Genomic DNA, 57,671 nt, shown 5'->3' with positions numbered 1-57,671 from the left:
ACGCTCAGCTGAAAATCATTGGTTATGTGTGCTTTTATATCATTGAGTGTTTGTAATGCTTGGGAGAAAACAAATTGCCCAAGTATATTTATTTGTCGGGTTTCCTCAGCTAACGGAATAAAGTCAGCAGGGCTTATTAAGCCTTTTTCAGGGTGACGCCAACGAATTAATCCTTCAGCTTTGTGTACGTGCAAGTCTTTTAGGCAGACGATAGGTTGATAAAACAATTCAAACTGCTCAAGCTCTATTGCTGTTCGTAATTCTTTAAGTAGCAGCATGCGCATTTGCGCTTTTTCGCGCATGTCATGGGAGAAAAATTCAAAGCCATTACGGCCATTAACTTTTGCTTTATACATTGCTTGATCGGCTGCTTTGAGTAACTGCTCAGTATTTTCGCCATCATTAGGGGCTGAGGCAATACCTATACTGGCACTAATAAACAACTCTTCGTTTTCAATATAAATAGCCGATGACAAGCTAAGTAAAATATTTTCAGCTATTTGCTTTATATGCTGTTCTTTAATTTTACTAAATACGATTACAAATTCGTCGCCGCCAATGCGGGCAACAAACTCGGCATTTTTTGCTGACTCTAAAATACGCTGCGACACAAATTTAAGTAAAGCATCACCATAATGGTGCCCTAAAGTGTCGTTAACGTCTTTAAAGTGATCTATGTCGAGCAACATAATAACCAGTTGCTCGGCATTATTTTCTACACGCATAAAACATTCATTTAAACGTTTTTTTAACTCTAATCGATTCGGTAAGTCAGTAAGGTGATCAAAGTGAGCTTGTTTCCAAATAAGCGCATCGGCTTGTTTTTTTTCTGTTAAGTCTGTAAATATGGCTATACGACGAACCGGCATGTTATTGTCATCATACACAGTATCTATAGTTAACCATTCCACGTAAAGCTCACCATTTTTACGGCGATTAATAATTTCTCCCTGCCAACGCCCCGTGCTTGTTAGTTCTGCCCACAGAGCCTGATAAAATGTCTTATCGTGCTTGCCAGAGGACAAAACACTGATCGTTTTATTAATTACTTCTTCTTTAGAAAAAAGCGTGGTTTTACTAAAAGCAGGATTAACATCGAATATAATGCCATTTTCATCGGTTATAGCCATTCCTTCACTACTGTTACCGTACACAAGCGCCGCTAAGTGTAGGGCTTCTTCATTTTGTTTGCGCTGGGTTATATCGCGTAGCACTACTACAAACTCATGGTTAGTTTGCATTGGGTTTATTCTGGCTTCAAAGTTTTTAATATCAGTTTGGCTTTGCAAGGTAAACTCTAAGTTATTTGAGTTATTTGAAGTTGAAGTAGGGAGGTTATTGAGAATTAACTGTGCATTACGCTCAGTAACAAAACTAGCTAAAGTTAAGTTGTTTACCGATTGCGTAACACCAGGAATATTAAATGAGCCCCCAATATTAGAAACATCACCTTTGTTGTTAATCTTTAAGTAACTATCTGGCAGTGCACTTAATAAACTGGTTAACTCATCGTGTTTATTTTTAAGGTTAGCCTCAGTAGCTAAGCGAGTTTCAGCCATTATTTTAAAGCGTTGATATAAAACCTTGAGCTCGGGGCTGTTAGGAGTATCATTTTGCTCAGATGGCATAACGCCATTTGCTAAGCTGTCGGTTGCTTTAGTTAGATTATTAATAGGTGTAAAAATACTTACTTTTAGTAGTTTGTAGGCAATAAATGTTAGCAGTAATAAAAAGGTTATAAATACAGTTAAAGAGATTATAAAGTTATGATTTATTTGTGCTAAAACATCGGTGACGGGTAAACCAATATAAATATCTAAGTTGTTATTATGTGGATCGTTATAAAGAGTTGAGCGAGAAAAAATACGGGTAACACCTTGCTCATCTGTAATAAAATGAGAATCAGCCTGCATCGACTCCACATAATTTTGGGCAATACTATTACCTATTAAAGCAGTGTTTTTGGGGTAGTGAGCTAAAATTTTAGTGTTAGAGTCAACAATAGCAACTAACGATCCATCAGGTAAGTTAATTTCATTTATTGCTGCATTCCACCAATCTAAGGCAATTACTATGACAATAACGCCTTTGGTAACCCCAGCGGTATTTTTTAACGACAGCGCAAAATTCACCGTTGTTGTTTGTAAACTTCGATCTAGCTGAAAATAGCCTACAGATAACATGTCGCTATTTAATGCATTTTTAAAATAATCTCTATCTGCAATATTTATATTTGTTACTTGCCCCGATGTGACGCAACTAACATTCCCCTGCAAGTCAATCATGCCAATATTAGCAACATTATTGTAGAGTGACTTAAATAGCTCAAAATAGTTAGGACAGGTGGTTAGCAGCTCATCATGCTTGCTTTCTTGTTGTGCGATATAGCGCGCTAAACGCTCAATATCATCAAGCATATTTTTTTGTTGTAATGAAAAACGGTTGGCAATATTGGTTGCTTGTAGCTCACTTTGCTTAATTGAATAGTTACGTTCTAGTAATAACGTAAAAATGATCACAGCGACCCCAGGAATGCTAAATAAAATAAGCAAACGGTACAGCTGATTTTTAAGTGAAGTGGTAAAAATAATAATGCCTTAATAGAGATTTACGCCAAAAATAATTGTAGCTAACTTTTTGTTTAATAACCATATAAATAATAAGGATTAAAGCATTGCTTATTAAATCAAAAATCAGCTGTAATAACTACTTTAACAGCAAGTCATTTAATAATGGTTATAGCAAACTGTAATGTTTTAGGATAAAAACTAAAATTCGTTTAAAAAGAATAAATGGTACGAATTAAACATATATACGTAAATTTTCAGTGTGATTAAATAGTGTTATCTACTTTATTGGAGCAATAAAATGAAAGTAATTAAACAACTAAGTGCGCACGCAACCCAAGATGGTGATGGCGTTAATATTAGTAGAATTCCCGGTTTTGATGGCAAGCACCTAGATCCCTTTTTAATGATTGACGAACTAAAGTCAGATAATAAAAACGATTACATTGGCGGTTTTCCTGCGCATCCTCATCGTGGTATGGAAACCTTTACCTATATTATTAAAGGTGGCTTTGAACACCGTGACCAAATGGGTAATAAAAAGGCCATAAAAGCAGGCGATGTACAATGGATGAGTACAGGTAAAGGGGTAATGCACAGTGAAATGCCATTGGCAGATGCCAATGAAGGGTTACATGGTTTTCAGATATGGATCAATATGCCCAGTGCAGAAAAAATGCGCGCACCAATTTACCAAGATACAACAGCGCACCCTGCGCCAGTTGCCTCCAATGATAATGGAGTAACACTTAAAGCATTGGCAGGCACATGGCAGTTTGCCGATCAGGCTTTAACATCAAGCCTACAAACGCTCGCTGCAAATGCCGCTTTAGCTGATGTAACTTTACCTGCAGGACAGCGTTTTGAGTTGCCACCACTTAGCCAGCAAAAAGTGATGCTATATATTCATACCGGTTCGTTAACTACGCAAGCAGGTAACGTTATTGCAGCAAAACAGCTGTTAATACTAGAACCAGGTAGTGACATTGACTTATATACAGAGCAAGGAGCAGGTGTGCTTATTTTAGCTGGTGATGAGCTTCAACAACCAATTGCTCACATGGGGCCATTTGTAATGACCACTGAAGCTGAAATTCAGCAAGCTATTCGTGATTATCAAAACGGTGAGTTTGGTAATATTTAGAATCGCCGATTTATGATCAATGATCAATTAAGCCGCTTAACAAAGGCTAAAGCTATCAATTAGTGCTGCGCTATTATTTATTGCGCGGCACTGGTTTTATCCATTAAGCTAATAATCTTGCTAGCCAAGCATATTTTTTGATTAAACCAGATTTAGTACTACTAGCCTGCACAACAGCACCGGCTAAAAATGCGCTTGAAATACCAACTTTGGTAACCGCAAAGCGTTTTAATCTGTACTTAAACGCCATGTGATGTTGGCGTTTTAATTCACTTTGTAAATCCATTTGTTTACTAAGATTATTCACCGCTTTGTTTGGCGACTGAATTAAATAGTTAACCAGCATTGTTATCTCCTTGAAGGTTAAATAACCTGAACTTTAGATAATAAATCTATCTCAAACAGCTACTTTAAGCGCTAACTGCGTTGAATTTACTTGCAATAGGCCAGCTATTGACGCGTCAATTCGTCTTGTTTTCACTGAAAGTTTCTGGCTAGAAAAAATAAATTTAAACATAGCTATGATTCAATACGTTAGTAAATCTTTTAACCAGAGTTCAGGTTAAATAACTGTTTTAAGCTACGTAATGTTTTACTAAAGCCAATTTTGTTACTTAAATAAATAGCACTTTTCCAAAGCCAAATTAAGCCTATAACTTGTAGTAAAGTTGCGGTTGCTATACTTAGCCATACAGAGGCAAATAACTCATAAACTCCAAAGCCAATTGCGCCCAATAAAACAATCCACAACAAAATCAAACCGCTGGCAAAACAACCCAAAAGTATAGTAATGAGTGCAAGTGATCTGAGCGACAAATGCCACTCAGCTTTTGCTAATTGTTTGGTAAGTTTGCCTTGCGTTTTGTAGTCATCCTTAATTTGCTCAGAATAGGCTAAAAGCTTAGCAATATGATCTTGCCAATCTTCCTTTTGGCTCGCGTCTTGGGCCGTTTGATTTTGAGCGTCACCATCCTTGGTCGCTGTTGTTTGTGGATTATTCATCATTGTTTACTTACGACGAAACAATGCAGTTACTAGCATACCTGCGGCAAATGCAATTCCAGCTGTTGCTAATGGGTTCTCTGCTGCAAGGGTGCGTGTTTTAGATGTATATTCACCTAGTTTTTCACGGGCAATGAGTTGCTTTTCACTCAGTGTTTCAGCAGAGCTAGTTGCCCCTTTTCTTACGCTGCTCTCTGCTACGGCTGCTTTACTAGAAAGTGCATCTACTGCGTCGTGTGCAGCCGATGTTGCTTTTTCTGTAAAGGGTGCTTCGTTAACTTCAGGTTTAGTCGCTGTAGTTGTTGATGTTTTAGTATTTGTTGCAGTAGCCATAATCAATCCTTAATAAAAATAAAGTTAAAAAATTTATTGGTAAGTATATAGCTGCAATGATCAAACCAACTTTAAAATAACTTTAACTATATGATTTATATTGATATATGTGTTTTACGGTTGGCCAGCTTTAACTTGAGTCGTAACAATTGCCATATAATTGAGTAAATTTTACAAATGGCTAAATCACGCCTTAAAATTTGTAATTGTTCACTGGTTATTCAGTAAGCAAAAAGTGTAAACGAAAGGTTACTTAAAATGATAAGAAAAAATCTCACCACGAATTCCATTTTTTCCCACTTAATTCAATCGCTTTACGCTAAGCCTTATTTTTTCTAGCTTTGAGACGCGTTAAAGGAAGCCTGATTACTTGACAAAAAGCCTTGTCAAGCCCTAAACTGGAGCACTGTGGTAAAAAGTGGTTTATAGTGGATCAAAATGGATCGGGTTAATCAAAAGTGTTGATTAAAACAATTTTAAAGTAGGCTTTTTATGTTTCGTGGCGCAAGTTCGCTGAGTTTGGATGATAAAGGACGTTTTGCGGTACCCACTAAGTACCGAGACGATCTATTGTCTGAAGATCAGGGAACGGTTATTTGTACCGTCGCATTAAATGAGCCGTGTTTATGGTTATATCCATTGGCACAATGGCAAGAAATAGAAAGCCGCCTAGCAAAAATATCTAATATGAACCCACGAGCCCGTCGTATGCAGCGCATGTTGCTGGGTAATGCTACTGAATATCAACTTGATAAAAATGGCCGGATTTTGCTAGCGCCTTCTTTGCGCGCCCATGCAGATCTTGGCAAAAAAATCATGCTAGTTGGTTTAATGAATAAATTTGAAATATGGGATGAAGCGCGTTGGCATCAGCAAATGCGCCAAGATACAGAGCTTGAAAGGCTTGGTGATTTTGAACCACACCCAGATTTAGATAATTTCACACTCTAACGGCACAATAAAAGGCAAACAATAGCTAATGACAGCACAATTTGAACACGTATCCGTGCTTATGGACGAAACCATAGATGCACTTGCAATTAAGTCAGACGGTATATACATGGATGGCACTTTTGGACGTGGCGGTCATTCAGGTCAAATATTAGCGCGCCTTGGTAGTGAAGGTCGCCTACAGGCCATAGATCAAGATCCACAAGCAATTAAATCGGCTGAAAAATTTGCAGATGATCCACGCTTTGCAATTGCTCATACACGCTTTTCAAACCTATACGATGTGGCTGAGCAAAACGATCTGATTGGCAAAGTTGATGGCATTTTACTTGATATTGGCGTGTCGTCGCCACAGCTTGACGATGCACTGCGTGGCTTTAGCTTTATGAAAGATGGCCCGCTAGATATGCGCATGGATCCAACCACAGGGCGCAGTGCTGCACAGTGGCTGGCCGAAGCTGAACTTGACGATATTACCCATGTTATTAAAAAACTAGGTGAAGAAAAGTTTGGTAAGCGCATTGCGCACAAAGTGCTGGAAGTTCGCGAACATACGCCAATTACCACCACTAAGCAGCTTGCCGACTTGGTAGATGAAGCGGTACCGGTTAAAGATAAATTTAAACACCCAGCTACACGAACTTTTCAGGCTATTCGCATTTATATAAATAGTGAATTAGAAGAAATTCAAACAGCATTACAATCTGCGATTAAAGTTCTTAAGCCAGGTGGTCGCTTAGTTGTTATTTCGTTCCACTCTTTAGAGGATCGTATTGTAAAACAATTTATTAGAAAGCAAAGCCGTGGCGAGACGCTACCTCGAGGTTTACCTTTAACTGACGCACAAATAAATCAAAATTTGACATTAAAAGCTGTGGGTAAAGCCATTAAGCCAAGCGCTGCAGAAGTAGAGCGTAACCCACGTTCACGTAGCTCTGTACTTAGGATTGCGCAGAGGCTGGGATGAGTAAAAAAGCGAGCTATCGTCAACCTAATTTATTTTTTGAAATAATTAAAGGCCTAGGTGCTAATAAGCTTACCTCGGCCTTATTGGTTGTGATACTCGCTTCTAGTTTAACTTTGGTGCAAATAACGCACCTTGCGCGAGGGCAACTTATCGAGCAAGACTCGTTACTGCAACAACGCGACGAATTAGATTTAGAGTGGCGTTACTTATTAGTAGAAGAAGAGTTTTACTCTCAGCATGCACGCATTGAAGAAGTTGCTATATCGCAGTTAAAAATGAAACGGCCAACCAGCCAAGATGAGCAGGTGATAATACTACAATGAGAACTCGCGGCAAAAAACCGGTTAATAATTTAATCACATGGCGCTTTACTTTAGTTTGCGCAGTGGTGTTTTTAGTGTTTGTAACACTGGTAGCCCGTGCTGCTTATTTGCAAATATTAGAACCAGATAAAGCCCGCTCAGAAAGCGATAAGCGTACCGTGCGAGTTGAAAAACTGCATGTACAACGAGGCATGATATTTGACCGCAATGGTAAAGAATTAGCGGTAAGTGTACCTGTAGTGAGTGTGTATGCAGACCCCAAAGCACTGCACAAATCATTGGTATCTAAAGTACTAAGGCAAGCACGTAAAAATGGTGAAGATCACCAAGCATTAGCAGAAAATACTGCTGAGCTAGATAAGCGTACTGCACTTTATTATAAAAACGATTTGCGCTGGCGTGAGCTTGCCGATGTTTTACGTTTAGAACCTAAAAAAATAAACTCACGCTTGCTAAACGATCCAACGCGCCGCTTTGTATATTTAAAGCGTCAAGTAACCCCCGCAGTGGCAAATTACATTGGTGATTTACGCCTACCAGGCATTCATTTACTCGACGAGTCAAAACGCTATTATCCCGCAGGCGAAGTAACTGCGCATATTATTGGCTTCACAAATATTGATGGTAAGGGTATTGAAGGCATAGAAAAGCTTTACGAAAATGCCCTTACAGGTGAAGAAGGCCGTCGTACAATTCGTAAAGACGCCCAAGGCCGTGAAGTTGCAGTACTTGACGAGCGAGAGCGTGTAGAGCCCGAAAGCATTCACTTAAGTATTGATCAGCGCATTCAAGGTATTGCTTACAAAGCGCTAAAATCGGCAGTGCTTACTTATAAAGCCACATCTGGCTCTGCCATGGTGGTAGATGTTAAAACCGGCGAAGTATTGGCTATGGTAAATAGCCCATCGTTTAATCCTAATAATTTAAATGACGCTGCCCCGCATAAGCGCCGTAACCGTGCTATTACAGATTTGTTTGAACCAGGTTCAACCGTTAAGCCTCTAGCCATTTTAGCTGGGCTAGACTACGGCGCAATTAAGGCCGATGACACCATTGACACCTACCCAGGTTGGATGCGATTAGGCGGCAGCTTAGTACAAGATACCCGTAACCACGGTGAGATGACGCTGCGCGAAATTTTAAAATATTCCTCAAATATGGGCGTTGCTAAAGTAACTCAGTTGGTACCCAAAGATTATTTAGTGGGATTATTTCAAAAGGTAGGATTTGGATCAGATTCTGGCACTGGTATGGTGGGTGAAAGCAGTGGGTTGTTTTATCCAAATCGCCGTTGGTCTGACTTCGAAATTGCTACATTATCATTTGGTTATGCTATTGCGGTAAGTACCGCGCAAATGGCACGTTTTTACACCATGTTAGGCGCAGGCGGAATTAATCGGCCATTAACCATTTTAAAGCAAGATGACATCCCTGAGGGGGAGCGTGTTTTTAAACAAAAAGACGTAGAAGCGGTTGTACACATGATGGAAAGTGTATTTGAAAAAGACGGTACAGCGCGCAGAATTAACGTAGATGGTTATCGCGCTGCTGGTAAAACAGGTACTTCTAAAAAAGCAGCTGTTGGTGGCTACGGTGACGAATATGTAGGCTACTTTGCCGGTATTGCACCTGCAAGTAATCCTAGATTAGCAGTGGTAGTGATGATTAACGAACCCGGCGGCGATGTGTACTATGGAGGTGCCACTGCTGGCCCTGCATTTGCAGAAATCGTCTCTAACGCATTAAGAATATTAAACGTAGCGCCCGATAAGGAAGAGGTAGCGTACGTAAAAGGTAAAGAGAACGATGCGTGATTTAAAAGCAATTTTAAAATATATAGAGATAGATGCCCCCTCGCAGCAGGTAGGGCACCTACGACTTGATAGCCGGGAAGTAACGCCCGGTGATGTATTTGTGGCAATTAAAGGTCATCAATTAGATGGCGGACAATTTATTGCGAAGGCAATTGAAAATGGCGCGGTTGCAATTATTGCCGACAGATTATGCGAATTTGAAACTAGTTTTGAGCCACTTTACTTAGTGTCAGAGCTGACTAAAAAGCTCCCTGAGCTGGCGAGTCGCTTTTACCAGCAGCCAAGCCATATGCTTGATTTAATTGGTGTGACAGGTACAAACGGTAAATCGACCACCACGGCTATGATCGCTCATTTAGCGCAGTTTTGTAACAGCCAGTCGGCCATTATTGGCACCTTAGGCTATGGTCATCCAGATAATCTAACACCACTAATAAATACCACGCCATCGTCGGTTGATTTACAACGAATTTTAAATGATTTAAAGCAGCAAAATACCAAGCTAGTGGCGATGGAAGTGTCATCCCACGGATTAGTACAGCAGCGGGTTGCACAGTGTCAATTTAAAGCGGCGGTATTTACTAATTTATCGCGCGATCACCTCGACTACCATGGTGACATGGCGCGTTATGGTGATGCTAAGCTAATGTTGTTTAAAGACTTTGAGCCTGAACTTGTGGTTCTTAATCAAGATGATGGACAAACAGAACAGTGGCTCGAAAAATACAGCTTTAACAGTTTAGTGTGTTACGGGCGAAAAAACTTACCACCTAAAAATGCACAGTTTGTGTACTTTTCAGACGTTACTTATTCAGCGCAAGGCATAGCAGCACAATTAACTACAAGCTGGGGCGATATTGCTATAAAGTCGCCGTTATTTGGCGAATTTAATTTATATAATTTAACTGCGGCACTTGCAACTTTATTGGGGCTAGGTTATCCGCTAGCACAATTAATTGCAGGCTGTGCGCAATTGCAACCGGTAGCCGGACGCATGCAAGCATTTAGCGCCAAAGGCAAGCCAACCTGTATTGTTGATTACGCTCACACACCCGAGGCGCTTGCGCTTGCGCTGCAAGCATTACAGCAGCATGTACCTGGTGGAGTAAGTTGTGTATTTGGTTGTGGTGGCGACCGCGATAAAGGCAAGCGGGCATTAATGGCACAAGCGGCAGAGCAAAATGCGGATAAGGTTATTATTACCAGTGATAATCCACGTTCAGAAAATCCTGACGCCATTATTGCCGATGTAGCACAAGGTTTAGCGCAGCCAACAAAAGCTTATTTAGAGGCCGATAGAGCAACAGCTATTAGTTACGCTATAAGCAATGCCAAAGCAGACGAGGTTATTCTTATTGCTGGTAAAGGCCATGAAGACTATCAAATAATAGGTGATCAGCGCATCGATTTTTGCGATCGCCGTTACGTACAACAACAACTAAAAAAAGCAGTAAGAGGGACTCAAGCATGATCCCGATGGATTTTGATTGGCTAGCTAACGTGCTGGCAACCGATTATCAAGGTGATAATCAACCAGTGCTAAATATAAATACAGATACTCGCAGCATTTGCAGTGGTGAAGTGTTTTTAGCACTAAAAGGGCCAAATTTTGATGGTCATAAATTTATTGCCCAAGCAAAACAAAATGGCGCGATTGGCGTTATTGTGCAGCACAAAGTTGATGTTGATATTCCACAGTTTATAGTTGCCGATACCCGTTTAGCATTGGGGATTATAGGCGGCGCAGTAATGGCGCAAGTAGCCCCTAAAACTATTGCCATTACTGGCAGCGTTGGCAAAACCACAGTAAAAGAAATGTGCGCTGCAATTTTATCTGTGCATGGCGATGTACTAGCCACTAAAGGTAATTTTAATAACGATATTGGCGTACCGCTAACCTTATTACGCTTAGAGCCGCAACACCGTTTTGCCGTTATAGAGTTGGGTGCAAATCATTTAGGTGAAATTGCTTATACCACCGCTATGACCAAACCCGATGTTGCCGTGGTATGTAATGTAGCCGCCGCTCACTTAGAAGGTTTTGGCAGCTTAATGGGTGTGGCTAAAGCCAAAGGCGAAATTTTTGATGGGCTTAAAGATGATGGCGTTGCCATTGTTAATTGCGACAGTGAGTTTAGCCAATATTGGCTAGATAAACTCGATGGCCGTAAAGTAACGCGTTTTTCGAGCAGTGAAAAACTCGATATTTGGGCTGAAAATATTAGCCTAGATGAAAATGCTCGCGCTAGCTTTACCCTATGCACTAAAAACGCACAAATACCGGTTAAGCTTGCGCTACCAGGTAAGCATAATATTAGTAATGCACTTATTGCAGCAGCACTAACCAGTGAGTTTGATGTCACCCTTGAGGATATAGCCAATGCGCTGGCAACCATGGGGGATGTAAAAGGCCGCGTTAATTTAATTAATGTTTCAGACTTATTAACTGTGGTTGATGATACCTATAACGCCAATGTTAAATCGGTTAAAGCCGCCATTGATTTACTAAGTGACATGCAAGGGCATCGTATTTTAGCACTGGGCGACATGGGTGAACTTGGCGAAGAAGCACGTCAATATCATCAAGAAGTAGGCGAATATGCATTAGAGCAAGGCATCAATGAGCTGTTTACTTTAGGTGTATTAAGTCGCTATGCCAGTGATGTGTATGGCCTGCCAAATAGGCACTTTTCAAACCGTGAGCAAATGCTGCAACAAATTCAAACAAGTATTAAAAAAGTAGATAAAAAAACCACCATAGTCGTGAAGGGATCACGCAGTTCTCGCATGGAGCTTTTAGTAACCGATTTAGTTAATGGCCAGCAACAAGCCATCAATGGAGTATTTTAATGTTAGTTTGGCTGGCAGAGTATTTAACCCAATATTACACGGGCTTTAATGTTTTTTCGTACTTAACCCTACGTGCGATTTTAGGGATTTTAACCGCATTAATGATGTCGCTTTATTTAGGGCCTAAGTTAATTCGCGCTTTGCAACGTATGCAAATAGGGCAAACAGTGCGCGATGACGGCCCACAATCGCATTTATCAAAATCGGGAACACCTACTATGGGTGGCTTACTGATTTTAGCGGCTATTTTTACCAGTACCTTATTATGGGCCGATTTATCAAATAAATATGTTTGGGCAACGTTATTTGTTATTGGCTCGTTAGGAGTGGTTGGCTTTGTGGATGACTACCGGAAAGTTATTCGTAAAGACCCTAAAGGTTTAATTGCTAAGTGGAAGTATTTTTGGCAATCAGTTATAGCCTTAGTTGTTGCTTGTGCATTATTTTTTACCAGCACTCAAGCCAATGAAACTTCGTTAGTTGTACCATTTTTTAAAGATGTATTACCGCAACTAGGCTTGTTTTACATTGTTATTACCTACTTTGCGTTAGTAGGAACATCAAACGCGGTAAACCTTACCGATGGACTTGATGGCCTTGCCATAGTACCCACTATTTTAGTGGCAGCAGCACTGGCAATTATTGCTTACTTAACTGGTAATGTGAATTTTTCGAATTACTTACATATTCCATATTTACCGCTGGCCAGTGAGCTTGTTGTGGTATGTACCGCAATAGTAGGCGCAGGGCTGGGCTTTTTATGGTTTAACACTTACCCAGCGCAAGTATTTATGGGCGATGTAGGCTCATTAGCATTAGGCGGTGCATTGGGTATTATTGCCGTATTAGTTCGCCAAGAGTTACTGCTTATTATTATGGGGGGAGTATTTGTAATGGAAGCCTTGTCGGTTATTTTACAAGTAGGCTCGTATAAATTACGCGGGCAACGAATTTTTAGAATGGCGCCTATCCATCATCATTACGAATTAAAAGGTTGGCCAGAGCCGCGGGTTATTGTGCGCTTTTGGATTATTTCAATCGTGCTAGTGTTAGCTGGCCTTGCGACGTTAAAGATTCGATAAATGCGATACTTAAGTGAGATAAAAAACAAACAAATAACAGTGCTCGGACTCGGTGTAACCGGTCTGGGCATTGTGCGTTTTTTAGTGTCTCAGGGTTTAACACCAACCGTGGTTGATAGCCGAATAAACCCACCGGGAATTGATTGGCTAAAACAAAATACGCCAACCTTAACTACCCGTTTTGGTGATTTGGACAGTGCCGATCTTTGCGCCAGCGATATGATCATTATTAGCCCAGGCCTTAGCTTAACAATTCCAGCAATTGCTAAAGCTATAAACGCAGGCGTTGAAGTGATTGGTGATGTTGAGTTGTTTGCCCGCATCAATACTAAACCTGTGGTTGCTGTTACGGGATCTAATGGTAAATCCACAGTAGTCACACTGGCGCAGCAGGTATTACTTGCTGCTGGCTATAAAGCAGCATTAGGTGGCAACATTGGCACCGCAGTGCTTGATTTACTACAAAGTGATTTAAGTAACAACGACGTTGATGTGTACGTATTGGAGTTGTCTAGTTTTCAGCTAGATACCACAACAAGTTTACAGCCAATTAGCGCCACCGTGCTGAATGTTTCAGAGGATCACCTCGATCGTTACGCCAGTTATCAAGCTTATATAGATTCCAAGCTGAGTATTTATAATAACGCAGCTTTAGTGATAACCAATGCAGACGACGAAGCCACGCATAGTAAAGCAAAATCCCAATTAAGTTTTGGTGCTAACCAGGGCGATTACAGCCTAGGCGAATATCAGCAACAAACATATTTTATGCAGGCTAACAAAGCCTTTTTACCAGTAACTAGCTTGGCAGTAGTAGGCAAGCACAATTATTTAAATGCTCTTGCGGTAATGGCGCTACTTAGCCCGTTTAATATTAGTAAAGCACAATACAGTACAGCATTTAGCCAATTCAATGGCCTTGCACACCGCTGTCAGTTTGTTGCTGAACGTGCTGGAGTTAAATACTTTAATGACTCTAAAGCCACTAATGTGGGGGCTACTATTGCTGCAATAGATAGCCTTGCAACTAATGGTCAACAATTAATAGTTATTGCTGGTGGGGATGCAAAAGGGGCCGATTTAAACGCCCTTACACCTTACTTACAGCAGCATGTTAAAGCGCTAATTTGCTTTGGAAAAGATGCCAAAGATTTAATGGCATTAACCAATAAAAGCCATTTAACCAATAATATGAGCGAAGCGGTAACACTGGCTAAGCAATTAAGCGAGCCCGGTAATATTGTGTTACTTGCCCCAGCTTGTGCCAGTATTGATATGTACAATAACTACATGCAACGCGGCGATGACTTTATACAATGTGTTAGGGCGGAACAGCCATGATGGCCTTTGCCGATATTAAAGAAGCACTAACGCCCAAGCCTTCGGCGCAGCTCTACGATGTACCATTATTGTATTGCATGCTGATGTTAATGGGGGTGGGTTTTGTCATGGTTACCAGTGCATCTATGCCTACAGCAGACAGATTATTTGGTAATATTTATCATTTTACTATTCGGCACGGTATATTTTTAGCTTTGTCGTTTTGTTTATTTTGGATCACCACTTCAGTGCCTATGAGCTGGTGGAAAAAAGCGAATCCGTACTTGTTGTTAGTGGGTTTAGGCTTATTACTTATAGTGCTTATTGTTGGCCGAGAAGTAAACGGTTCAACTCGTTGGATACCCATAGGGCCGTTTAACATTCAGGCATCTGAGCTGGCTAAGCTATTCTTTTTTAGTTATATATCAGGTTATTTGGTGCGTAAACGTAGCGAAGTCCAAGAAAACATAAAAGGTTTTATTAAGCCAATACTAGTGTTTGCGGCTTATGCAGGATTAATTTTAATGCAGCCTGACTTAGGTACTGTGGTCGTTATGTTTGTAACTACCGTGGGTTTATTGTTTTTAGCTGGTGCCAAACTTTGGCAGTTTTTTGTATTAATTCTAACCGGTGTTGCCTTGGTTATCGGGCTAATAGTGCTAGAACCATACCGTATGGCGCGGGTTATTGGCTTTTTAGAACCGTGGGACGATCCATTTGGCAAAGGGTATCAGTTAGTGCAATCGTTAATGGCTTACAGTCAAGGTGATTGGTTTGGCCAAGGCCTAGGTAACAGCGTACAAAAGCTACAATACTTACCCGAGGCGCATACCGATTTTATTTTTGCGGTAATAGCCGAAGAGCTTGGTTTTGTTGGTGTATCGAGCATATTAATAGTATTAGGCACCTTAGTGTTTAGAGCCTTACTAATTGGCCAAAATGCGCTTAAAAATGGTAAAGAATACGAAGGCTATTTAGCGTTGGCAATAGGTATTTGGTTTGCTTTTCAAACCATGGTGAACGTAGGCGCAAGTGCGGGTATTTTACCTACTAAAGGGTTAACACTGCCGTTTATTTCTTACGGTGGGTCGAGTTTACTCATGATGACAATTGCTGCTGGTATTTTATTACGTGTTGATTTTGAAACTAAAATGGCGACCAAACAAGCCACGTCAGGTGGAGCTAAGCGATGAGTAAAAAGTGTGTTGTAGTTGCCGGTGGTACTGGCGGACATATATTTCCGGGTATTGCTGTGGCCGACTACTTAAAGCAGCAAGGCTGGCAAGTAAGTTGGATAGGCACTCCCGATAGAATGGAAGCAACGGTTGTTCCTAAGCATAATATTGATATTAATTTTATTAATGTAAAAGGCGTACGTGGTAACGGAATAAAGCGTCTTATTAAAGCCCCATTCATGGTGTTTAATGCAATATTACAAGCGCGTAAGGTATTGAAAAGCGAAAAGCCCGATGTGGTACTCGCTATGGGCGGTTATGTAACTGGCCCAACAGGTATTGCAGCTAAAAGTTTAGGTATTCCGCTGGTGATTCATGAGCAAAACGCCATTGCCGGTATGAGCAATAAGTGGCTTGCTAAGTTTGCTAATCGGGTATTGGCGGCTTTTCCAAGTGCATTTGCTACAGGGCAAGCCGAGTTGGTTGGTAATCCAGTGCGAGAAAGCGTGGCAAATATTGCAGTGCGAGAAGTATCAAGCCCAATTAATATTTTAGTGGTAGGCGGCTCATTAGGAGCGCAAGTACTTAATACAACTTTGCCTGCTGCGTTTGCAGAGCTGGGTAATACCAATGCTATAAGTGTTTGGCACCAAACGGGTAAAGGGCACTTCGGCAGTGTTGAAGCTGCTTATAAGTCGCATAAATTTAGCACTGAAAATACAAAAGTAGCTGAATTTATAGATGATATAGACACAGCTTACGGCTGGGCTGATATTGTTATTTGCCGCTCGGGCGCGCTCACTGTGAGTGAAATTGCCGCTGCTGGTAAAATGGCAGTGTTTGTACCTTTTCCGCATGCGGTGGATGACCATCAAACAGCTAACGCACAGTATTTAGTTGTGGCAAATGGTGCATTACTAATGCCACAAGGGCAGTTTAATCAACAATCAATTGTTGCGCTTTTAAGCCCATATTTAGCTAAACCTTCATTAATTAAAGAAATGGCGGCAAATGCAAAACAGCAAGCCATTTTAGATGCCACAGCAAGCGTAGCTATGCACTGTGAGCAAGTAACCAATAAGAGAGCATAAGTGAAACAAACGTCAATAAGAGAGCAATATACACGACCAGCAATGCGTCGCATTGAAACCATCCACTTTGTTGGTATTGGCGGCGCAGGCATGGGCGGCATTGCCGAAGTACTCGCGTTTGAAGGTTATAGGATTACCGGTTCAGACATTGCGCACAGCGCTATGACAGACAGGTTAATTAAAGCCGGTGCAGAGGTGTTTATTGGGCATCACGAAAATAACGTAAAAGATGCCAATGTAGTGGTTGTTTCCAGTGCTATTGATGAAACAAATCCAGAAATTATAGCCGCAAAGGCCGCAAGAGTACCTGTGGTACGCCGCGCCGAAATGCTCGCTGAGCTAATGCGCTTTCGCCACGGTATAGCTATTGCGGGTACACACGGTAAAACTACAACAACCAGTTTAATTGCCAGTATTTATGCACAAGCTGGCCTTGATCCAACATTTATAATTGGTGGCTTGTTAAATAGTGCCGGCAGCAATGCAAAAGTAGGTAAAAGCGACTTTTTAATCGCCGAAGCGGATGAAAGCGATGCCTCATTTTTACACTTACAGCCAATGGTATCGGTGATCACTAATATTGAAGAAGATCACATGGAAACCTATGGCGGCAGCCTAGAAAAAATGAAAGACACTTATGTGGACTTTATTCATAACCTGCCGTTTTATGGCTTAGCTGTAGTGTGTATTGACTCTGAAGTCGCGAGCGAGCTTATACCGCGTTTTGGTCGCCCAGTGATTACTTATGGCGAGTCGAGCGATGCGGATTATCGCATGAGCGACTTTAGCCAGTCGGCAAACACGTGCAAGTTTACGGTAACCAATAAACAAGGCGAGAGCTTAACCGCAACGCTAAATATGCCAGGCAAGCATAATGCACTTAATGCCACTGCAGCTATAGCGGTAGCAAAAGATCAAAATATTGCTAATTTCGCTATTTTAGAAGCATTGCAAAAATTTGAAGGTATTGGCCGACGTTTTCAGCACTACGGTGAATTTGAAAACGAACGTGGCAGCGTAATGTTAGTTGACGATTATGGGCATCATCCGTCAGAAGTGGCCGCCACTATTACCGCTGCTCGTGAAGGCTGGCCAGATAAGCGTTTAGTTATGGTGTATCAACCTCATCGCTTTACTCGTACTCGCGACTTGTACGAAGATTTTGTAAAGGTATTAGCCGAGGTTGATCAGTTGTTACTACTCGATGTATACAGTGCTGGCGAAGAGCCAATTGTAGGCGCAGATAGTAAAAGCTTATGCCGTAGTTTACGCCAGCGCGGTAAAGAGCCCCGCCACGTAGCTAATAGCGCAGAGCTGGCAAGCGTATTAGCCGATTGCTTACAAAATAACGATTTAGTATTAACCCAAGGGGCTGGCAACATAGGGCAATTAGTAAAAACCTTAGCCGCTACGGGTATGTCGATAGAAAAACTTAAACAAGGTGAAGTATGACACAGTTAAATACGCAGTTTGGTAAAGTAGCGGTGCTGTTAGGGGGTAACTCAGCAGAGCGTGAAGTGTCATTAAGATCAGGACAAGCGGTATTAAATGCATTGCAAAATCATGGCATAAACGCCATTGCCTTTGACCCAAAAGAGCGCCCGTTATGGGAGCTAAATGAGTTAGCAATTGATAGAGTGTTCATTGCACTGCATGGTCGTGGTGGCGAAGACGGTACAGTGCAAGGTGCGCTTGAATTTATGAACCTGCCGTATACTGGCAGTAACGTACTAGGCTCAGCGCTGGCTATGGATAAAGTGCGTTGTAAGCATTTATTTAAATCGGCAGGGTTAAGTACCGCTCCTTATACCGTGGTTGATGCCAAAAAAGGCTTTGATGCAGCGGCAATAATGCAGCAATTTAAAAAAGTGATGGTAAAGCCGTCACACGAAGGCTCAAGTATTGGTATGGCACAAGCAAGCACGCCACAAGAGCTTGAAGATGCACTGAGTAATGCGTTTAAGTTTGATAGCCAAGTGCTAGTTGAGCAGTGGATCAGTGGCCGCGAATTTACCATAACGGTATTAGGCGATGAAGTGTTGCCAGTAATCGAAATGACAACCCCCAATGGTTTTTATGATTACCAAGCTAAATATCAAGCAACCACCACGCAGTATCATTGCCCGGCAGATTTATCGCCTGCAGATACCGAGCACTTACAAGCAATGGCACTCGATGCATTTGATTTAGTAGGTGCTAGCGGCTGGGGACGCGTAGATGCAATGCAAGATCAGCAAGGTAATTTTTACTTATTAGAAGTAAATACAGTACCCGGTATGACCGAAAAGTCGCTTGTACCTATGGCGGCAAAAGCACATGGTGCAAGTTTTGAGCAATTAGTTGTTCGCATTTTGGAGCAAACACTTTAATATGCACCCCCTTTTAGAAAAAACGCTACAAATCAAACAGCAACTAAACTGGTCGCTGATTTTTGGGGTGAGTTTTTTTCTAGCTGTGGTAATCGGCTTAGTGCAAATTACCACTAGTGTATCGGATTGGTTGGTAGAAAATAAAGATGCCCAAATTAAACACTTAACGGTGCAGGGTAATCCTAAATATACCGACGAAATCGCTATTATTAGGGCGATTAAAAAAGCAGATTTAACTAGCTTTTTTGACCTTAATGTAAAGCATGTACAGCAATTGGTACAAGATTTACCTTGGGTGGCAAGTGTATCGGTGCGTAAACAATGGCCCGACACACTGCAAGTTTATGTAGTTGAGCACCGCGCTGTTGCGCATTGGAATAGTGACTTGTTACTTAATCAAAACGGCGATGCATTTGAAGCTAAAAGTAATAAGTTAAGTAAAAACTTACCTCAACTATATGGCCCAGAGGGCAGTGAGCAAGAAGCATGGATTGCGTTTCAGCAATTTGACGAAATGCTAAAAGTAAACGCATTAACGTTAAAAAGTTTAGCGTTATCGGAGCGTTTCTCATGGCAGTTGTGGCTAGATAATGGAGTGCGCTTAAATTTAGGGCGCAAAGATAAAGCTAAGCGTGTACAGCGTTTTATAGACGTTTATCCACGCATGGAAAAGCGTGCAGATGCTCAAATAGATGCAATCGATTTACGCTACGATACTGGCCTTGCAGTCAGCTTTAAGCCATTGCAAGAAGAACAATTACAAAATAAGAGTAAGGCATGACTAAGTCAGCAGAAAGAAACCTAGTGATTGGATTAGACGTTGGCACCTCAAAAGTGATTGCAACGGTAGGTGAAATCACCGCAGACAACAAACTCAGTATTGTTGGTGTAGGCACGCAAATATCCCGAGGTATGGATAAAGGCGGCGTAAACGATTTAAACTTAGTATCTGAGTCTATTCGCCGAGCCATAGACGAAGCCGAATTGATGGCTGATTGTCGTATTAGCTCAGTGTACCTTGGTATCTCTGGCAAGCATATACAATGCCAAAACGAAAGCGGTGTAGTAGCAATTAACAACACCGAAGTAACCGATGAAGACATTGAAAATGTGATTCATATTGCCCGCTCAGTGCCTATTTCAGCAGAGCGTAAAATGCTACATGCGTTACCACAAGAATACAGTATCGACATGCAAGAGGGGATTAAAAACCCACTCGGTATGAGCGGCGTACGTATGGAAGCACGTGCTCACATTATTACGTGCTCAAACGATATGGCAAAAAATATCGAAAAATGTGTACAGCGTTGTGGGCTTGAAGTTGACCAGCTTATTTTTACTGCACTTGCCTCATGTTACTCGGTACTGACCGATGATGAAAAAGAGCTGGGAGTAGCAGTACTTGATATTGGTGGTGGCACTATGGATATCACTATATACATTAATGGTGCACTGCGTCACTCAGCGGTTATTCCGGTGGCGGGTAACCAAGTAACTGGCGATATAGCAAAAATATTTCGCACACCTATATCACATGCAGAGGCACTCAAAGTACAATACGCCTGTGCTAGTAGCCAAATGGCCAGTAATGAAGACACCATAGAAGTACCGAGTGTAGGCGGACGCCCAGCTAGATTAATGTCACGTCATACATTATCGGAAGTGGTAGAGCCAAGATTTAGAGAATTATTTGAATTAGCGATGGAAGAAATTCGTCGCTCAGGGTTAGAAGACCAAATTGCAGCAGGTCTCGTTATCACAGGCGGAACTGCTAAAATGGCCGGCGCAATGGAAGTAGCAGAAGATATTTTCCAAATGCCGGTAAGAATAGGCAAACCAATTGGGATAGTTGGTTTGACAGACTATGTGGACGATCCTTCGTACGCAACCGCTGTTGGTTTGTTACAATACGGGCGTACCATGCAATCAATGAATGCACAAAAGTTGAAAGCAGAAGGGAATAATAATTTATGGAGCCGCATTACTAAGTGGTTCCAAGGCGAGTTTTAGTACTCAAGTCGGAGAGTAAACATGTTTGATATGATGGAACAACATAGCGAAGAAGCTGTAATAAAAGTAATTGGCGTGGGCGGCGGCGGCGGTAACGCTGTTGAGCACATGGTAAAACAGCAAATTGAAGGCGTATGCTTTATTGCTGCTAATACAGACGCACAAGCATTACGTAACTCAGCAGCGCACGTTACTGTACAATTAGGCACGCAAATAACCTCTGGGTTAGGAGCCGGTGCAAACCCAGAAATAGGTCGTCAATCAGCTGAAGAAGATGCTGATACAATTCGTGCCAGCCTTGAAGGTGCCGACATGGTATTTATTGCAGCAGGTATGGGCGGCGGTACTGGTACTGGTGCAGCGCCTGTAGTGGCAAAAATTGCAAAAGAGCTTGGTATTTTAACCGTAGCAGTAGTTACACGTCCTTTTGACTTTGAAGGTAAAAAGCGAGCTGCAGCTGCTGAACAAGGCATTAATGAATTGTCAGAAATTGTAGATTCACTTATTACAATTCCAAACAATAAACTGCTTAAAGTTTTAGGAAAAGGGACTACACTTTTAGATGCCTTCGCTAAAGCTAACGACGTATTATTTGGTGCGGTTCAGGGTATTGCAGAGTTAATTACTCGCTCTGGTCTGATCAACGTGGATTTCGCCGACGTACGTACAGTAATGTCAGCAATGGGTCCTGCAATGATGGGTACTGCGTCTGCATCAGGTCCTGATCGTGCACAAGAAGCAGCAGAAGCGGCTATCTCAAGCCCATTACTTGAAGACGTAGATTTAACAGGTGCTAAAGGTATCTTGGTTAATATTACTGCGGGTATGGACATTGCGATTGAAGAATTTGAGATTGTTGGTAACCACGTAAAAGCATTGGCATCAGAAAACGCTACTGTGGTTGTAGGTGCAGTAATTGACCCTGAAATGACCGATGAATTACGTGTAACTGTAGTTGCAACTGGCTTAGGTGGCGATCGTCGTCCGCAGTTTGGCATTGTTGATAATGGCTTTAAAAAAGCATCAGGTTCTGATGTAGCCAGCACTTCAAACCAAAGTAGCAGCATGTACGTACCAAGCTTTGCAAGCCAAGGCACAAGCGCTGAAGAAAACACAGCAAAGACGCAAGTTGAAAGTGACGAAAAAACAACTTCATCTAGTGCTAACAAAAGCACAACGAGTGCTGCAGCGCCAAGTAACAAAAAATCAGATAAGTCAGAAGGCGGAGATTATTTTGATATTCCTGCTTTTTTACGTAAACAAGCTGATTAATATAAACAGTATTTCGTTTGAAATGTGAACGAATATTGCAATTGCGGCGTATTTATGTTAGTATCCGCCGTCTAACTGTAACTGAATTTAAGTGAGCGAACCTATGATTAAACAGCGAACGATTGCACAAGTAGTCAAAGCCATAGGAATTGGACTTCATAAAGGTGAGAAGGTCACAATAACTCTCCGACCTGCGAGCGCAAATACTGGGATTGTATTTCGTCGTGTCGACCTTGATCCGGTTGTTGATTTTGAAACAACACCTGAAGCCGTTGGTGATACGCAATTATGTACCTGTTTAATTAACAAAGATGGTGTTCGCTTATCAACTACTGAGCATCTTATTGCCGCTGTTGCTGCAATGGGTATTGATAATCTAATTGTAGAATTAGATAGCTCAGAAGTGCCAATAATGGATGGTAGTGCATTACCATTCATTTATTTGTTACAAAAAGGCGGTATTGAAGAGCAAAATGCAGCAAAACGCTTTATTCGTATTAAAGAAAAAGTACGTATTGAAGAAGGCGATAAATGGGCCGAGTTAGAACCGTATGACGGTTTTCATATCGACTTTGAAATTGCCTTTGATCACCCAGCTATCAATGAAAGTCGCCAACGTATTGGTTTAGATATTACGACGAAAAGCTTTATTGAAGAAATTAGCCGTGCACGTACTTTTGGTTTTATGAAAGACATTGAATATATGCATGCTAACAACCTAGCATTAGGTGGCAGCATGGATAGCGCAGTAGTACTTGATGAGTTTAAAGTGTTAAATCCAAACGGTTTACGCTACAGCGATGAGTTTGTTAAGCATAAGATATTAGACTGTGTTGGTGACATGTTTATGACAGGTCATAACATTTTAGGTAAAGTAACTGCATTTAAATCGGGTCACGATTTAAATAATAAATTACTACGTAAATTAATGGCTACTGAGTCAGCATGGGAGTGGGCAACCTTTGAAACGCCTGTAACGATGCCTGCACCCGGCCTTGAATTAGCGCCAGCCTAATTTATTGCTCACACAGTTATAAAAAATGACGCTAATTAGCGTCATTTTTTTTGCCTATTGAAAATACTTTAAGTGCGTAGCTACCTACAGCTACAGCTCTAAAATACTTTGTAACTGCTTCAAATGAGTAACGGTATAGGTAGGCTTTATACCCTCGGGCAACTGCTCGTTTGGGTGTTGTAACCAGCAGGTATCAATCCCCGCATTATTACCGCCTAAAATATCGCTTGTGGCAGTATCGCCAACCATTAATATTTGGCTTTTATCTGGGTTACCCATTAATTCAAAGGTATGGTCAAAAATAGCTTTATTAGGCTTAGCTATGCCCACTAATTCAGAAATGACTAACCATTCAAACATATCTTTTAAACCAGTATGCTCAAGGCGCACGGTTTGTAAACGTGCAAAACCATTAGTAATAATACCTAACTTAGCGTGGGGCTTAAGTTTATTTAACAGCTCTATGGCACCGGGTAGCGGCTCGCATATTTCTGCCATAGCATCTAAAAATGCATCATTAAGCTCTTTTGCTGGCACATTTAGTTTAGTAGCCCATTCGCTAAAGCGAGTAACCTGCAAGTAGTCGGCACTAATGTCGCCATTTTGGTAATCAACCCATAGTTGCTTATTGGTTTTTTGATAATGAAGATAGTCGGCTTGGCTAAAATCTACGTTATATGTTTTAAACATGCGAGTCATGCCCGCTAAAATATCAAATCTAAACAAGGTTTCGTCTGCATCAAACAGCACGTAACTGTATTTCATTAAACTTCCTAAAATTAATTTGTTTGGCAATAAAGCGCTGAATGTAAAAAAGGTGCCATGGCCAAAGTAAGTGCCTGAGTATAGGTACTTTCGCGGGTGGCGTGGTTATTAGTGAGTAAACCAATAGCGCCGCCTTGCTGCTTTATATTGGTGGTATTAAAAGCCTTATCCATAACATTGCCAAGCTCTGCACCATTAAGTAATGCGTTATACAGTATTTGCGGCAAAGGTAGGTTGCTACTGCGTCCTACAACTTGATTTACCGCGTTATCGATAACTACATAGGCAAAGGTTGCGGCACCGTAACTAAATTGCTCTGCACCGCCTTCCATGGCCACATAATAGTGGGCTTGGTAGTGCTCTTTGCAGTAATTCACTCGGTTTTGTGCGCCAATGCGAGTTTGCTCTTCACCAATAGGTTGATCAGGCACACCCGAGGGAGCATTTACACCTTGGCAGTCAATGTCACACTCTGGAAAATACATGCTAAAAATGCACTTAGCAGCATTTATTTTTACTGGGTTTTTAGAGCCCACGATAACTTTTAATGGTTGCGACATGCTGATCTCACTTTAAGCAAAATCAGCAGTGTACGTGAGTTGGCTTTAACAAAAAAGGGCTGTGGGTTATCCAATATCAAATAGGTAAATCCAGTGGTGCTAGGTTTTCTAATGCTCGTTTTTTTAAAATAATATCTTTAATGAGTGGGGTAAGTACCAACTCCATTGCCAAGCCCATTTTACCGCCAGGCACTACCAAGGTATTAATACGCGACATAAAGCTACCTTGGATCATCTGTAAATAGTACGGAAAATCGACATCTTCAATGCCCCTAAAGCGGATCACCACAAAGCTTTCATCGAGTGATGGAATGTCTTTTGCGCTGAACGGGTTAGAGGTATCTACGGTAGGGACTCGTTGAAAGTTAATATGGGTGCGTGAAAATTGTGGAGTAATATGGTTAATATAATCGTCCATACTGCGCACTATAGATCCCATTACCGCTTCGCGTGAGTGACCACGATCAGAGGTGTCGCGGATCAGCTTTTGGATCCACTCAAGGTTGATAATGGGCACCATACCAATAAGTAAATCTACATGTTTTGCTACATCCACATTGTGCTCTTGATCTACAACAGCGCCATGCAATCCTTCGTAAAATAATAAATCGGTATTTTGCTCTAGGTTTTGCCACGGAGTAAATGTGCCAGGCAATTGGTTGTAAGGCACCGCTTCGTCAAAGGTATGTAAATAACGACGCAGTTTACCTTGGCCGGTTTCACCGTAGCTATCAAATAGGGTTTCTAGTAAACCAAAGTCGTTGGCTTCGCGGCCAAAGTAGCTAATATGTTTGCCTTCTTGTTGCGCGTCACGTACTTTTTTTTCCATTTCAGGGCGAGTGTAACGATGAAAGCTATCCCCTTCGATAAAAGCCGCACTAATGTTAAGGCTACGAAAAATATGTTTAATTGCATTCGTGGTGGTAGTTGTCCCCGCACCTGAAGAGCCGGTTATTGCAATAATAGGATGTTTAGCTGACATATTAATTCTCTTTTATAAGACCCGGTTAGTTATAAAGATGTTGCTGGTCTAGGTCAAGTGACGTAATCAGCAAATAACGTTATCATGGGGTGCTTAAAAATAAAACGAGATAGAGCATGAAATTTTTAAAATCACTACTAGGGTTGTTTTCAATCGGCGCTTTAACGCTCTCAGTAGCACAAGCAAGTATGCCCAAAAGCCAAGTGTTATTAGCCGATTTAAATACTCCTTACGGCCTGCAAGTTACTATTGTGAGCGACAGTAATAGTTATAATAATCAGCCTCATATACACAATAATGGTGTTTACTTTACCCATGAAGTATTAAGTGCGGAGCAAAGCCAAACCGATATTGCTTACTACGACTTTGCAACAAAACAAATTATTAATATAACCAATACGCCAGTAAGCGAATACTCACCAACCGTAATGCCAAATAAACAAAGCTTATCGGCAATTGTGGTAGAGGCCAATGGCAAGCAAAAACTATGGCAATATCCGCTAGATAGCGAAGCTGCAGCAAGTCGTATTTTTGACTGGATAGAGCCAGTGGGATATCACGCATGGGGTATAAATAACGATTTAGTCATGTTTATTTTAGGTGAGCCACATACATTACAATATAGCTTAGTTGCAGCGGCAAAAGGGCAAGTTGTGGCAAAAAATATTGGCCGTACGCTTATTTACAATCATACAATGGCGCAGTTTATATTTAGTTACACCCAAAATGAGCAACATATTGTAGCGCGTTTTAACCCACAAATTAAGCAGGTAGAAAACTTACTTAGATTGCCGCTACAAGTACAAGACTTTATTTTAAAGGACGACAATACGCTGGCCTATGCGCTTAATAACCGTGTTTACCAACGTAACCTTAGTGGCAATAACACTGTATCGCAATGGCTGGACTTAACGCCTTATTGCCATACAAATATTACCCGTATGAGTTATAGCAACGACAAACTTGCTTTTGTTTGTGATGTAGCTGAGGACTAATTTAAATAAATTTCAGACTTTATAATGTGTATGCGTTAAGGTTATGCGCAAATTTAACTAATAGGGATTACAACGTGGCTTATAGTGCAGACGAGCTTACTGAGCAGCTAATTAAATTAGAGTGTAGAAGTAATTTTAAAATAAAGAATATTGCCGAATACATGTTAGTTAATTCAAAAGAAGCGTTTTACACGCACAGTGAAGGCGGCAAAGGTAAAATTATAATTCGCCCAGCATTTGAAGTGTTTAGTGATGATTTTACCGATATTGATGGAGTAGTGCGTACTCAGGGCTACTTTCATAGTAGCGAAATGACGCGTTTTCCTACGCGCATTTATAAAAGCGCACAGCCGATTCATTATGGTGTCGCGTTTAAAATAAACTCTGAGCAAGCAGCAAAAGATTTTATTGCCAAACTAACGATGATTATTGGTAACTAATAAAGCCATATCAACATTAAATGTAAAAAGCCGCAGAGTTAGCACTCAGCGGCTTTTATGTTTATACATTTGGTAAATATTACTTACTTTTTAAGAAGTTATTAACCGATTCAAGCTCACGATTCTTCAGTGCAATACAATCATTAGTGCTTTCTTCTAGTTTACTTAAAGTACGAGCATAACCTGGTATTTCAGCTAACTTAGTATTAAAGAAGCTTAGTGTTGTAGCAAAGCTATTTGCATCACAATTTGCAGTCGTAAAATACGGTAAGTTAGGGATAAAAAATGGCGGTAAGCTTGCTGTTACTTTATCGTAATTACTGTAAACCCAGTCAATAAACAGCGCTTGACGCTCATCAGTATAGCTTTGTCCTGCTAAAATAGTACGCATGTCGGATGCGGTTACTTCATCTGTTAAGCTGTAAGCCAATACTGCTTTTTGCAGTGCAGGTTTTGCAAAATAACCCATAGCCGAGAGCATATTAGTGCGTACTTGTGGATCTTTGGTGGTTTTAAAGGTTGCCATAAATTGCTCAAGCAATGCTTTGTCGCCGTTAAAAGCAGCCAACGTTAAATAAGTGCCGGCTAAGTATGGGTCTACTTTTTGTGGATCGTTTAAATAAACCTGAGTTTGCTGTTTTGCTTTATTGATCACATTTTGATCTTCGCCATCAAAACCTAAGCGCGATACAACGGCAGCTCGAAGTTGTGAAATAGCGCCATCTTCACCTACTTTTGCCTCTAAGCCGTATTTTTTAGCCGCAGGAGTTACTGCACCACGAATAAATTTCGGCCATAAGTCTTTATTGCTATCGTCTTTAAAGGTGCGTTGTTGCGATACTAAATAGCCCAGCGCGGTATTAGCAACGCGAGGGTGGCTGTCGCTTATAAATAGTTCAAGCGTTTGCATTAACTTAGCGGCCGATATAACACCGGCATCAAGTAGTGCATCGGTAGCAGATAATAACGCTAAACGTTCGCGGTCATCTAGCTTGTCAGCAGCATTGTCGATAAGCGCACTAAACTGTGCATCGTCCATCACCCAGCGGTAATAACCTAATGCGCCCTGATCAGGATAAATCCACTCTGGTGCAAAATCTAAATCTAGCGTTTGGCTTTGTTTATTAAGTAATACGTTCGCTGTTTTTACTTTATCGCCCGCGCCGTATTTAATTGCAACAGGTACATTCCATAATTGCTCAGGCGCATCAACATCGGCATTTACAAAGCGACTTTGCGATATAGTTATTTTACTACCTTGCTGAGCTACTTTAATCAGTGGGTAGGAAGATTGCTCAATAAACGATTTTAAAACACTCGCTACATCTTTATTAGAAGCTTTGCCAAGTGCTTGCCATAAATCGGCAGCTTCGGCATTTTTATACGAAAATTCTTTTAAGTAATTTTGAATACCTTTTTGAAAAGTCTCTTCACCTATCCAATTTTCAACCATAGCAAGTACCGAGCTACCTTTGCTATAAGCAAGGCCTAAACCATCCATAATATCGGCTTCGGTTTTAATTGGTTTACGAATTGGTTTAGTACTCAAACGTGCATCAAGTGGCATAACGTTATTTTGTGGTAAATCTAGGTGCGATTCAAATTCAGGATTTAGTTGCTTGGTAATTTTTGCCGCCATCCAACTAGCAAACGCTTCGTTTAACCATAAATCGTTCCACCACTTCATCGTTACTAAGTTACCGTACCATTGGTGTGCAAGCTCGTGAGCAATAATAGACACATTGCGTTGTTTTTTACTGCGCGTAGCGGCAGCTAAATCAACCAATAAAATATCTTCTCGGTAGGTTACAAGTCCTGAGTTTTCCATGGCACCAAACGGAAATTCAGGTACAGCCACCGAATCTAGTTTTTGATACACATAAGGAATACCAAAATATGCTTCAAGTGCGCCTAGTACTTTTGGCATGTTTTCTTTAGCGTACTGGGCTAAATGAATTTTACCTTGTGGGGTAATCACGCGCCCTGGTACCGACATTCCTTCAACATTAAGCTCTTCAAAAGGGCCCACAGCCATTGCCACTAAATAAGAAGGAATAGGCGGTGTTTTATCAAAAAAGTGGGTGGTCATGTCGCCATTTACTGTAGTTTTAAGCTCAGGTGTATTGGCATATACTTTTTGTGAGGTAGGCGCGGTAATAGTGAGCTGAAATGGAATTTTGTAGCTCGGCTCGTCAAATACCGGAAATGCACGGCGCGCATCACTCATTTCAAACTGAGTAAATAAGTAAGGTGTACCTTGATCTAATGTTTTATATAGCCCAACACTTTGGCGATTATATGGCGCTGAAAAATCAATTTTTAAGGTGTATTTATCCGGCTGAATTTGCTCATCACAGCTAAATTTTACTTTACCGGTTTTGAGCATTTCGCTGTTTAAGTCACAATTTTGCTCGCCAAGTAATTGTGCCATTTTAGTTGCGTAAGCCACGCCGTTTAGTTCTATGTAGTTAGTTGGCTTGAGTACCTCTAAAATAATCTCAGTCATTCCGGTAAAGGTATCTTGGCTTGGGTCGAGTGTTAACGACACTGATTGACTGCTTGGTTTTGCGAGTTTTTCAATTACGAATTCGTTAGCATTTGCTGCGCTCATCGCGAATGCAACACTTACGGTTAAGAGGCTTTTAAGAAACATAGTATCCCTAGTTTATTATTGTTATAAATGACTAAAGCAGACAGCGTTACCACTCTACTTTAATAGAAACGGTATTATATGCGGATATCCTAGCAGCTTTCTTTTATGGAGTAATCGAATAACCCCAGATTTGGGCGAGTAAATAGTAACAAAGTTTGTCAGTGACTATCGCGATTGATAAAGCGCTGCCAGTGCAATTGTGAGTTAATAACGCGAATTTGCCCAATTATGCTATTTAATACTGCTACATTGCTATAATTTGGGTGTGGGTATTCGTTAAAGCCCATTAAATAATTAAACGCATCTTTAGAGTTAGCTTGCAGTGCATAAATGCGTACTTGCTGCTCAAAGTTAAGCCGCAGGCTACTTATAGCGGTTTTCATTCCGAGTTGGTCAATATTAGGAATTGCACATTTTTGCAAGTAACCAGCGCGCTCGCCTTCACCGCTAAACCAAATACGTACTTTTTCGCTGTAGCGACCGGTTTTAGCTGGTAAATCGAACATTAATCGCTGTTGGTTTTGGCTTTTTATAAATGCTAAATAGTCGTTAAAGCCAGCATTAATTAGCGCTTGATGTACAGGAATAAGGCGTGGCTTTATTTTTCCGTGGGTATGAAAACTAAAACATAAAATATTTTGCTCAACAGTTAAGTCATCAAGTGTTAAGCAGCCTATTTCGTCACTATAAGCGCCCGTATAGTAAGCAATTAATGGCAGCCAAAAGTGCCAATGCTTTGCTTGTTCACGCACCACGCGCATATCGCCATAAATATAGCCACTGTAAAGTGTGTGCAGCTCCATGGCTGAAAAAGGACGGCGACCAAGATGGGTTTTCAACGGTGTACCTTGAAAATAATGACAAAATACATTTTATACCCAAAACATAGCAAGATGCGAGTATGTTTTGGGTATAAATACTTATACCTAATTAATTAAAACAAAAAAGCCAACTAGCACGAATGCAGTTGGCTTTTTTTATGCTTTATTAATTAAGCTATAGTGAATTATTCACTTAATGCGCGTGCTAAACCTACTGGTTCAATTTCTACGCATACTTGGTCGTCATTCCAGTTAAGGCCAACTAAAGCATTGTCTTCGTTTAGGTCTTCAACCCATTCATCTAAAAATTCATCAAGGCCAATTTCTACTGGGCTGTACTCTTTCCACTCGTCTTTACACTGAGCTTTAGCAGCCGCTTCGCTTTCCCAAAGTAGTAATACGTCAGTCTCGTCAAATTGATTTGAATCACACACTACAAAGCCATTATCTTCTGCACCTAGTGCCCAAATTACTTCGCTCATACGTACTTTTTCAACAAAGTTGACTAGTTCTGATTCAATCTCGATATCGCTCATGTGTTTACCTTTTTAAATTAATGACTAGGACTGGTATTTATTGCTGCTTGGCGTTGGCCATATTGCTCATAAAAAGCAACAAGCGCTGAATGCTGACTAATGTCGGTTAGTTCACGAAAGCAAATCCAATCAAGCAGGCAGTATAAACTGATGTTGAGGTATTCACAGCCTTTAAATTCATCATCAGTTAAATGATCATTTAAAAAGTGTAATGTTTCAACAATACGTTCGTTTTGCAAATTAAAAAATAACGCATCACTTTGCGTATCAAAACCAGAGCGCTGGCATAAAAGCATTTCCACTAAAGAGTCATTACAGGCATTAATAGTGGTAAGTAAGTGCTCTTGCGGCCAAGTTAATTTTGGCTGTGCTGTTTTTTCAAGTAAATAACGCAGTATTGAGTTTGAATCACTAAGGGTTAAATTGCCATCTACGAGAATAGGGATTTTGCGTGCTGGGTTTTTGCTCACCATAGTTGGGCGATCTTGCGCTGAAAAAATATCCAGATTAATAAACTCTAAATCACAGTTATTTTCCAGCGCCCATATTCTAATACGGCGTACATAAGGCGAGGTAACAGAACCAAATAGTTGCATAATTACTCCATAAAAAAGCCGCATAAGCGGCTTTTTTCAAAATTTACAGTGCAGAATAAGTTACTCTGAACGGCTGGTTACTTCAAGTAAATGGTAACCAAACTGTGTTTGTACTGGGCCTTGTACTTGATTAATTGGCGCAGAGAACACCACTTTATCAAACTCTGGCACCATCATACCTGGGCCAAACTCACCAAGAGCACCGCCATCTTGACCTGATGGACAGTTAGAGTGTGCTTTTGCTAATACAGCAAAGTCTTCACCTTGTTCAATTTTTTCTTTTAAATCTAAACACTGTGCTTCGCTATCTACTAATATATGTCTTGCGCTTGCCACTGTCATAAAATCTCCTAATTATTAATCTGGTTGTTTTTTAATCATACTAACGTGTATTTTAGTTAGTTTAAACTAATTGTAACGGTTTTAACCTAGTTAATAGCTAATGTCGCTTCAATTGCTGCAGTTAGTTTTTCTGATTCGGGTGCTACTTTACTGTTAAAGCGCGTAATTGTTTTACGATCAGCAGACACTAAATACTTATAAAAATTCCAATTAGGTGAGCTGGTTTGGCTATTTAAGTGTTTAAAAATAGGGTTTGCATCGCTGCCGCGCACTGCGCTGGTAGCAAACATAGTAAAAGTAACTCCGTAATTAACAAAGCAGACTTTGGCGGTGTCTTGTTCGTTGTTTTCTTCTTGAAAAAAATCATCAGAAGGAAACCCTAATACCACTAAGCCTTGCTCTTTATATTTATTATAAACCGCTTCAAGCCCTGAAAATTGCGGCGTAAAGCCACAGTTACTCGCAGTATTAACAATTAGCAGCGGTTGGTTTTCAAATTGGCATAAGTTAACAAATTCTTTTGAGCGTAGTTTACGCAAAGTGACGTTAGTAAAGTCTTGGCAGTTATTTTGTTTTTTAATGGGGTGCTCAGCCGTGCTTTGCGCTTGAGCTAATGCGGGTACAAGTAACGCCATTAATGCTAATAATATTATTTTTATCATTTTTAATGCCTAAAGTTAAAAGGTTACATATTGTTTATAGCTTCAATGATACGCTAATATAAATGCAACTGATCAACCTTATTTAGACCTTATGACAATCCGTTTAGCACGCCCAGAAGATTTAAAAACTATAGTCGCAATTTATAACGAAACCATTGCCAGCAGAATGGTTACCGCCGATACCGAAGAGGTAAGCGTTACCGACAAACAAGCTTGGTTTGATAGCCACACTCCTCAGCGGCCAATTTATGTATATTCTGAAAATGACCAAGTGTTAGCATGGCTTAGTTATAAACCGTTTTATGGGCGAGTAGCTTACGAAGGCACGGTAGAAATAAGTATTTATATTACCGCTAAAGCACAAGGTAAAGGTTTAGGTAAAACACTGATGGAGTTTGCCCAAACTCAAGCTAAACAACTCAATATTAAAGTGTTACTAGGGTTTATTTTTAGTCATAATTTACCCAGTATTAAACTATTTAAACACTTTAACTTTAGTGTGTGGGGCGAGTTACCACAGGTGGCCATTATGGATAATAACCCTTACAGCTTAACTATTTTTGGTAAGCACTTATAACCGTAGTGATTAAAAGTGCTTACTCTACACCTAAATATTTAAGCGTCGCGGGGTAGGCCTTTTTCAACAATTCTAATAAGCCTTGCGGTTTTACGCAGTATAGTACCTTGCTTGTTGCGTTGCTGTTGCAGCGCCCAATTTATATGTTCTAAAACCAGTTCACTGCAAGCTAAGCTTTTATCTTCTAGGGCATGAATAATGCTCGGGCTAAATTCAGCATTACCTAAGCCTACAGCCAAATTACGCAACCAACGCTCGTGGCCAATACGACGAATAGGGCTGCCTTCGGTGTTTTTTAAAAAAGTGGCTTCATCCCAAGCAAACAGCTCAAGCAGGTCTTTATCTTTTAATTGGGTGCGCGGATGAAAATCATTTTCGTCGGTAAGTTGGCCATAGCGATTCCACGGGCAAACTAATTGGCAGTCGTCGCAACCATAAACGCGGTTACCTAATAATGTTCGGTATTGCTCTGGAATAGGACCTTGTAGCTCAATGGTTAAGTACGATATACACTTACGTGCATCTACCACGTAGGGCTCAACAATAGCGCCAGTTGGGCATAGCGTTATGCAGGCTACGCATTTACCACAGCCTTCAAAGGTGTTTTCTGCATCTATGGGCAGCGGTAAATCAACAAATAACTCACCTAAAAAAAACCAAGAACCGGCTTCCTTATTAATAAGTAGCGAGTGTTTACCGCGCCAGCCCAAGCCTGCTTTTTCAGCAAGTTGGCGCTCAAGTACCGGGGCTGAGTCGACAAAAGGCCTAAAACCGTATTCGCCAATTTCAAGCTCTATTTTTTGGCCTAATTTTTTTAAGCGATTACGCATTAATTTATGGTAGTCGCGACCTAGAGCGTAGCGGCTTATATACGCTTTATCTGAGTTTTTAAGGGTTTTGGCAAAACCTGCATCGGGGGGCAGGTAATTCATTTTTACCGAAATAACACGCTGCGTTCCAGGTACTAACTCAGCAGGGCGAGCGCGTTTCATACCATGAGCGGCCATGTAATCCATATTGCCATGGTAGCCGGCATCGAGCCAACGTTGCAGCTGCGTTTCATGCTTGCTTAGGTCTATATCAGTAATACCTACTTCGCTAAAGCCAAGCTCTTGCCCCCACACTTTAATTTGTTGGGCAAGGTTTTTATAATCAGGAACTGCGTCGCTCACATGCATCACACGGTTAAATAAATAGCTGGGTAATTTAACATATTTAGCTTATGGGTAAAACGCTTGTTATACCCATAAGCTTGTTAGCAAATACCTATTTTTAATAAAATAGGTATTACTGCACAAAGCGTTTTAGTTGCTGTTGTGTTTGCTGGCTGAGGGTTTGTGATTGTTGGCAATCATTAAGTGCTGTATCTATGATTTGTTTGGCTTGCTCGCCAAGCGCTACAATATGCTCTACCGATTGGTGGGTTTGATTTTGTGTTTGCTCAAGTAAGTGCACAGCCTCGGCAATTTGTTGTAACTGTTGCTGGTTATGCTCAAACTCAGTAAGCATATTAGTAAAACCATTAGAAGTGCTATTTATTGATTTTTGCGCATTGTGTGAGTGAGTAATTAATTGCTCTGACTCTTTGTTTGTTTCGTTTACTAGCTCGTTCATTTGGTTTATAAAATCACTAATTTGGCGTGTTGCACCACTTACCTTAATTGAAAGAGTACGCACTTCATCGGCAACTACCGCAAAACCACGTCCCGCATCACCGGCTCTTGCTGCTTCAATGGCGGCATTTAGGGCTAGTAGATTGGTTTGATCAGAAAACTCTTCCACCATTTTTAAAATGCTACGAATGTTTTCACTGTTTTCTTTTAAGCCTGAAATAGTTGCCGAAAAGCCGGTTAGCATATCGGTTATTAATTTTACTTGTTGCACTAAGGCCGACAACTCTGTTGCCGAAAGCTTAACAAAATTTAAATGCTCACTATTTATTTTATGCACGCTGTCGGTATTGCTTACTATATTTTGTAAGCTCTGCGCTATTTGGTTGCTGGCATTTATAATGGTATGGCTTAAATGTATTTGTTGTCCGCTTAATTGCTCAGTATGTTGCATAGACTGAGTTGCTTGCTCGATACTTTGCACGCCTGCTTGGGCGCTATTGTAGGTTGTGTTTAGTAGCTGATTTAAATGAGTAGTAAAAAGATTGTATTGCTCGCTTAGTTCACGAAACTCATCATAAGTAAAATGGGGTAACTTTGCCGATAAGTCTGCATCTTGCTGGTTTATATTTATTAGCGTGTCGCGCATTGCCTTGACTGGGCGCACCATTAAAAATCGCATATAAAATAGGGTGAAAATAAAGCCAGCCACAATCACTAAAGCTAATGCCCAAAATAACCCAGTACTTTGTTGGTTTAGGGTTAAGCTTTCATACAGCCAAAATAAAGTAATAGCCTGAAATAAAAATACAAAACTTAAATTACCCACAATTTTGCGCGTTAAGGTAAAAAAAAGTGTTTTTTCTAAAAAATTATAAATTCGCATATAGCTACTCATTATGTACAGACCATTTGGTTATTATTAATCACCTAAGTAAGCTTTAGTTTGTGCCGGATAATTTGTAAAAATACCATCCACACCTAAATCTAGCATCAGCTTTATATCTTGTTGTTTGTCTACAGTGTACGCATAAATTATTAAACCACGTTGTTTTGCATCATCTACAAAGGCTTTATTTATAAAGTTTTTATCTACATGAACACTGTACGCGCCTAAGTCTTCAGCAAACTTTGCATAATTAATTGGTATAGATGACGTTAGTGCACCCATTTTTAGCCAAGGTAAGCGTTTTTTTAACCAGGCTAGTTGATGATGATCGAACGACGACACTAAAATGTTATCTGCTGATATGCGTTTTTCTGTAATGTTTTTTTCAACTTGAGTAGCAAACTGTTCAAGATTAAAAGTATGTTTTAGCTCTAAATTTAAGAGTGTTTGATTATTATTCCAATCAAAAAGTTGCTGTAAAGTTGGTACTTTTTCGCCATTACCAGCATTGAGTTGCATAATGTGAGCAGCAGTAAAGTTACACACTTTACCTACGCCGTTAGTGGTTCTATCAAGCCAAGTGTCGTGAATGATCATGTAATCATCAAGTGCGCTTTGTACATCTACTTCAATGCCGTCAACGCCTATTTGTAAGGCCGCCATAATGGCGCTTTGGGTGTTCTCTGGAAAGTGCCCACTGGCACCGCGATGGGCAAATACTTTCATTGGCGTGATTTCCGTGCAATAGACCAAGTTTCAAAACAAGCAGCGCTAACAATTAATGCACCACCAATAAAAGTGGCGATAGAGGGGCGCTCATGCAAAATAATAATAGCTAATAATGTGCCGTAAAGTGGCTGAAGGCAAGCAATTAGCCCCGCGGTTGCCGCCGATAAATGCTTTAAACTGGCAGCAAATAATGAGTGTGGAGCTGCGGTAAATATAACTCCCGCAACTAAAATAAGCACCAAATCGTGATTAGTGGTCGCATAAATAGGCACTTCAATAAACGCGCAAAGTATTAGGCTGGCAACCAAGGTTTGATAAAACATGGTTTGCGGGCCACCGTATTGATTAAAATAGCGCTTATGAATGATATTACGAATGGCAAAAAAGAACGCCGAAATAACCCCAGTGATCACCCCAAGTGTTACATCATTCCCTAAATTTGCATTAGGTATTAATAAATAAATGCCGATTAACACTACCGCCGCACTAATAATATCTTTTGCTTTGGGCTTACTTTTATGAAAAAACGGTTCTAAAAACACGGTTATTACCGGGTAGCTAAAAAAAGCCAACATACCAATGGTGATCCCAGCAAGTTGCATTCCCGCAAAATAAGTTACCCAATGTATGCCTACTGCCACACCGAGTAACAGGGCAATTAAGTAATCTTTACCTTGGTTTAGCTTAATCGGCTTTTTTTGCATGCCGAGCAAAATAAAAATAGCGATGCCGGCTATGGCTGCACGATACACGGTAATGTCGAGTGCATTTAAACCAATTAACTTTGCAAATAGCGCAGTGCCGCCAAAGAGTAATACGGCAATGTGTAGGTAAATTAAACTTTGCTGTTGCGACTGCATGTTATTTCCTTATGTTGGCTCATCTAAATATTGCAGACAATGGTTAAGATGAGTTTTTGAGTTTTCGTGACAAATGTAAGCAAAGTTAGTTGTATTTAAGGTAATGTAACTAAAATCGAATTTACTTTTAATATTCGTTTAGCTTACACTCGTTAGTAGGTTACTGCGTTTAAAATTGATAAATACAGGAATTAAACGTTTATTTGTAAAGTTGTGCGTAAAAACACTAAACCAAGCTTGAGTGTATTAATAACAAAAACGCGCTGCTGAAACAGCATTAATAATTAAAATAATGAAAAATGAGGGAATAAATGACACGTTTTATAGCAATAAAAACCGAAGAAAGCACGGCCGTTTTAACCATGAATACCCCCGAAAACCGCCATAATCCAGAGTTTTTGGCTGAGTTTAATCAGCATCTTGATCAAATAGAGGCCGATAAAAATATTAAGTCGGTGGTGCTTACATCTAACAGTGAAAAAAATTGGTCATTGGGAATCGATTTAGAGTGGATGGCTAATACGAGTAATACCCCAGAAACAATTGCCGGCTTTATGAGCGATGTAACCGCGTTATTAAAACGCATTGTTACGTTTCCTATGCCGATTATTGCCGCGTTAAACGGCCATACTTTTGGTAATGGTGCAGTATTGGCCTGCGCTTGTGATTTTAGGCTAATGAAATCTGATAAAGGATTTTTTTGTTTTCCTGAAGTCGATGTGATGGTGCCATTTTTACCCTCAATGTTTCCTATTATTAATAAAGCTATTCCACAAGCCTTTTTTAACCGTTTAGCTATGTCGGGTATGCGAGTAGGGGCACAAGAGTTATTAGATAACAAAGTAGTAGAAGCTATTTTTGCCGATGAAACTCAATTACAAGCAGGTGCGCTGGGCTTTGCACAACAGTTTAATAAAAACCGTTGGATTTACGCTCAAAATAAAACCCAAATGAATAAACAAATAGTGTTAACCATGGAAACAGAAGATTCGATCTTTATCGATAATATCAGTAAATTGTTATGGAAAAATTTACAGCAAAAATAATTCTAACTTAGCGTCAAACAGGCCTTAATGAGTTTGTTTGAGCTACTAATTTTAGTTACTAATTTTAACTTATAGCAGAATAAACCCACCACAAAATTAAGGGCGGGTTAAGCCCGGTTAAGCTAAGTTTTTAAATACAAAAAGTAAGGTAAAAGTGCTTTATTAAAAGTTTAATAGCTTTTACCTGTCTCATTTTAGCTATATGGGTTAAAATACCTACATAACCAAACTAACAAGATAGTGAATGTCAAACCAAGATCCAAATCTCAGTCGAGAACAAGAAAAGTACGAAAACCCAGTCCCTAGCCGTGAGTTTATACTTACTCACCTTCAAGAGCGTTCAAAACCTGCTAACTATGCACAGTTATGTGAAGAACTAGCGGTAAACGATGAAGAACGGCAAATCGCATTTAAACGCCGCCTTCGTGCTATGGAACGTGACGGTCAGCTGTATTTTAATAAGCATAAATGTTACGCCCTAATTGACGAAGCCGGTTTAACTAAAGGCAAAGTAGTAGGCCACAGAGACGGTTTTGGCTTTTTAGAAGTTGAAGGCGAGAATAAAGATTGGTTTATTGCTAAACACCAAATGAATATGGTGTTACATGGCGACATTGTACTTGCTAAAGGCACTAAACGTGGCTCTGGCTCAAAATGCGATGCACGTATTATAAAAGTACTTACCAACGAGCGCGCGCCTATTGTTGGCCGCTATTTTGTTGAGCATGGTATTGCCGTAGTGGTTGCCGAAGATCCGCGTATTACCCAAGACATAATGATTTTACCGGGAAGCGAAAACGGCGCGCGCCACAACCAAATGGTGCAAGTTAAAATAACGCAAAACCCCACCCGAAATATGAACGCGGTAGGTAAAGTAATTGACGTACTTGGCGAGCATTTAGCCCCAGGTATGGAAATAGAAGTTGCCCTGCGTAACCACGATATTCCGCACGTTTGGCCTGAAGAAGTTGAAGCGCAAGTAGCCCACCTTGGCGAATTTGTTGACGAGGCTGACAAGCAAAACCGCGTAGATTTACGCGACCTACCTTTAGTAACCATAGATGGCGAAGACGCACGCGACTTTGATGATGCCGTTTATTGTGAGCCTAAAAAGTCAGGTGGTTGGCGTTTATGGGTTGCTATTGCCGATGTGTCGCATTACGTAGGTATGAACACCCCGCTAAACAAAGAAGCCATAGAGCGCGGTAACTCAGTGTATTTTCCTGAGCAAGTAATTCCTATGCTGCCTAAAGTATTGTCTAACGGCTTATGTTCGCTTAACCCTGAAGTTGATCGCTTATGTATGGTTGCCGAAATGACAGTGTCAGATTCGGGCAAGCTTTCGGGTTATAAGTTTTACGAAGCGATAATGAATTCGCATGCACGTTTAACTTACACCAAAGTAAATGCCATTTTACAAAACGATGAAAAACTACGTAAAGAATATGCGCATGTAGTGCCACATTTAACCGATTTACAGCAAATGTATTTAGCGCTTAAATCGGCTCGCCAAGAGCGTGGTGCAATTGAGTTTGAAACTCTCGAAACTCGTTTTGTATTTAACGCACAGCGTAAAATAGAATCGATAGTGCCGGTTATTCGTAACGATGCGCACAAACTTATTGAAGAATGTATGATTTTAGCCAACGTATCGGCGGCTAAATTACTTGAAAAACACGAAGCCAGCGCGCTATTTCGTGTCCATGACGAGCCAGATAGCGAAAAACTAGGTAACTTTACTAAGTTTTTAGGCGAACTTGGTATTGAGAGCACGTTAAGCGACGAGCCAACACCTAAAGAAATTACTCAAGTGCTAGCTCGTTTAGGCGATCGCCCAGAAGCAGAGCTTATTCAAACCATGCTGCTGCGCTCAATGAAGCAAGCTGTGTATCAACCAGATAACATAGGCCACTTTGGTTTAGCTTTATCTGCTTATGCACACTTTACTTCACCAATTCGTCGTTACCCCGACTTAGTAGTGCATCGTGCTATAAAAGCGGTACTAAAAGCACAAGGCCAACATACTTCAGGCGAATACGCATACACAGATGACGAAGTAGATAAGTTAGGTGAGCAGTGTTCTACCACAGAGCGCCGCGCCGACGATGCTACTCGCGAAGTAGCCGATTGGTTAAAATGTGAGTTTATGCAAGATCACGTTGGCACTGAGTTTGATGGTGTTATTTCATCGGTAACCAATTTTGGTTTATTCATTCGTTTAGATGATTTGCAAATTGATGGCCTTATTCATGTTGCCAACTTAGGCAACGAATTTTTTGCCCATGATGCCGCAAAACATTGTTTAATAGGCGAGCAAACGCACAAAGTATATCGCCTTGGCGATAAAGTAACGGTAAGTGTTGCATCGGTTAGCTTAGAAGACAGACGCATAAACTTAACCCTTAAAGGCGATAAAGCGCAAGACCGATACACGCGCCGCCGTGGGCCAAAAGGCACTGATAAATCTGAGCATGCACCTGCGAGTGTACGCTCACAGTTAAAAGCAGGCAAAGTACCGGGTAAAAAATCGCATGGCGATGAAAAACCTAAAGGTAAAAAAAGGCCAGCAAGCAAAGATAAAGGTAAACCTGCAAATAAGTCGGCAACTAAACCAGCAGACAAAAAAGCAGTAGATGCCACAGCAAATAAAAAACCGAAAAAAAAGGCCGTTAAAAAGCCTAAAAGAGTAGGCAAAAATGCCCGCAAACGTAATACCCCAGGAGCAGAAAATACGTGAGTAATGAATTAATTTTTGGTTTTCATTCTGTTGAAGCGATTTTAGCAAGCGAACCAGAGCGTTTTGTAGAAATTTACGCGCTTAAAGGGCGTGACGATAAACGCTCAACCCCGATTATTGATGAAGCACTTAAATTTGGTATTTCAGTACAGTACATGCAACGCAAAGCCCTTGATAGCAAATCAAAAGGCGAGCAGCATCAAGGTATTATTGCCAACGTAAAAGCAGCACCAACGTTTAACGAAAAAGATCTTGATGCGATTATTGCACGTGAAGATACTCCATTTTTGTTAGTGCTTGATGGCATTACTGATCCGCATAACTTAGGTGCATGTTTACGTAGTGCCGACGCCGCTGGCGTACATGCTGTAATTGTACCTAAAGATCGCTCAGCTAAGCTTAACGGCACAGCGCGTAAAGTTGCCTGTGGCGCAGCCGAAACAGTACCGCTTATTCAGGTTACTAACCTTGCACGTACATTGCGCGAAATTAAAGACGCTGGTGTTTGGGTTGTAGGCACTGCAGGCGAAACAGATAACCACGTATTTGATGCCAGCTTAACAGGGCCAATGGCTATTGTTATGGGTGCCGAAGGCGAAGGCATGCGCCGTTTAACCCGCGAGCATTGCGACTTGTTAGTTAAAATACCTATGGCGGGAACGGTTTCAAGCTTAAACGTATCGGTAGCCACAGGTATTTGTTTATTTGAAGTATTACGCCAACGTAGCGTTAATAACTAAGTTATTAACTGGCTCGTTTAAGCAATAAAAAACCGAGGTTGAAAATTCAATCTCGGTTTTTTTGTGTTCGTAATTTAATGCGGTTGTTATAAACGGTTCAATAACAAGGCAATAATTTAGATGTGTAGTGTTTCCTGCATAAAAAATTATTACCGCTGTTAGTAAGTAGTATTGCCTTAAAAGCGCAGGTAAACGGTTCAATAACAAAGCAACAATTTAGATATGTAGTGTTTCCTACATAAAAAATTATTAACGCTGTTAGTAAGTAGTATTGCCTTAAAAGCGCAGGTAAACAGTTCAATAACAAGGCAATAATTTAGATGTGTAGTGTTTCCTACATAAAAAATTATTAACGCTGTTAGTGAGCCGTTTAACCAGCTTTCAACTTAGAATGAGTAGCTGTAGCCCAACTGTAGGGTACGAGGCTTACCTGGTTGAATACCGCCATTAGCACGATTAGCAATGTAGGTTTTATCAAACAAGTTATCAACGCTTAAGTATACTTTTTGATTGTCGTCGATGCGGTATTTAGCGGCTAAATCCCATACCACACGGCTATTAATAGCATTTAAGCCAGAGTCGGTTAAATCTGCATGTGAGTCAGATACATAGCGCAGTTGGCTGTGTACAACAAATGCTGATAATTCAGCACCCATAGAGAGTGCTACTTGGTTTTTTGGCACGTAAGGCATAGCGTCGCCTTTTTCTACTGTGCCCCAAATTTCTGAATCAAAAGTGTTTTTAAATTCAGAATCGGTGTAGGTGTAAGTTAGCTTAACCGGGAACATAACAGTATCGGTGTTAAAAGTATGGCCTGCACTAAATTCAACGCCAGAAACAGCTACTTCACCATAGTTATATTGATCGCCAATGTTCTCATCGCTACACCCTACAGCGGCAGTACAATTACCGTGCATGTTGTCGTAATCAGAATAAAACGCAATAATTTCACCATTAATACCGCTTACGTTATAGCGTGAACCAAATTCAATATTTACACTTTTTTCTTCTTCTTGGTCGGCATTACCCGGCGCGGCTGGTGCATAACCTTGTTGAATACCAGCAAGTAGAGTGATGTTGTCGTTTACTGTGTAAGTTGCACCGAGTGACGGCACTAAAATATCAGTGTCGTTCGACACATTTTTAGTTAAACCATTGCTGCGTGTAGGATCCGACTTTGCCCACTCTTCACGGGTAATCGTAATGTCTTCGAAGCGCAGGCCAGCACTGATCACTAATGCATCTAGCGTCCATTCGTCTTGAATAAATAAAGTACGTGCAGTGGCACTATCTACGCGGTTACTGTCAGAACCCGGAACTCCGCGCTCTGTCAGTGTCATGCTTAAGTCTTGATTAAGCGTGTACTCGTCTTGCCACTGAAAGCGATCCATTTCGTCTTCATGGTAACGCATACCCACAGTTATATAGTGATTGCCAGCAGGAATATGCAGCTCAGACTGAATACCTTTAGCTTGGTAGTCGCGGTTATTTGCTTTTATAGCAATGCCTTCAATACCTTGTGCGGTAGGGTTGGCTTCAAATTCGCTGTACTGCTCAAGGTAGCTTTCGCTTACTTTACTGGCTTTATACCAGTTACGATGAAAGTCGTTTAAATATGCCGTAGCAAGTAGTTCGTAACCTGCACCAAAGCGATATGCATAGTTAAGTTGATAAGCATTGTGACGGGTATTCATTTCATCATTTTGCGATGCCGCATAACGACGGTATGGCGTTGCTTGGTAATCGGCATCGGTTAAGCCCATGTAAGTTTCGTCTGATGTTTCGTCTGAATACTTAATTTTTAGCTCAAGGTTATGCGCGTCATTTTTACCAAATGTATGGCCTAACTTTAATAGTAAGTCAGTTTTTTCAAAGCCGGTGTTGTCATCGCCAACTGGCAGGTCTTTAAAACCATCTGCGCCGTAGGTAAATACTTCAATTAAACCCGCGGTATTGTTTTTTTCTTTGGCAAAATAAGCATGGCCTTTATAGTAGCCATCGCTACCTAAGGCAGCATCAAGCATACCTGTTGAGCTATTAGGCTCGGTTGGTAAGCTGCGCGATAATAAGTTTAAAACGCCGCCTGTAGTACGTGGACCATATTTAACCGATGCAGCACCTTTTAATACTTCAATAGACTCCATGCGGCCCATAGTAGGGAAGTAATAAGCCGAAGGAGCCGAGTAAGGCGCAGGTGCTACAAGTACACCATCTTCCATTACTGATATTTTGTCGTTACGACCAGTGCCAGTTCCGCGCATACCTATATTAGGGCGCAGGCCGTAGCCGTCTTCTTCTTGTACGTAAACACCAGGTACAGAGGCTAAAACACGAGAAATGTCGGTAAATTCAAATTTTTGCAGCTCAGCATCCGAAATAAACGTTGCAGAGCCCGGAATATCGTTAATAGCTTGTTGTGAGCCTATAACTGTAATTTGTTCAAAGTTACGCTCTACCTTACCCATATCTTTTGCCATTGCAGTTGCACTAATAGACAAGGCAACCGCAGTTGCAAGGGTAGATACTAAAAACTTATGTGCCATTGAGACTATCCTAAATTGGGTCAATTAACTAAATTGGCGCAATTTAAACACGTTAACGAATGAGAATCAATGTTATTCAGCGTTTGCGTGTGTAAGTTTTTATAACTAAAAATCTTCATATATATAACTTTTAATATATGAAGATTTGTTGGCTAGTATGTGTATAAAGCAGGTTAGCCTAAGCGAAGTTTTATAAATTCGGCCAGTTTAAAAACGGCATTTTCTGGCTCACTGGCCGTTTTTACTAAGCTAATACCAATATCACCCAAGGATGGTAAAAATTTGGTTTTAAGTTGATAGTTTAGCTCGTTTGGTACAGTACTTTTAGCCAGCACTGTAATGCCTAAGCCTTCTTTTAGCGCAGCAATAAGCCCAGTTAAATCGGCGTTGCTATACACAATACGATACTTTATTCCCGACCTTTCTAGCGCCTCTATAGCTCGGCGTCTGTAAATACACCCCTCGGGAGCGGTAACCAAAGTAACAGTGTCGTTTTGTGCCAGCGACAAGTCGCCCACCCATACCAGCTGATCTTGCTTAAAAATAGGAAATTGCTCCGAGTCGAGCTGCTCGTTGAGTGCCAGTACTAAATCAAACTGATCTTGGCGTTCTTGCGATAATAAATGCTTACTTAAACGCGATTTAACTTCCAGTGATACTTCAGGGTATAAAGCTACAAAGTCGCCAATAATAGAGGGTAAAATACGCGCTGCAAATTCGCTTGGAATACCCAAACGTACTCGGCCGGTAATACTTTCTGAGGTAAATAGCTGCAAAATGGCATCGTTGTGTTGCATCATTTGTTTAGCCATTGGTAATAATAGCTCGCCATATTGATTAAGCACTTGGCGTTGGCCTTGTTTTTTAAATAATTTATAACCGAGCAAATCTTCTAAGCGCTTTATTTGCAGGCTAACCGCAGGTTGCGATAAGCCAAGTAAATCGCCGGCTTTAGCAAAGCCGCTAGCCTCTACTACCATTACAAAAGTGCGTAAACTATCTGTTGAAATGTTTTTCATATTTAAAATCACAATTAATATCGCCATATATATAAGCATTATTTATCAATTGATTAATAATTACAATTTGTTGTTGTACAGCGGGAGCAATATACTTTTGATATTATAAGTTTGATAGGTGTTTGTTATGACTTTTAGCCCCATTATGTTTGCCCGCCATAGCAAAGCTAACAGCGCGGTTATTAATTCTTTGCAGGCCAGCAACAACCACGTTGTAATAGACTTTAGCGGCACAGAAGCCTCGGTATTTTTAAGTAATATACTAGGCCACGATTTAACTAAGTTAACTGCCAGTGGTTTGGGTTTAATTGGCACCCTTGATGGCGATTTTAATTCTGATTATAGCTATGCCGTTTACTGCTTTAGCGAAACCGCTTTTAGATTTATATTACCGCACTGCGCAAGTCTGCAATTACAAGCACTTATAAACGAGCAACAACTGCGTTATGACATTGATTATGTTATGCGTACTGACCTAGCAAGCTTTATTTTAAGCGGCAGTAATGCCTTTGACTCAATTGTAGAAGCCTTTAAATTAACGCCGGGTTTACGTCTTTCAGATGCACAATTATGTTACGGTACGCAAAGCGGTGACGTATTTATCACAGTCATAAATAAAAACGACCAGCAACAATTTGTACTGGTGGCTAAAACTCCTGAGCTGCAAAAGTGGCAAGAGTATATGCAAGCCCAAGGCTTTGCCCTTATTCAAGGCGCTGCAGCGTAAAATATTCACCCTAACTTGGGTGCTCACAGCTTAGTATTAATATTTGGCTGTGTTTAATTACAATTTGGCAGGCGTTAAATGCAGGCCATATTATTCCCCCTCATTAAATTGAGGCCACGCCCAAATAACTGGGTTAATTTAAAAGTGAAGGAATATCATGACTTCTAAAACAGTACTTTATGCTAAGCACCTTGAAGCGGGCGCTAAAATGGTTGATTTTCATGGCTGGGAAATGCCAATTAACTACGGTTCGCAAATAGAAGAGCACAATGCAGTACGCAACGATGCCGGTATGTTTGACGTATCGCACATGACCATTGTTGATATACAAGGCGAGCAAGCACAAGCATTTTTACAAAAACTAGTAGCAAACGATGTTGCTAAACTTACCGTACCTGGTAAAGCGTTATATACCCCAATGCTAAATGAGCAAGGCGGCGTAATTGACGACTTAATAATTTATTTTTTCAGTAACACCTCTTATCGCCTAGTTGTTAACTCAGCAACTCGCGAAAAAGACTTAGCTCACCTTGCTAAAATATCAGCCGATTTTGCCGTTACCGTTACAGAGCGTAACGAATTTGGCATGATTGCAGTGCAAGGCCCTAACGCTAAAGCTAAAACTGCCACATTATTAACAGCTGAGCAAAATGCAGCAATAGAGGGTATGAAACCGTTTTTTGGCGTGCAAACAGGTGATTTATTTATTGCCACAACGGGTTATACTGGCGAAGACGGTTACGAAATTGTAGTGCCAAAAGAGCAAGCTGCCGATTTATGGCAACAACTGTTAGACGCAGGAGTTGCACCAGCAGGTTTAGGCGCACGCGACACGCTACGTTTAGAAGCGGGCATGAACCTTTATGGCCTAGATATGGACGAAAGCGTATCGCCACTAGCGGCTAACATGGCTTGGACTATTGCATGGGAACCACAAAGTCGTGACTTTATTGGCCGTGATGTACTAGTACAACAACGCGCCGACCAAAGCACTGATAAACAAGTAGGCCTAGTGCTAGAAGAAAAAGGTATCTTGCGCAGTGGCTCTAAAGTAATTGTTGATGGTGGCGAAGGTGTTATTACTTCTGGCACTTTTTCACCAACACTGGGTTACAGTGTAGCGCTTGCACGTGTACCACGTTCAACGGGCGACACCGCTCAGGTAGAAATGCGTAAAAAATTAGTTACCGTAAAAGTAGTAAAGCCTGGCTTTGTACGTAACGGTAAATCAATACTTTAAAGTATAAATAAATTTAATTTTGGTGCTATCACCCAATATAAACCAAAGGACAAAACAAAATGAGCAATATCCCTAGCGAGTTAAAGTATGCCTCTTCACACGAGTGGGTTCGCAACGAAGGTGACGGTACGTTTACTGTTGGTATTACTGAACATGCGCAAGAGTTACTTGGCGACATGGTATTCGTAGAACTTCCAGAAGTAGGCGACGAAGTAGATGCAGGCGAAGAGTGTGCAGTAGCAGAATCGGTAAAAGCAGCATCAGACATTTACGCACCAATTGGTGGCGAAATTGTTGCAATTAACGAAGAGCTAGAAGACGCACCAGAAACAGTTAACACCGACGCGTTTGGTGACGGCTGGTTATTTCGCATTAAAGCATCAGATGAGTCTGAGCTTGAAAACCTACTAAATGCAGAAGACTACGCAAACACTATTGACGAAGATTAATCTTTAGTGAGTAAAAAGCCCCATTATTTAAAACATTGGGGCTTTTATGATTTTGCTGCTTACCTTTCCATACACTGTAAGTTATTAAATCATATTAATTTTAAGTTATTGCTGGTTACCCATTAGTAATAATCACATTTTTTGGATCATAGGAATCTGGACACATGTCAAACGCCAAATCTCTTGAGCAGTTAGAGCAAACGCAAGATTTTATTCGCCGCCATATTGGGCCAAGCCCAGCGCAAGTAAGCGATATGCTTAGCGCGCTTGAAGTATCGAGTGTTGAAGAGCTGATCGGTCAAACTGTACCTGCAGGTATTCGCCTTGAGCAGCCTTTAACCGTGGGCGAAAGCCGCACCGAAGTTGAAACACTAAGCTACTTAAAGTCAGTAGCAAGCAAAAATAAAGTTTTCAAATCGTATATTGGCCAAGGCTACCACCCAACACATGTACCGCACGTAATTTTACGTAACGTACTAGAAAACCCAGGTTGGTATACTGCGTACACTCCATATCAGCCAGAGATAGCGCAAGGGCGTTTAGAGTCGCTACTTAACTTTCAAACTATGACCCTAGATTTAACCGGCCTAGATTTAGCAAGTGCATCGTTACTTGACGAATCAACCGCTGCAGCAGAGGCTATGGGCCTTGCAAAACGTGTATCTAAAGCGAAAAAAGCCAATGCATTTTTTATTGCCGACGACGTACACACACAAACAATTGACGTAGTAAGCACCCGCGCCGAGCAGTTTGGTTTTGAAATAATTGTAGGCAAAGCAGCCGACGCTGTTAACCATGAGATTTTTGGCGCGTTATTTCAATACCCATCAACAACTGGTGAAGTGGTAGACATTACCGACCTAATTGCTGGCGTACAAAGCAAAAAGGCAATTGCCTGTGTTGCTGCCGACATTATGAGTTTATTACTATTAAAAGCACCGGGTAAATTAGGCGCAGACGTAGTATTAGGTTCGGCGCAGCGTTTTGGTGTACCTATGGGTTACGGTGGCCCACATGCTGCATTTTTTGCAACACGTGACGCGTACAAACGTTCATTACCAGGTCGTATTATTGGCGTATCTAAAGACCGTTTAGGTAACGATGCACTGCGTATGGCAATGCAAACGCGTGAGCAACACATTCGCCGCGACAAAGCCAACTCAAACATTTGTACCGCGCAAGTATTACTTGCCAACATGGCAGCGTTTTACGCTGTGTACCATGGCCCACAAGGCTTAAAAACCATTGCGCAGCGTATTCATCGCTTTGCCGATATTTTAGCTGCAGGCTTACAAGCTAAAGGCGTGAGCCTTAAACACAACACCTGGTTTGATACCCTAACGGTAGTAAGCGATAGCAAAGCCGACGTTATTGCGCGTGCACTAGCAAGCGGTGTTAACTTTGCTACTAACCGCGATGGCGAATACTCAATTGCCGTATCAGAAACCACCACACGTGCAGACGTAGCGCAGTTATTTGATATTGTATTAGGCGAAGGCCATGGCTTAAGTGTTGATGCAATTGCAGCCGATATTGAAAACAATGGCAGCACGTCAATTCCAGCAAGCTTAGAGCGTGATGACGAAGTATTAACGCACCCTAACTTTAATTCGTACCACAGCGAAACTGAAATGCTGCGTTATATTAAGCGCCTAGAAAACAAAGATTTAGCGCTTAACCACTCAATGATCTCGTTAGGTTCATGTACCATGAAACTAAACGCGACTGCTGAGATGATCCCAATTACCTGGCCTGAATTTTCAAACTTGCACCCATTTTGCCCGCTAGATCAAGCACAAGGTTACCAAATCATGATGGGCGAACTGCATGACTGGCTAGTAAACATTACCGGTTACGATGCGGTTTCATTGCAACCAAACTCAGGTGCTCAAGGTGAATATGCAGGCTTAATCGCCATTCGTAAATACCATGAGTCACGCGGCGACGCTCACCGTAACGTATGTTTAATTCCAAGCTCAGCACACGGTACTAACCCAGCGTCGGCACAAATGGCCAGCATGAAAATTGTGGTGGTTGATTGTGATAAAAACGGTAACGTTGATATGGCCGATCTGAAAGCAAAAGCAGAAGCGGTAGCCGAAAACTTATCGTGTATTATGATCACTTACCCGTCTACTCACGGTGTATACGAAGAAACAATTCGTGAAATTTGCGACATTATTCATCAGCACGGCGGCCAAGTTTACATGGACGGTGCGAACATGAACGCCCAAGTGGGTGTAACGAGCCCAGGCTTTATTGGTTCAGACGTATCGCACTTAAACTTGCATAAAACCTTTTGTATTCCACACGGTGGCGGTGGCCCAGGTGTTGGCCCAATTGGTGTTAAATCGCACCTTGCGCCATTTATGCCTAACCACAGCATTATTAACGTACCAGGTACTAACGAAGGTAACGGAGCGGTATCGGCAGCGCCATATGGTTCAGCGTCTATTTTACCTATTTCGTGGGCTTACATTACCATGATGGGCTCAGAGGGCTTAAAACAAGCCACTGAAATGGCAATTGTAAATGCTAACTACTTAACGCATGAGCTAAGCAAGCACTTTCCAATTTTATACCGTGGCCGTAACAACCGTGTTGCGCACGAATGTATTGTTGACTTGCGTCCGCTTAAAGAGTTGTCGGGTATTACTGAAATGGACGTGGCTAAACGCCTACAAGACTACGGTTTCCATTCACCTACTATGTCGTTCCCAGTAGCGGGCACGTTAATGATAGAGCCTACCGAGTCTGAGTCTAAGGTTGAGATTGACCGCTTCATCGAAGCAATGGTGTCAATTAAGAGCGAAATCGACAAAGTAATCTCTGGCGAATGGTCAATCGAAAACAACCCGTTAGTGTTTGCACCGCACACCCAAGGCGACGTGTTAGGTAACGAATGGGACCGTGCATACGACCGTTTTTACGCAGCATTCCCAGTGCCAAGCGTGGCTAAAAACAAGTTCTGGCCAACCGTAACACGTATTGACGACGTATACGGCGACCGTAACTTAGTGTGTGCTTGCCCACCGGTTGATACATACCGCGACTAATTTTTTGTGTTCATGATAAATAAGTTTGCGAACGTGAATAAATAAGTTTGCGAATGGATAAAGAAGGTGAGCTTTTATAGCTCACCTTTATTTGAGTTTCATTATGTAATCGTTACTACAGATTCATCCCAGCACCATTAAATTTCAGCCATTTCTTAGCTTCATCATAGTCAGGCATTACTTTCTCAATTGTGCGCCAAAATTTAGGGGAATGATTTTTATCTTCTAAATGAGCAAGCTCATGAACTATAACGTAGTCTAATACGCTTAAAGGCAACATGGCGCACTTCCAATGAAGATTTATTGCTCCTTTCGAAGTGCACGATCCCCAGCGGTTTTGCAATTCCATAACTCGAATACTAACAGGCTTCAGTTTCATTTTTGGCTGGTAGAGCTTAAGCCTTTCATTTAAGCGCTGCTGCAATTTCGTTTTGTAAAAGCTCTTAAAGTGATCAGAGGCATTAGCAACTTCTGAATCCAACAACTTAAATTTTCCATAATGGAAAGTGAGAGGTTCTAATTGGTCTTTCACTAATTGCAGACGGTAATTTCTGCCAAAATATAAAAAACTTTCACCGTTAACATACTCTCGTTGAATTCGAGTTCTGTTAAGGTCCTCCCATTCAGCTAGGCTCTTATAAATCCAGCTTCTTTTAGATTCTATGATCTGTTCAATTTTCTCAACATCATACGGTGATGGCGCTATTACTAAAACAGTAGCATCACGTTCAATATAAATACTTGTCGTCTTCCTATCACTTTTCTTCAGTTGGTAGCTGATATCCTTATATGTGCTGACATTTAAAATATCTGCCACTAATTACCACCTTGTTGTTTTTTGTTAGACAAAATATCTAGTTCTCTTCTTTTGGCTAGATTCAATAACTCTGTTGTTACTAGCTCAAATGATTCTTCTAGTGCCGCAATATCACTCAAAATAAATACTTCTTGGATTTTACCTTCAAGTTCATCAACCATATTAGGGCGATCCCAGAAGTTTAAACCTTCAATTTTATCAGCCATTATTTCTAGTATTTGTTTAACAATACTTTTAACGGCTTCCATCTCACTTGGCTGGCAAGAACCATCAAATGCTAACTCAATGATTAGATCAGTAAACGGATCTCCCGCAGTAGTGTCCTTACCTCGACCTTCATTAATTTCTCCTCTCAAGGTTTCTAACTCAAGCAGCATTTGATCCCAGTTTTCATTGTATTTCTTAAGAATGTCTTCAAGCTTTTCACTAAATCGTTTGTACATCACAGGGTCATTAGCTTCATTAACCTTACAATGCTTACGAATCGCGTGTTCCATCTCGCTTGCCGCTGCGCGGTCATCTTTATGATCGTTCAGCGCTGTTATAAATTTATCTGAAAATAGCTCTACAGGTGACACTTTAGGATTGATACCTAAACTAATCAAATGTTCACTAACCAACTTTCTAACCTTCTCTCCAGCACCACCAATATTAATAGAGTCATCTTTATACCTTTCTTTCGCTTTAGCCTGTAAATGACTAAATTGATACATTGGGATTTTGTATGGATGAGCTAATTTATTTGGCAAGATTATATCCATGCTTTGCATGAATTTTTTAAGGTAAACATTAAAACTATCACGTGTTTTAATGTCTTCTAAAGATTGAATTGCCGCTTCAGTTACTTTGTATCTTTCAATATCAGAAAATAGCTTTTGTTGAACAAGGTTTTCAATTTGATTGATATTCTTATCTTCAAACAACTGCACCAATTGTCTATAGCGGCTTTGTAATACTGGCATTTCTGATTCAACAGATTTAAACGTATCTAAAATATCTTTTTGATCTTTACCGGAATATAAAGATAAAGCTTCTTTTAGATTCTCTGTTAAACCTATGTAGTCCACAACATAGCCAACCGTTTTGCCGGGATATGTTCTGTTAACACGGGCTATTGTTTGCAGTAAGTTATGTTCTTTTAGCTTCTTATCAATGTACATAACTTGTTCAATAGGCGCATCAAAACCAGTAAGAAGCATGTCACAAACTATTAGAAATCCAATACCTGTATCTGGCTTATCGTAATCAAATTTCTTCTTGAAGTTTTCCACTGCATTACGTTTACGTGACTCGTTTCTAGCAGCCACGAATGAAGCCTTCTCATTCGTGCCATCAGAAGAAATGACCACCATAGCATCTAAAAACTCGACCTGTTTGAGCAGCTCTATATCTTGTTCTTCTCTATATTTTTGCTTTTCCACTTCTGCCCATTCATTAAGCGCCTTTCTGATAAACGTTTGGTAATGCAATGCCGCTTGCTTTGAAGAACAAACAACCTGAGCTTTATAGCCACTAGGCAACACTTTTTGTATATAGTGCTTAACAAGGTCGTTAGATATTTCTTCAATACGATCTTCAGCTTCTAATATGTCGCCCGTAGCACCATATTTTTTGCGAATGGCAGCTATTTCTTCATCACTTCTGTCTTTAAATAGGTTCTCAAACTTTGTATCAAAGCCGTGTTTATCATAGATTGCTGAGTCGGCTGTTTTACCTTCATACAATATTTGCAATGTTGCGCCATCATTTACCGCATCTTGAAGCTTATATTCGTCAATGTAAGGATCATCAGGATTATTACCAAACCGCTTCCATGTTGGGTCGTTATGATGGTCGGCTATTAATGGCGTACCTGTAAAAGCCAAGCGAGTTGCATTGGGGAATGCATCAAACATATTGTCAGATAAACTTGATTTATCTTGGCCTGTTTTCTGTGTGCGGTGTGCTTCATCAATCATAATCAGCACTTTATCTGAGGCATTAACTTCACCGAAGGTTTCAAATAATTTTACAACGTTATTTTTACCTTCTTGAGAAGAATAATCCGAAGGTGATTCAGCAACAGATTTACCCAGTGCTTCACTTAAATACTCGGGAGTATTGCTATCATCAGCTTCCCTGAACTTATGCACCATCACCATATTTAGATTTGAACGGTCATCGCTCAATTCACTTTTAACTTCATCGCTACTCGAAATTTTATAGACTTTTTCACCTGTCAAATCAGCCGTTTCACCTAACTGTTTATCCAAGTCTTTGCGGTCATTGACCATTAACACTTTATAGTCTTTTAAGTCTTCAGTGCTTCGCATCTTGCGCACTAAAAAGACCATAGTTAGTGATTTACCACTACCTTGAGTATGCCAAACCACTCCAGAGCGCTCATCACTTGTATCACCAGTCCTAATACGTTGAATAATCTTATTCACTGCACGGTATTGTTGATAACGTGCCACCACCTTAATTCTTTGTTTACCGGCATCCATAAACAAAGTGAAATTATTGGTTATATCTATCAGGTTTCTTGGGTGTAACATACCTTGAACAAGTGTTTCCTGTTTTCGGTGCTTACCTGATGTTGGATCTACGTAAGGTGTATCGTCAGGATAGATGGTTTTCCAATTAAAGTAGTATTCTTCTGTAGAGGTAATAGTGCCGAATTTTGCATCATCACCATACATTCCTATCATTAATTGGTTGGTGTAAAACAGCTTCTCTTCACCTTCGATTAGCTGAGAGCCTTCGGGTTCACGTAGGTCAGCATAACGCCTTAATTGTTCAACTGCTTGATTCATCGGATCGGAAGTAAAGCTATTTACATCTTTACACTCAATCACAACCAAGGGAAGGCCATTAACAAATAAGACTACGTCGGGAATAATGCACTCTTTAACGCCAGTAGGAGTATCAATACGGTACTGACTTATTGCAATAAAGCTGTTAGCTTTCCATTTATCAAAATCAATAATCTTAACCGTAGGGTTCTGCTCACCAGTGACAGTATTCTCATCTACTTGCCACTTTTTTATTCGCGCCATAAACTCTTGATTATTCTCAAGTAGGCTCTTTACACCAAAATCAGTGAAGTCTTCATAAAGTCCGTCTATCTGTGCATCAGTTAACCAGCATTGCCCATCAATAGTGTTGAGCGTGATAATTGCCTTGGTAAACTCTCGCTTAATTACATATTCTCTAAAGTGCTTTCTACAGCTAATGCTTGGGTCTGTAGGTCTAACATTTGACGAGTGCTCAATGACTTGCCACCCCATAGTAGCTAGTTGATTCAACAGAGGCTTTTCTACAAATTGATATTCAGACATTAAACCTCTCCCACAGGTTCTGCTACTAGATCATAAAATACGAACTCTAAAAAGCTAGCAATTGTAGTCCTTTGATTTTCTATATCATCATCCACCCAAACATGATGTTCAGGGTTAAGCTCTTCACGCCAACCATGTAATTGCTCAGCAATACCTTTTGATACTATTTTTTTTTCGCTTAACGCATCAATTCGTTTGCTTAACGATTCATTAGTAATTTGTTTTATTTGTATTTGTTTCGAAAATCTTAAACTTAGAACTTCTTCAAGGTAAACACGTGGCTTACAGCTTAATTTATCGGTATTTCGCTCAACAAAATCAATTAACTCTTCAGTATTCAAATGGTGGGCAGATTTTACAAACGCATCTTTATTTCCAACTTCAAGATATGAACCTTGAGCATTCTTCTTAATTTCGATTAGAGCAATATCATTCTTTGAAAATCCATGAACCTTTAAAAAGTTCGCTACCCCATCTTTGAAGTGGCTAAGCATTATTATTTGTTGGCATTTATCTGCTAATTTCACTAACTTACTATGTGTTTGCCCAACTCTGTTTTCATCAAATGAGGTAACAGGGTCATCAAATACAACTATTGTTTTGGCTAAGGCTTCCTCTTCAAGTGAATCTATTGATGCAAGAAAAATTGATAAACCAAGAGATCGCCTATCGGATTCACTAAAAATTTTATCTAAATCAGCTTCGGCAATGTCAGTCCCTTTAAACTTTACTTTAAAGCTATAAATGGGTTTGTTTCCAAGTGGTTCAGCCTTATATTTAAGTTTAAAGTCTCTACTACCTAAATCATTAAAATGTTTATTAATCTTAGTGAAATACAACTCTAAAAAGGTGCTTTGTTCATTCCGCAGCGATTCTTTTAGCTTTGGAATATCGTCCTCTAGAGCGCAGATGCTTTTTGATAAAGCGATGTGTTCTTTACAAGCGTTATTCTTTTCGTATCGTTCAACTTTTAGCGCAACGTCTTTACCTTGCTGTGCAAGGCGTTCAAGATCTTTTTCAATTTGGTCTACTTCAAACTTTGCTTTAAATTCGTTAGCCCGTTTATTGAAGGTCAAGTAAAAAGCATTGAGATCGTTTATGTTGTTGGACAAGTCGTGTAGCTGTTGGTCAAATTCAGCAGTAACAACCACTTCGAACTCTGATTTAGGGTCTGCTAATTTAGCATCAATCTTTGTAGCAAACGCTTCGGTTATTTGATTTACTATTAAGATTATTTGTTCGATTTTCCTTTGTATAGCTTCATGAGAGATTTTAATGTTGTTTACCGTATCAGGTATTTCATGATCATTGGAAAGCTCTGGATAGTTATCAATAATTAAACTAGCGCTATCTATTGAAGAATCAAGTTTCTCCAACCAGTGTGCACTCAGCAAGTTCTGATGCCTCTTAATTGTTGTTTTCACAAAACTTTCATGCCTAGCAAACTGGTCATCAAAACATTGTCGATACAAATCTAGTAACTCATTTGCTTGTGGCGTTATTATCTGTCCACAAAAATGACAGTTATCTCCATCAAGTAAACTTAAGCCTTGTTTAATCCATTGCTCAGCACCTTCAGGCTTAATAAAGTGTTTTTCAATATGACGATTTAACTCTGCTTTGGCTGCCTCATGTGGGTTTTCTAGCCCGGTTTTTAGTACAGTGTTAATCGCAACTACTGCTTCACTAAATTCTGTAGCTAATTTCAGCGGAAATAGGTTCTTTCTTTCCCTAATCGCCTTACTTGCTTTCTTTTGTGAATTAAGCAACGCATACTCTTCACGTTTCTTATCTAGTTCTTCTTTGGTCGTGTCTATATCAGCAACTAATGGCTCAGCTATAAATGATTTTAAGTCATCAACCTTGGAAAACTCACTTTGATTTAACTTTTTAAGCTCTGATCTTTTGTCTTTTAATTCTTTATTTTTAGCTGCTATGTTTTCTGCTTTAACAACACCTTGCGACCCTAAAATAAAATCACTAAAGCTCTCTTTGGTATCACGAGTTAGTGTTCGACCCAAGAAAACATTCTGGTGATAAAATGCATCATCATAAACGGCAAGTCTTAAATGACCGGGCAACTTATTTTTCCAGTCATCATTATTAAAAATAGCTTTTACTTCTTTTTTGCCATCAGCATCTAAAAAGTTCAGTTCTACCTTTTGTGCTAATCCATCATCAGGAATGCTTTTACGGGCGATAAGGGAAGCTGATTCACCAGATTTGAGCGATGAAAAAATATCACCCAACGTGCTTTTGCCGTATGTATTTCTACCATACACGAGCGTAAGCTTTTCAAATTGGCTTTGGCGGCCATTGCAGTCTTTATAGGTGCCAATATTTTTTATTGTGGAAATCCGTTTTAACAAAATATCTCCTTAACTCACTAGTATGCAAAGCTTTGTACATCTACAAGTAAGTCTTTAACTTGTTTATTTATTCTTTTATTAAATTCAAATTCAACTTCGACTTTTCTCAGTTTACTGACGTTGACTTTAAAATAGTCCGTCAGTATTTTTTTCTTTTGCGCTAAAGTATTAAGCGACAATTACGGTGGCCGGTCTAGCGACAATTATCTTGGCCGGTTGATCTGATAAGGTTCGGTACAGCAGAACGGAGGAGTTCACTGTGCCGGGAACACGAATCACTGATCAGCAGGTCACTATTTATATGAA

General features: G+C 40.5%; 49 protein-coding genes (1 of these 49 running past the window's edge). 27 read left to right on the top strand and 22 right to left on the bottom strand.

What is annotated here, in order from left to right; genetic code table 11:
- Positions 1-2,519: the 5' portion of an EAL domain-containing protein gene (locus tag J5X91_RS03715; RefSeq protein ID WP_348272514.1), read on the bottom strand. 505 nt of this gene lie to the left of the window's left edge; the window shows 2,519 of its 3,024 coding nt (coding positions 1-2,519); its start codon is at positions 2,517-2,519; its stop codon lies off the left edge, out of view.
- Positions 2,520-2,868: 349 nt separating this feature from the next.
- Between J5X91_RS03715 and J5X91_RS03710 the strand changes: the two genes are divergently transcribed.
- Positions 2,869-3,711, top strand: a complete 843-nt coding sequence (locus J5X91_RS03710) for a pirin family protein (protein ID WP_011329165.1) — start codon at positions 2,869-2,871, stop codon at positions 3,709-3,711.
- A 103-nt stretch (positions 3,712-3,814) separates the two neighbouring features.
- On the opposite strand, the gene J5X91_RS03705 is transcribed toward J5X91_RS03710, so the two are convergent.
- The 3 genes from J5X91_RS03705 to J5X91_RS03695 all read right to left on the bottom strand — a co-directional run bounded on the left by J5X91_RS03705 (position 3,815) and on the right by J5X91_RS03695 (position 5,046).
- Positions 3,815-4,057, bottom strand: coding sequence for a hypothetical protein (locus tag J5X91_RS03705; protein WP_011329164.1), 243 nt, complete (start codon positions 4,055-4,057; stop codon positions 3,815-3,817).
- Between the two features lie 200 nt (positions 4,058-4,257).
- Positions 4,258-4,713, bottom strand: a complete 456-nt coding sequence (locus J5X91_RS03700; RefSeq protein ID WP_011329163.1) for a hypothetical protein — start codon at positions 4,711-4,713, stop codon at positions 4,258-4,260.
- Between the two features lie 6 nt (positions 4,714-4,719).
- The gene (locus tag J5X91_RS03695; protein WP_011329162.1) at positions 4,720-5,046 is read right to left on the bottom strand and encodes a hypothetical protein; all 327 of its coding nucleotides are present in this window, start codon (positions 5,044-5,046) and stop codon (positions 4,720-4,722) included.
- A gap of 492 nt (positions 5,047-5,538) precedes the next feature.
- Between J5X91_RS03695 and mraZ the strand changes: the two genes are divergently transcribed.
- The 16 genes from mraZ to lpxC all read left to right on the top strand — a co-directional run bounded on the left by mraZ (position 5,539) and on the right by lpxC (position 23,285).
- The gene (gene mraZ, locus J5X91_RS03690; protein ID WP_011329161.1) at positions 5,539-5,997 is read left to right on the top strand and encodes a division/cell wall cluster transcriptional repressor MraZ; all 459 of its coding nucleotides are present in this window, start codon (positions 5,539-5,541) and stop codon (positions 5,995-5,997) included.
- 28 nt (positions 5,998-6,025) lie between these two features.
- Positions 6,026-6,964, top strand: a complete 939-nt coding sequence (gene rsmH / locus J5X91_RS03685) for a 16S rRNA (cytosine(1402)-N(4))-methyltransferase RsmH (protein ID WP_208834086.1) — start codon at positions 6,026-6,028, stop codon at positions 6,962-6,964.
- Complete coding sequence (gene ftsL / locus J5X91_RS03680) at positions 6,961-7,287, top strand: cell division protein FtsL (protein WP_011329159.1); 327 nt, start codon at positions 6,961-6,963, stop codon at positions 7,285-7,287. Before rsmH ends, ftsL begins: the two co-directional genes overlap by 4 nt.
- Complete coding sequence (locus J5X91_RS03675) at positions 7,284-9,101, top strand: peptidoglycan glycosyltransferase FtsI (RefSeq protein WP_011329158.1); 1,818 nt, start codon at positions 7,284-7,286, stop codon at positions 9,099-9,101. Before ftsL ends, J5X91_RS03675 begins: the two co-directional genes overlap by 4 nt.
- Positions 9,094-10,572, top strand: coding sequence for a UDP-N-acetylmuramoyl-L-alanyl-D-glutamate--2,6-diaminopimelate ligase (gene murE / locus J5X91_RS03670; protein WP_208834085.1), 1,479 nt, complete (start codon positions 9,094-9,096; stop codon positions 10,570-10,572). The genes J5X91_RS03675 and murE overlap by 8 nt, the downstream gene beginning before the upstream one ends.
- Positions 10,569-11,951: a UDP-N-acetylmuramoyl-tripeptide--D-alanyl-D-alanine ligase gene (gene murF, locus J5X91_RS03665; protein ID WP_011329156.1), complete on the top strand. Its 1,383-nt coding sequence runs from the start codon at positions 10,569-10,571 to the stop codon at positions 11,949-11,951. The genes murE and murF overlap by 4 nt, the downstream gene beginning before the upstream one ends.
- Positions 11,951-13,033 (top strand): phospho-N-acetylmuramoyl-pentapeptide-transferase, encoded by a 1,083-nt coding sequence (gene mraY / locus J5X91_RS03660; protein WP_011329155.1) that lies wholly within the window; start codon positions 11,951-11,953, stop codon positions 13,031-13,033. The genes murF and mraY overlap by 1 nt, the downstream gene beginning before the upstream one ends.
- The gene (gene murD, locus J5X91_RS03655; protein ID WP_208834084.1) at positions 13,034-14,374 is read left to right on the top strand and encodes a UDP-N-acetylmuramoyl-L-alanine--D-glutamate ligase; all 1,341 of its coding nucleotides are present in this window, start codon (positions 13,034-13,036) and stop codon (positions 14,372-14,374) included.
- On the top strand, positions 14,371-15,546 hold the full coding sequence (ftsW, locus tag J5X91_RS03650) for a cell division protein FtsW (protein WP_041454565.1): 1,176 nt from the start codon (positions 14,371-14,373) through the stop codon (positions 15,544-15,546). The genes murD and ftsW overlap by 4 nt, the downstream gene beginning before the upstream one ends.
- Positions 15,543-16,619 carry an undecaprenyldiphospho-muramoylpentapeptide beta-N-acetylglucosaminyltransferase gene (gene murG / locus J5X91_RS03645; RefSeq protein ID WP_208834083.1) on the top strand — a complete coding sequence of 359 codons (1,077 nt, stop codon included), beginning with the start codon at positions 15,543-15,545 and terminating at the stop codon, positions 16,617-16,619. The genes ftsW and murG overlap by 4 nt, the downstream gene beginning before the upstream one ends.
- Positions 16,620-18,071 carry a UDP-N-acetylmuramate--L-alanine ligase gene (murC, locus tag J5X91_RS03640; protein WP_041454564.1) on the top strand — a complete coding sequence of 484 codons (1,452 nt, stop codon included), beginning with the start codon at positions 16,620-16,622 and terminating at the stop codon, positions 18,069-18,071. It abuts the gene before it with no gap.
- Positions 18,068-18,988, top strand: a complete 921-nt coding sequence (locus J5X91_RS03635) for a D-alanine--D-alanine ligase (protein ID WP_011329150.1) — start codon at positions 18,068-18,070, stop codon at positions 18,986-18,988. Before murC ends, J5X91_RS03635 begins: the two co-directional genes overlap by 4 nt.
- 1 nt (position 18,989) lies before the next feature.
- Positions 18,990-19,769, top strand: coding sequence for a cell division protein FtsQ/DivIB (locus J5X91_RS03630; protein WP_208834082.1), 780 nt, complete (start codon positions 18,990-18,992; stop codon positions 19,767-19,769).
- A complete protein-coding gene (ftsA, locus tag J5X91_RS03625; RefSeq protein ID WP_011329148.1) occupies positions 19,766-20,998 on the top strand; it encodes a cell division protein FtsA in 1,233 nt (410 codons plus the stop codon). The genes J5X91_RS03630 and ftsA overlap by 4 nt, the downstream gene beginning before the upstream one ends.
- Positions 20,999-21,019: 21 nt before the next feature.
- The gene (gene ftsZ / locus J5X91_RS03620; RefSeq protein WP_011329147.1) at positions 21,020-22,270 is read left to right on the top strand and encodes a cell division protein FtsZ; all 1,251 of its coding nucleotides are present in this window, start codon (positions 21,020-21,022) and stop codon (positions 22,268-22,270) included.
- Between the two features lie 103 nt (positions 22,271-22,373).
- Positions 22,374-23,285, top strand: coding sequence for a UDP-3-O-acyl-N-acetylglucosamine deacetylase (lpxC, locus tag J5X91_RS03615; RefSeq protein ID WP_011329146.1), 912 nt, complete (start codon positions 22,374-22,376; stop codon positions 23,283-23,285).
- Between the two features lie 90 nt (positions 23,286-23,375).
- Here the strand turns inward: lpxC and yjjG are convergent, their stop codons facing one another.
- The 3 genes from yjjG to J5X91_RS03600 all read right to left on the bottom strand — a co-directional run bounded on the left by yjjG (position 23,376) and on the right by J5X91_RS03600 (position 25,592).
- A complete protein-coding gene (gene yjjG, locus J5X91_RS03610) occupies positions 23,376-24,050 on the bottom strand; it encodes a pyrimidine 5'-nucleotidase (protein WP_011329145.1) in 675 nt (224 codons plus the stop codon).
- Between the two features lie 14 nt (positions 24,051-24,064).
- Positions 24,065-24,610, bottom strand: a complete 546-nt coding sequence (gene yjjX, locus J5X91_RS03605) for an inosine/xanthosine triphosphatase (protein ID WP_208834081.1) — start codon at positions 24,608-24,610, stop codon at positions 24,065-24,067.
- Between the two features lie 76 nt (positions 24,611-24,686).
- On the bottom strand, positions 24,687-25,592 hold the full coding sequence (locus J5X91_RS03600) for a phosphoribulokinase (RefSeq protein ID WP_011329143.1): 906 nt from the start codon (positions 25,590-25,592) through the stop codon (positions 24,687-24,689).
- A gap of 116 nt (positions 25,593-25,708) precedes the next feature.
- On the opposite strand from J5X91_RS03600, the gene J5X91_RS03595 reads away from it, so the two are divergent.
- Both J5X91_RS03595 and J5X91_RS03590 read left to right on the top strand, forming a co-directional pair.
- Positions 25,709-26,587, top strand: coding sequence for a hypothetical protein (locus tag J5X91_RS03595; protein WP_208834080.1), 879 nt, complete (start codon positions 25,709-25,711; stop codon positions 26,585-26,587).
- A 74-nt stretch (positions 26,588-26,661) separates the two neighbouring features.
- Positions 26,662-27,027, top strand: a complete 366-nt coding sequence (locus J5X91_RS03590; protein ID WP_058374110.1) for a hypothetical protein — start codon at positions 26,662-26,664, stop codon at positions 27,025-27,027.
- A 79-nt stretch (positions 27,028-27,106) separates the two neighbouring features.
- Here J5X91_RS03590 and J5X91_RS03585 read toward each other — a convergent pair whose 3' ends face one another.
- From J5X91_RS03585 to J5X91_RS03560, 6 genes are all read right to left on the bottom strand, one after another.
- A complete protein-coding gene (locus J5X91_RS03585) occupies positions 27,107-29,680 on the bottom strand; it encodes a M1 family metallopeptidase (protein WP_208834079.1) in 2,574 nt (857 codons plus the stop codon).
- A gap of 158 nt (positions 29,681-29,838) precedes the next feature.
- Entirely contained in the window at positions 29,839-30,519 is a 681-nt protein-coding gene (locus tag J5X91_RS03580) for a hypothetical protein (RefSeq protein ID WP_058374108.1), read from the bottom strand.
- Between the two features lie 167 nt (positions 30,520-30,686).
- Positions 30,687-31,037, bottom strand: a complete 351-nt coding sequence (locus J5X91_RS03575) for a DUF2750 domain-containing protein (protein WP_011329138.1) — start codon at positions 31,035-31,037, stop codon at positions 30,687-30,689.
- Positions 31,038-31,054: 17 nt separating this feature from the next.
- Positions 31,055-31,633: a glutathione S-transferase family protein gene (locus J5X91_RS03570; protein ID WP_011329137.1), complete on the bottom strand. Its 579-nt coding sequence runs from the start codon at positions 31,631-31,633 to the stop codon at positions 31,055-31,057.
- A gap of 60 nt (positions 31,634-31,693) precedes the next feature.
- The gene (locus J5X91_RS03565; protein WP_011329136.1) at positions 31,694-31,975 is read right to left on the bottom strand and encodes a peptidylprolyl isomerase; all 282 of its coding nucleotides are present in this window, start codon (positions 31,973-31,975) and stop codon (positions 31,694-31,696) included.
- A gap of 86 nt (positions 31,976-32,061) precedes the next feature.
- Complete coding sequence (locus tag J5X91_RS03560; RefSeq protein ID WP_208834078.1) at positions 32,062-32,637, bottom strand: glutathione peroxidase; 576 nt, start codon at positions 32,635-32,637, stop codon at positions 32,062-32,064.
- Between the two features lie 91 nt (positions 32,638-32,728).
- Between J5X91_RS03560 and J5X91_RS03555 the strand changes: the two genes are divergently transcribed.
- Complete coding sequence (locus J5X91_RS03555; RefSeq protein WP_208834077.1) at positions 32,729-33,214, top strand: GNAT family N-acetyltransferase; 486 nt, start codon at positions 32,729-32,731, stop codon at positions 33,212-33,214.
- Between the two features lie 38 nt (positions 33,215-33,252).
- Here J5X91_RS03555 and queG read toward each other — a convergent pair whose 3' ends face one another.
- The 4 genes from queG to J5X91_RS03535 form a co-directional block, all read right to left on the bottom strand.
- Positions 33,253-34,386 (bottom strand): tRNA epoxyqueuosine(34) reductase QueG, encoded by a 1,134-nt coding sequence (queG, locus tag J5X91_RS03550; protein WP_058374603.1) that lies wholly within the window; start codon positions 34,384-34,386, stop codon positions 33,253-33,255.
- 115 nt (positions 34,387-34,501) lie between these two features.
- The gene (locus tag J5X91_RS03545; RefSeq protein WP_208834076.1) at positions 34,502-35,722 is read right to left on the bottom strand and encodes a methyl-accepting chemotaxis protein; all 1,221 of its coding nucleotides are present in this window, start codon (positions 35,720-35,722) and stop codon (positions 34,502-34,504) included.
- A 24-nt stretch (positions 35,723-35,746) separates the two neighbouring features.
- Complete coding sequence (locus J5X91_RS03540; RefSeq protein WP_089368721.1) at positions 35,747-36,439, bottom strand: glycerophosphodiester phosphodiesterase family protein; 693 nt, start codon at positions 36,437-36,439, stop codon at positions 35,747-35,749.
- Complete coding sequence (locus J5X91_RS03535; RefSeq protein ID WP_208834075.1) at positions 36,436-37,302, bottom strand: DMT family transporter; 867 nt, start codon at positions 37,300-37,302, stop codon at positions 36,436-36,438. Before J5X91_RS03535 ends, J5X91_RS03540 begins: the two co-directional genes overlap by 4 nt.
- A gap of 311 nt (positions 37,303-37,613) precedes the next feature.
- Between J5X91_RS03535 and J5X91_RS03530 the strand changes: the two genes are divergently transcribed.
- The 3 genes from J5X91_RS03530 to rlmB all read left to right on the top strand — a co-directional run bounded on the left by J5X91_RS03530 (position 37,614) and on the right by rlmB (position 41,825).
- Complete coding sequence (locus J5X91_RS03530; RefSeq protein ID WP_208834074.1) at positions 37,614-38,348, top strand: enoyl-CoA hydratase/isomerase family protein; 735 nt, start codon at positions 37,614-37,616, stop codon at positions 38,346-38,348.
- A 244-nt stretch (positions 38,349-38,592) separates the two neighbouring features.
- The gene (rnr, locus tag J5X91_RS03525) at positions 38,593-41,085 is read left to right on the top strand and encodes a ribonuclease R (protein ID WP_011329128.1); all 2,493 of its coding nucleotides are present in this window, start codon (positions 38,593-38,595) and stop codon (positions 41,083-41,085) included.
- Positions 41,082-41,825: a 23S rRNA (guanosine(2251)-2'-O)-methyltransferase RlmB gene (gene rlmB / locus J5X91_RS03520; protein ID WP_011329127.1), complete on the top strand. Its 744-nt coding sequence runs from the start codon at positions 41,082-41,084 to the stop codon at positions 41,823-41,825. Before rnr ends, rlmB begins: the two co-directional genes overlap by 4 nt.
- 386 nt (positions 41,826-42,211) lie before the next feature.
- Here the strand turns inward: rlmB and J5X91_RS03515 are convergent, their stop codons facing one another.
- Together J5X91_RS03515 and J5X91_RS03510 are read right to left on the bottom strand one after the other, a co-directional pair.
- Positions 42,212-44,368 (bottom strand): TonB-dependent receptor, encoded by a 2,157-nt coding sequence (locus J5X91_RS03515; RefSeq protein WP_179808115.1) that lies wholly within the window; start codon positions 44,366-44,368, stop codon positions 42,212-42,214.
- A 173-nt stretch (positions 44,369-44,541) separates the two neighbouring features.
- Entirely contained in the window at positions 44,542-45,387 is an 846-nt protein-coding gene (locus J5X91_RS03510) for a LysR family transcriptional regulator (RefSeq protein ID WP_011329125.1), read from the bottom strand.
- A 127-nt stretch (positions 45,388-45,514) separates the two neighbouring features.
- Between J5X91_RS03510 and J5X91_RS03505 the strand changes: the two genes are divergently transcribed.
- The 4 genes from J5X91_RS03505 (at position 45,515) to gcvP (ending at position 50,859) form a co-directional block, all read left to right on the top strand.
- Complete coding sequence (locus J5X91_RS03505; RefSeq protein ID WP_179808116.1) at positions 45,515-46,114, top strand: hypothetical protein; 600 nt, start codon at positions 45,515-45,517, stop codon at positions 46,112-46,114.
- A gap of 157 nt (positions 46,115-46,271) precedes the next feature.
- The gene (gene gcvT, locus J5X91_RS03500; protein ID WP_011329123.1) at positions 46,272-47,354 is read left to right on the top strand and encodes a glycine cleavage system aminomethyltransferase GcvT; all 1,083 of its coding nucleotides are present in this window, start codon (positions 46,272-46,274) and stop codon (positions 47,352-47,354) included.
- Positions 47,355-47,413: 59 nt separating this feature from the next.
- On the top strand, positions 47,414-47,803 hold the full coding sequence (gcvH, locus tag J5X91_RS03495) for a glycine cleavage system protein GcvH (RefSeq protein ID WP_011329122.1): 390 nt from the start codon (positions 47,414-47,416) through the stop codon (positions 47,801-47,803).
- Between the two features lie 164 nt (positions 47,804-47,967).
- On the top strand, positions 47,968-50,859 hold the full coding sequence (gene gcvP / locus J5X91_RS03490) for an aminomethyl-transferring glycine dehydrogenase (protein WP_208834073.1): 2,892 nt from the start codon (positions 47,968-47,970) through the stop codon (positions 50,857-50,859).
- Positions 50,860-50,974: 115 nt separating this feature from the next.
- Here gcvP and J5X91_RS03485 read toward each other — a convergent pair whose 3' ends face one another.
- From J5X91_RS03485 to J5X91_RS03475, 3 genes are read right to left on the bottom strand one after another with little or no spacing between them, the layout of a single operon-like run.
- On the bottom strand, positions 50,975-51,676 hold the full coding sequence (locus tag J5X91_RS03485) for a SprT family zinc-dependent metalloprotease (protein WP_208834072.1): 702 nt from the start codon (positions 51,674-51,676) through the stop codon (positions 50,975-50,977).
- The gene (locus J5X91_RS03480) at positions 51,676-54,996 is read right to left on the bottom strand and encodes a type I restriction endonuclease (RefSeq protein WP_208834071.1); all 3,321 of its coding nucleotides are present in this window, start codon (positions 54,994-54,996) and stop codon (positions 51,676-51,678) included. The genes J5X91_RS03485 and J5X91_RS03480 overlap by 1 nt, the downstream gene beginning before the upstream one ends.
- Positions 54,996-57,365 (bottom strand): AAA family ATPase, encoded by a 2,370-nt coding sequence (locus J5X91_RS03475; RefSeq protein WP_208834070.1) that lies wholly within the window; start codon positions 57,363-57,365, stop codon positions 54,996-54,998. Before J5X91_RS03475 ends, J5X91_RS03480 begins: the two co-directional genes overlap by 1 nt.
- Positions 57,366-57,671 lie beyond the last annotated feature (306 nt).

Origin of the sequence: Pseudoalteromonas sp. K222D (assembly GCF_017653575.1) — a bacterium.
GTDB lineage: Bacteria > Pseudomonadota > Gammaproteobacteria > Enterobacterales > Alteromonadaceae > Pseudoalteromonas > Pseudoalteromonas nigrifaciens.
Note: the sequence above shows the minus strand (reverse complement) of the source record. Positions and strands in the feature narration are given on the sequence as shown.

Bases quoted from the DNA above. Each gene is read 5' to 3' on its own strand.
- J5X91_RS03710 (WP_011329165.1), top strand. From the start codon at position 2,869: ATGAAAGTAATTAAACAACTAAGTGCGCACGCAACCCAAGATGGTGAT.
- J5X91_RS03705 (WP_011329164.1), bottom strand. From the start codon at position 4,057: ATGCTGGTTAACTATTTAATTCAGTCGCCAAACAAAGCGGTGAATAAT.
- J5X91_RS03700 (WP_011329163.1), bottom strand. From the start codon at position 4,713: ATGAATAATCCACAAACAACAGCGACCAAGGATGGTGACGCTCAAAAT.
- J5X91_RS03695 (WP_011329162.1), bottom strand. From the start codon at position 5,046: ATGGCTACTGCAACAAATACTAAAACATCAACAACTACAGCGACTAAA.
- mraZ (WP_011329161.1), top strand. From the start codon at position 5,539: ATGTTTCGTGGCGCAAGTTCGCTGAGTTTGGATGATAAAGGACGTTTT.
- rsmH (WP_208834086.1), top strand. From the start codon at position 6,026: ATGACAGCACAATTTGAACACGTATCCGTGCTTATGGACGAAACCATA.
- ftsL (WP_011329159.1), top strand. From the start codon at position 6,961: ATGAGTAAAAAAGCGAGCTATCGTCAACCTAATTTATTTTTTGAAATA.
- J5X91_RS03675 (WP_011329158.1), top strand. From the start codon at position 7,284: ATGAGAACTCGCGGCAAAAAACCGGTTAATAATTTAATCACATGGCGC.
- murE (WP_208834085.1), top strand. From the start codon at position 9,094: ATGCGTGATTTAAAAGCAATTTTAAAATATATAGAGATAGATGCCCCC.
- murF (WP_011329156.1), top strand. From the start codon at position 10,569: ATGATCCCGATGGATTTTGATTGGCTAGCTAACGTGCTGGCAACCGAT.
- mraY (WP_011329155.1), top strand. From the start codon at position 11,951: ATGTTAGTTTGGCTGGCAGAGTATTTAACCCAATATTACACGGGCTTT.
- murD (WP_208834084.1), top strand. From the start codon at position 13,034: ATGCGATACTTAAGTGAGATAAAAAACAAACAAATAACAGTGCTCGGA.
- ftsW (WP_041454565.1), top strand. From the start codon at position 14,371: ATGATGGCCTTTGCCGATATTAAAGAAGCACTAACGCCCAAGCCTTCG.
- murG (WP_208834083.1), top strand. From the start codon at position 15,543: ATGAGTAAAAAGTGTGTTGTAGTTGCCGGTGGTACTGGCGGACATATA.
- J5X91_RS03635 (WP_011329150.1), top strand. From the start codon at position 18,068: ATGACACAGTTAAATACGCAGTTTGGTAAAGTAGCGGTGCTGTTAGGG.
- J5X91_RS03630 (WP_208834082.1), top strand. From the start codon at position 18,990: ATGCACCCCCTTTTAGAAAAAACGCTACAAATCAAACAGCAACTAAAC.
- ftsA (WP_011329148.1), top strand. From the start codon at position 19,766: ATGACTAAGTCAGCAGAAAGAAACCTAGTGATTGGATTAGACGTTGGC.
- ftsZ (WP_011329147.1), top strand. From the start codon at position 21,020: ATGTTTGATATGATGGAACAACATAGCGAAGAAGCTGTAATAAAAGTA.
- lpxC (WP_011329146.1), top strand. From the start codon at position 22,374: ATGATTAAACAGCGAACGATTGCACAAGTAGTCAAAGCCATAGGAATT.
- yjjG (WP_011329145.1), bottom strand. From the start codon at position 24,050: ATGAAATACAGTTACGTGCTGTTTGATGCAGACGAAACCTTGTTTAGA.
- yjjX (WP_208834081.1), bottom strand. From the start codon at position 24,610: ATGTCGCAACCATTAAAAGTTATCGTGGGCTCTAAAAACCCAGTAAAA.
- J5X91_RS03600 (WP_011329143.1), bottom strand. From the start codon at position 25,592: ATGTCAGCTAAACATCCTATTATTGCAATAACCGGCTCTTCAGGTGCG.
- J5X91_RS03595 (WP_208834080.1), top strand. From the start codon at position 25,709: ATGAAATTTTTAAAATCACTACTAGGGTTGTTTTCAATCGGCGCTTTA.
- J5X91_RS03585 (WP_208834079.1), bottom strand. From the start codon at position 29,680: ATGTTTCTTAAAAGCCTCTTAACCGTAAGTGTTGCATTCGCGATGAGC.
- J5X91_RS03575 (WP_011329138.1), bottom strand. From the start codon at position 31,037: ATGAGCGATATCGAGATTGAATCAGAACTAGTCAACTTTGTTGAAAAA.
- J5X91_RS03570 (WP_011329137.1), bottom strand. From the start codon at position 31,633: ATGCAACTATTTGGTTCTGTTACCTCGCCTTATGTACGCCGTATTAGA.
- J5X91_RS03565 (WP_011329136.1), bottom strand. From the start codon at position 31,975: ATGACAGTGGCAAGCGCAAGACATATATTAGTAGATAGCGAAGCACAG.
- J5X91_RS03560 (WP_208834078.1), bottom strand. From the start codon at position 32,637: ATGATAAAAATAATATTATTAGCATTAATGGCGTTACTTGTACCCGCA.
- J5X91_RS03555 (WP_208834077.1), top strand. From the start codon at position 32,729: ATGACAATCCGTTTAGCACGCCCAGAAGATTTAAAAACTATAGTCGCA.
- J5X91_RS03545 (WP_208834076.1), bottom strand. From the start codon at position 35,722: ATGAGTAGCTATATGCGAATTTATAATTTTTTAGAAAAAACACTTTTT.
- J5X91_RS03540 (WP_089368721.1), bottom strand. From the start codon at position 36,439: ATGAAAGTATTTGCCCATCGCGGTGCCAGTGGGCACTTTCCAGAGAAC.
- J5X91_RS03535 (WP_208834075.1), bottom strand. From the start codon at position 37,302: ATGCAGTCGCAACAGCAAAGTTTAATTTACCTACACATTGCCGTATTA.
- J5X91_RS03530 (WP_208834074.1), top strand. From the start codon at position 37,614: ATGACACGTTTTATAGCAATAAAAACCGAAGAAAGCACGGCCGTTTTA.
- rnr (WP_011329128.1), top strand. From the start codon at position 38,593: ATGTCAAACCAAGATCCAAATCTCAGTCGAGAACAAGAAAAGTACGAA.
- J5X91_RS03515 (WP_179808115.1), bottom strand. From the start codon at position 44,368: ATGGCACATAAGTTTTTAGTATCTACCCTTGCAACTGCGGTTGCCTTG.
- J5X91_RS03510 (WP_011329125.1), bottom strand. From the start codon at position 45,387: ATGAAAAACATTTCAACAGATAGTTTACGCACTTTTGTAATGGTAGTA.
- J5X91_RS03505 (WP_179808116.1), top strand. From the start codon at position 45,515: ATGACTTTTAGCCCCATTATGTTTGCCCGCCATAGCAAAGCTAACAGC.
- gcvT (WP_011329123.1), top strand. From the start codon at position 46,272: ATGACTTCTAAAACAGTACTTTATGCTAAGCACCTTGAAGCGGGCGCT.
- gcvH (WP_011329122.1), top strand. From the start codon at position 47,414: ATGAGCAATATCCCTAGCGAGTTAAAGTATGCCTCTTCACACGAGTGG.
- gcvP (WP_208834073.1), top strand. From the start codon at position 47,968: ATGTCAAACGCCAAATCTCTTGAGCAGTTAGAGCAAACGCAAGATTTT.
- J5X91_RS03480 (WP_208834071.1), bottom strand. From the start codon at position 54,996: ATGTCTGAATATCAATTTGTAGAAAAGCCTCTGTTGAATCAACTAGCT.